Consider the following 56693-nt stretch of genomic DNA (forward strand, 5'->3'; position numbering starts at 1 on the left):
GGGATCACCTTGCTCTTGAACAGCTGGGATGCCTTGTCATCGATGAGATAAGGCGAGGATATGACGGTACCGACCCGCACGCCGCGATACTCCACCGCCGCCCCCGGGTGCAGCCCGGCCAGGCTGTCCTCGAACAGGAAGACATAGTCGATGAACTGATCCAGGCTACCGGCCAGCACGCTGTTCTGATCCTTGAACAGGGTGAAGGTATCCTTGTTCTTGACCGTCTCCCCCGCGACCCAGCCGGCGGGCAGACCGACCGTGATGCCGCCATCGAGCAAGCCTTCGAGGGAATCCATCTTCACCTTCATCCCCTCGCTGGTGAGGGAGGCCTCGAAGCCCGGCGTCATCCAGAAACGGGAATTGCTGCTGATCAGGGCGTCATAGGGGGCATTGATGAAGATCTGGTACTCCAGCTCGCTGCGCTCTGGCAGGAACTTCACCTCCTCCACCTGACCTATGGTGTAACCCCGGTACTGGATCGGGGAGCCGACGCTGAGGGAGCGGGTCTCGCTGCTGTTGAGTGTCAGCCTGAGCCCCTTGGCCGAGAGGGAGGCCAGGGGCGGCTTGTCGAGGATGGCGTAGCGGCTCTTGGCCTTGCCCTTCTTGCCCGGGGAGAGCTCGATGTAGGCGCCCGACAGCAGGGTGCCGAGCCCCGAGACCCCGTCACGACCCACCCTGGGCTTGACCACCCAGAACCGGGTGTCGCCCTTGAGCATGTTGGCCGCGTTGTTGGAGAGACGCGCCGTGATCACCGCATGGCTGTAATCGTCGCTCAGCTCCACCGTCTCGATGCGGCCCACGTCGACCTCACGGGAGCGGATCACCGTCTTGCCCGCCACTATGCCCTCGGCCGTGGCCACGGTCAGCTGGATGCTGGGCCCCTGTGAATACCAATGCTGAAACAGCATCCAGACGCCGATCAGCAGGGCCACCATGGGCACCAGCCAGATGGCCGCCGCCGAACCGAGCAAGTCGGAGCCCGCCTGTTTTACTGTCTTACGCTCACTCACGTTCGCGCTCTCCTTGTTGTAAATCCCAGATAAGACGGGAATCGAAACTCATGGCCGCCACCATGGTGATCAGCACCACGCCGGAGAAGGCGACGGCAGCGGGACCGGGATAGATGGTCATCAGGTTGTCGAGGCGGATGAGGCCGGCCAGTATGGCCACCACGAACACGTCGATCATCGACCAGCGGCCGACAAATTCTGTCATGCGATAAAGCTTGAGCTTGCCGAGCGGCGAGGCTCCGTCTCCGCACTGCACCCGATAACAGAGCCAGAACAGCGCCAGTATCTTGGCCAGGGGCACCACCACGCTGGCGATGAAGATGACGGCGGCGATGGGATAGGAGCCCATGGACCAGAGCAGCACCACCCCTCCCAGGATGGTGGAGGGGCTGGTATCGCCAAGAAAGACGGTATCCATGATGGGATAGAGGTTGGCCGGAATATAGAGAATGGCCGAGGTGATCAGCAGGGCCCAGGTGCGCGCCAGACCGCCCGGCTTGCGGCTGTGCAGGTAGGCGCCGCAGCGCCGGCAGCTGTGCTGGCCCTGCTCGCCCAGGGCGCCGCAGAGATGGCAGTTGACCAGACCGGCCTCCCGGGCTCCCATGCCGGGATCCAGCTCCCGCGCCTCGGTCGGCCCGAACAGTCGCTGCCACAGCCAGCGCCTGTCCAGGGAGGAGATGGTCTTGATCAACAGCAGGGTGTAGCCGACGAAGGCCCAGAAGGAGAGCCCCATCTTGATCTCGGCCATGCCCATCAGCTTGACCAGGGAGATGAGGACCCCGATGAGAAACACGTCCACCATCAGCCAGGGCTGGATCCGGCACAGCAGGCGGCTGAGGGAGCGCAGCGCCTTGTCGTGCATCTGCTTGTCGACGCGCCACAGCACCAGCATGATGGAGCCCAGGTAGACCAGGGGCAGGCCGATCAGGGTCAGGCTGAGCACGGCGCCGAGGAACAGGTAGCCCTCTTCCACCAGGGTGGTGATGCACTGCAGGAAGGTCATCTCCTGGCCCAGGCCCTTGGCGGAGAACGACATGAAGGTGAAGCTGTTGGCGAGCACGAACATGATGATGGCCGCCATGCCATAGGCGATGGGGCGGCGGGCCTGATCCGGCAGATTGCGGGTCAGCACATGGCCGCATCGCTCGCAGTGACGCACCTCTCCCGGTGCCAGCAGGGTGGCTGGCGCCAGCAGATCGCACTCTTCACAGGCGGTCGGATCGTGGCGATAGGATGACAATGGGGGGCTAGCAGGCAATGAGGTATCTCTGTTTGGGGCCGATATGGGCCATGAGCTCACGATTATCGCAGCAGGGCGTCCGGGCCACCAGCCCCTATCTCACCCCATCCGTGAGGCCGCGACAGAATGACTTTGACAAGCCAGTGGCCATTTAGCACAATCAAACGCCACTTTTTTTTCCGCGGGACAATAATTTATGACAACCGAATCCCCCAGCTACGCCACCATTGAGCAGGCCTTCTCCCTCGGGAACGGGCAAGATTCCGCCCTCAACTGGCTGCGCAAGAACCGCAGTCAGGTCGCTATCTTCCTGGTGAGCGGCATCAAGCTGGAAGGCACCATCAGTGGCTTCGACCAGTACAGCGTGCTGCTGACCGATGCCCATGGCAATCAGCAGCTGGTCTACAAGGCCAAGATCTCCACCATCGCCATGCACTCGGGTCGCCCCCAGGTCAACATCCAGCGTGCCCGCAAGCCCCGCGTCTCCATGGCGCCGCGCCCCCATGGCGCCCCCGGCCGCTACGACAACAACGACCAGGGCGGCAGCAGCGAGCAGTAAGTCGCCAGCGAGCCCGCCCTCGGGCTCCTCTCCTGCATCTGGCGCCTGGCCTCAGGCCGCCGACAGAGGTTCACTCCCTACCAGCTTGTCCCGCCGGGCGTGAACCCTCTCCTCCAGACATCATTCGCCATGGCCGCGCCGTGAGCCAAGCCGCCCCCTGCGCCGGGGGCGGCGGTTTATTCCGGCAGAGGGCCGGGCACCCCCTCCTTGATGAGGCATGACGCCATGCCGGCAGCCTTGGCGGCGGCCAGCCCTATGCCGGTATCCTCGAACACCAGACAGGCGCCGGGGGTGACCCCCAGTCGCTCGGCCACCAGCAGGAAGGTATCCGGATTGGGCTTGTGCCGGGTCACGTCGTCCGCGGTCACCACCACGGGGAAGTAGCGATCAAGACCGGTATTGCGCAACACCGCCTCGGCATTGACCCTGGGCGACCCCGTACCCACCCCCATGGGGATGCGGCCATGGTAGCGCTGCACCAGCTCGAGCATGGCGGGGAAGACGGTCGCCTTGTGCAGGTTCGCCACATAGTGATCCGTCTTGCAGCGGGTCACCGCCAGGGGATCCAGGGCGATGCGCTGATGCTCGGCCACCAGCAGGGCTATCTTGCGGCTGGGCATGCCCCCCAGCTCATAGAACCAGTCGGCGTCAAACGCGAAGCCGAACTCGCGGGAGGCATGTTCCCAGGCCGCCAGGTGCAGCGGCATGGAATCGACCAGGGTACCGTCCAGGTCGAAGACCAGGCCTTGGAATCGGGAGAGGGTCATGGGCTCTGTCACATCGAAGAAAAGGGGCCCCATTCTAGCAGCCCGCCGGCAAGAGGCCATGGCCTGGGCGGTCAAAATGTGCGCCGCACTGGAGATCGGTGGCGCCAGATGCCAGACACAGACCCTAGCCCCCCAGGAGCCGGATATGTAGCGCGAGGAAGGTTGCTGCCCCCAGCCAGGGTCCCGTTGTCCATGACCCAGACCATCGGAATATGCTCTGGGGGCTGGGTGGTCGGGCCCAGCGAGGGCCTACAGACTCATGACCTAGGCGGTCGAGATATGTTCTGTGGGCAGGGCGTGCGGATCGAAGCCCCGGCTGCAGGCCCGGCCCGCCGACTTGGCGAGATAGAGCCCCTGATCCGCCTGCTCGATCAACTGCTCCCACTGCATCTCCTGATCCGGCGCCCGATAGCTGAAGCCGATGCTGACCGTGAGGTGGGTCTTGACCCGGGAAGCGGGATGGGGAATGGCGAGCCGGGCCAGCTGGTGGTGGATTCGCTGGCAGAGAAACTCCGCCTCGCCCGGTTGGGGATTGCACAGCAGGATCACGAACTCCTCGCCCCCGTAGCGGGCCACCAGGTTGGTGCGACGCCGCTCGCACTCCTGCAGCAACTGGGCGACCTGGCGCAGGCAGAGATCCCCCTTGCTGTGACCGAAATGGTCGTTGTAGGCCTTGAACTCATCGACATCTATCATCAGCACCGCCAGCAGGCCCTGCTGACGGCGGGCCACCTCCCACTCCCGTGCCAGGGTCAGATCCCATTGGCGGCGATTGGCGATCCGGGTGAGAGGATCCTCCATGGAGAGCAGGGCGAGCTGCTGATTGGCCTGCTCCAGCGCCTGATTCGCCTGCGCCAGCGCCTCGTTGGTTTCGGCCAGCAGCCGGGTGCGGGCGGCGACCCGCTCCTCCAGATCCCGGTTGAACTGCTCGAGGGCGGCGTGGTTGCGCTGACGGATCAGCAGCTGGGAGAGCATGGCGGCAAACTGTTTGAAGATCTCGCCATGGTAGGTCTTGATGGGCCTGCGCTGAAGCAGGTTGTCGGCGGCTATCCAGCCGATGGGGGTATCTCCGTCCCACAGGGAGACCATGGCGTTCCAGCCACGGCCCACCTCCTGCTGCTCGTAATAAAGGGGGGCATCCTCGAGGACCAGCACATAATCCTTGCGACGCAGGGCCTCCTGCACCACGGGGTGAGCCGGGATCGGGCTGACGAAGTGACGCTCGTCCGTGATCTCTCCCGCCTCGTTGGTGCCCCAACTGCCTTGCATGGTGGTGAATTCGGCGTCGATCAGGAAGATGGCGACCCGATCGAACTGCAAGGAACTGCGCGCCAGCATGACGGCATCATGCAGCAGCTCCGACTCGCCGCGACAACCAGAGAGATGGACGCCGACCTGATGCAGGGACTGCAGCAGATCGAGGAAGGATTGCTGCAATGCCTGGCTCCGGGCAAGGGAATCCTGGGTGGTGAGCCGCTCGCTGCGCTCCTGGGTGACCAGGTTGCTCAGCATCCGGCTCTCCAGCTCGGCGGCAAGATAGTGCATCAGCAGCTGGATGCCCTGCTTCTGACGGGGGGTGAGACGATCGAGCCGGCGGCGAGTTTCCAGATAGACCCCCCCCTCCAGCCCCTGCTGGCGCTTGAGGGGGAAGCAGGCCCTCAGCTGGGTCGGCGGAGCCTCCACCGACTCCTGCCAGCCGCCAGCGTCACTCATCAGCTCGATGAGCAACTGACCCTTGGCCAGCGCCTGTTCGATGAAGGAAATGGGCAGCCCCAGTCTGCCGGCATGGTCGGGCACCATGGCGACCAGGCCATGCTCGGGATCGAAGGCGAACAGCTCCCGCTGCGGCCTGCTCAGCCACAGATAGATACGGTCTGCCTCGGTCTTTTCCCTGATGGTCGCCAGCGTCACCTCGCAGAGGTGCTCAAAACTGGTGAAGTGCTCCGGATCCCATTCCAGCATGTCAATCATCCTCAACTGAACCCCGGCAGTATATATAGCACGGGGTATATTGACTCGATTAACGGTGAAAAGGTCGATCCAGAGCCCACTTTTTCACCATCAGAGGAGGTTCAGGGCCACCATGGCATCCCGGATCCGCAGCTTGGTTGCCTCGCAAAGGGGCATCACCGGCAGGCGGCACTCCTCGCTGCACAGGCCGAGCAGGGAGACCGCATACTTGGCTCCGGCCGGGCTGGGCTCGGCAAACATGGCCTGGTGCAGCGGGATCAGCCTGTCCTGCAGCTCGCGGGCGGCCTGCCACTCGCCGGCCAGGGTCAGGTTCTGCACCTCGGCCAGCAGCCTGGGCGCCACGTTGGCGGTGACAGAGATGCAGCCCTGGCCGCCACCTATGTTGTAGGCCACGGCGGTCGCATCCTCGCCAGAGAGCCAGGCGAACGGCTTCTTGATCAGCTGACGCTCGGTCCAGGGACGGGCCAGATCACCGGTAGCATCCTTGACGCCGACGATGCGGGGCAGCTCGGCGAGCCGGGCCAGGGTCGCCGGCTGGACATCAACGATGGCCCGCGGCGGAATGTTGTAGACGATGATGGGCTTGGTGGTGGCGTCATGGACCGCCTTGAAGTGATGGTAGAGCCCCTCCTGGTTCGGACGGTTGTAGTAACCGGCCACGTGCAGGGTACCATCCGCGCCGGCCTGTTCGGCGAAACGGGTATATTCGATGGCCTCAACCGGGTTGTTGGAGCCGGCGCCGGCGATCACGGGGACCCGGCCCGCCACCTGCTTGACCACCAGCTCGACCACGCGGCAATGTTCATCGTGGCTCAGGGTGGGGCTCTCCCCCGTGGTCCCTACCGGCACTATGCCGTGGGTGCCCTGCTCGATATGCCACTCCACCAGCCGCAGCAGCGCCGCCTCATCCAGTTGGCCATCACGAAAGGGGGTGATCAGCGCAACGATCGAACCTTGAAACATGGAATCTCCTTCTCCGTCGACTCTCGATAACAACAAAAAACCCCGCTACGAGGTGCGCAGCGGGGTTTTAAACATCTCAGGGTGGTGAGAGGGTTACGCGCGCACGCCAGCAGGCCCAGGTTTTGAGCTCTTTTTATGCTTTCGTTTCAACGCGTTGAACCGCATTACGCCATCCCTGAGGAAAAATAGGTGTTCGGGCATCTTTCTGGAACCCGGCATAAATGTCAAGGCGAAAGCGGCCATGTATAATGGCCGGCCACCAATCCCCGGAGAGAGTCATGAGTCATCCCCTGAGTGCCGTCAGCCAGATGCTGGAACGTAATCAAGCCCTGTTCGAGGGCAAGCACCTGCTGGTATGCGGGGCACTGGAAGATGAGTACCCAAGGGATCTGGCCGGGATAGTCCGCGATCTGACGGTATTCACCACGGATTACAGCTACTTTCGGGGACAGGAGGAGGCGCTGGGAGAGCGCATCGTCTTTGGTCATGAGCTGGGAGGAGCCCCCCGTTTCGACGCCCTGCTGCTGCTGATGCCCAAGGCCAAGGCCGAGGCCCAGTTTCTGCTGGCCATGATGACGCCCCTGCTGCTGGCGGGGGCGGATATCTTCCTCGCCGGCGACAACCGGGGTGGCATCAATGGTGCCGACAAGCTGATGTCCCCCTATGGCGGCAAGCCCGTCAAACGCGACTCGGCCAGGCGCTGCTCCCTCTATCATGGCGAGTTGAGCCAGTCCGTGCCCTCCTTCCGGCTCGATGACTGGTTCAGTCAGTATCAGTGCCAACTGGGTGACACACAACTGACGGTGCGGGCCCTGCCCGGGGTCTTCAGCGCCAGCGAGCTGGATCTCGGCAGCCAGATGCTGCTCGCCAGCCTGCCCCCCCTGACCGGCACCTTGCTCGATTTTGGTTGCGGCGCCGGCGTCATTGGCTCAGTGCTGGCCAAGCGCAACCCCGGGCTCGAGGTCACCCTGGTCGATATCAACGCCCTGGCACTCGAATCCAGCCGCCAGACCCTGGCAGCCAATGGCCTGACGGGCACAGTGCTGGCCTCGGATGTCTACTCGGATTTGCCGGGCTGTTTCGATCAGATCGTCTCCAACCCACCGTTTCATGCCGGACTCAAGACCCATTATGCCGCCACCGAGACCTTCCTGGCCGAGGCCCCCCGCCACCTCAACGGCCGTGGCGCCCTGACCATAGTGGCCAACGCCTTCCTGCGCTACCAGCCTATACTGGAAGCCGCCTTCAAACAGACCGAAATACGGACGATGGACAGCAAGTTCAGGGTGTATCGCAGCCTGCGCTAACGGCTGTCACAAAACTTGTATAGAGTCTCACTTGGAATCTGCTATGGTATCCGCAAACGTTTAACACCCCCTTTAGGGGTGTTTTTTTGCGATATACTGAAAACCTTTTCACATCGAACTCGGAGCGTAAGAAGACCATGGCTGGGATACTCACTATGATACTGGCGGGCGGCGAAGGCACCCGGCTGCAACCCCTGACCACCACCCGCAGCAAGCCATCCGTTCCGTTCGGTGGCAGCTACCGCCTCATCGACTTCGTGCTCAACAACTTTGTCAACGCCGACTTCCTGCGGATCTATGTGCTGACCCAGTTCAAGTCACAGTCCCTCTATCTGCACATGAAGAAGGGCTGGAACATAGTCGGCATCACGGATCGCTTCATCGACCCCATCCCGGCCCAGATGCGCATGGGCAAGCGCTGGTATGACGGCACCGCCGATGCCATCTACCAGAACCTGCGTTTCATCGAGATCTCGGATCCGGAACATGTCTGCATCTTCGGCTCGGATCACATCTACAAGATGGACGTGAGCCAGATGGTCAGCTTCCACAAGCAGAAGGCGGCGGCCCTGACGGTGGCGGCCCTGCGCATGCCCATCGAAGAGGCGAGCGCCTTCGGGGTGATCGAGGTGGATGACGAGGGACGCATGATTGGCTTCGAAGAAAAGCCCAAGCACCCCAAGCACATCCCCGGGGATCCCAGCCAGGCCCTGGTCTCCATGGGCAACTACATCTTCGAGACGCAAGCCCTGTATCGCGAACTGAAACGGGATGGGGCGGACGAGGAGTCGAGCCATGACTTTGGCAAGGACATCATACCGCACCTCTTCCCCCGCGCCCCCGTCTATGTCTACGACTACAGCACCAACGTGATCCCGGGAGAGGGGCCGAACGTCTACTGGCGCGACGTGGGCACCCTGGATGGTTACTGGCAAACCCACATGGATCTGGTAGCAGATAACCCCCCCTTCTCTCTCTATAACCGCAAGTGGCCGCTGCATACCCACTATCCGCCGCTGCCCCCCGCCACCTTCGTCGATACCGACCAGTGCAAGGTGAAGATCGCCAACTCCCTCATCTCGGGGGGCAGCTTCATCCAGGGCAGCCACATCCAGCGTTCCGTGCTCGGCTTTCGCTGCAACATAGGCCCCTGCAGCCACATCAGCGAATCCGTGTTGCTGGGGGATGTGAAGATTGGTGAGGGCTGCTCGATCCGCCGCGCCATCATCGACAAAAACGTTGAAATTGCACCCGGCACCGTGATCGGTGAGAATCTGGCCCATGACAGGGAAAGGTTCACTGTCTCTGAAGGGGGTATCGTCGTGATACCCAGAGGAGCGAGAGTTGGCTATTGACCCCTTGAAGATTTTGTTCGTGGCCTCCGAAGTCGAGGGGCTCATCAAGACAGGCGGCCTGGCGGATGTGGCCCGCGCCCTGCCCCGCTACCTGGCACAGCAGGGCCATGACGTCCGCATCATTCTGCCCTTCTACAAGACCCTCAAGCGACGAAACGAGGCCAGATTGCTGGCCTCGCGCTGGCTGCCGACCCCGGCCGGGCAGGAGGATATCGGCTATCGTCTGCACCAGCTGGAGCTCGATGGCTTCCCCGTCTACCTCATCGACTGCCCCCGCTACTTCGAGCGGGCCGAGCCCTATGCCGAGCACAACCAGGCCTATGCTGACAATGGCGAGCGCTTCGCCTTCCTGGCCGCCGCCACCCTCCATGCCACCGAACAGCTCGGCTTCGCCCCGGACATAGTGCACTGCAACGACTGGCATACCGGGCTGCTGCCACTGCTGCTCAAGACCCGTCATAGCCACAACCCCTTCTTCGCCCAGACCCGCAGCGTCATCAGCATTCACAACGCCGCCTTTCAGGGCGTGTTCGATCGCCAGCAGTTCTGGGCAGTGCCCGAGATCCAGGACTACGAGCAGCGCATCAACTACGACTATGGCCACATCAACCTGCTCAAGTGTGGCGTGCTCTACGCCGACAAGATCAATGCGGTCAGCCCCAACTACGCCAGCGAGCTGCTGACCCACCTCGGCGCCCACGGCATGGCCAGCGTGTTCCAGCAGCGGGCGGCGGACCTGCGCGGCATCCTCAACGGCTGCGACTATCAGGACTGGGATCCGGCCACGGACCCCCATCTGCCCGCCAACTACGACGCCAAGGCCTTGCGCGGCAAACGACTGTGCCGCGCCCAGTTGCAGCAGGATGCCGGCCTGCCGACCAGCGATGATCCCGTCTATGGCATGGTGTGCCGCCTGACCGAGCAGAAGGGGGTGCACCTGCTGATCCCCGCCCTCGAATCCTTCCTGCGCCACAAGGTGCAGCTGGTGATCGTCGGCTCGGGCGATCCCACCCTGGCCGGCCAGCTACAGGCCCTGGCCGCCCGCTTCCCGACCCGGCTCGCCTTCATCAATACCTATGACGACCGACTGGCCCATCTGGTGGAAGCGGGCGCCGACATCTTCCTGATGCCCTCTCTGTTCGAACCCTGCGGCCTCAACCAGATGTACAGCCTGGCCTATGGCACCCTGCCCCTGGTGCGGGCGGTGGGCGGCCTCAAGGACACGGTCGTGGACTGGGATGTCGCCGAGCAAGCCACAGGTTTCTGCTTCACGGATCCCACCGCCAACGGCCTGCTCGATGCCATGCGCCGCAGCCTGCTCTATTTTCTGCAAGAGCCCGAGCGGTTTGCCCGGGTGCAGCATACCGCCATGCAGACCCGCTTCGACTGGCCCGACTCGGTCGCCCAGTACGTGCAGATGTATCGGGACGCCCTCGGCCGCTGAGGCTCACCCGGCAATTGCTGAAGTTTTGCGCCCTTGGCACGGCTTTCGTGGTCAAGGGCGAAAAAAGTCCGCTTCGGCTGTTGACGCCCCCCCAAAACTCTATAGAATCCCCGTCCGCGGTGATGCGAAGGTGGCGGAATTGGTAGACGCGCTAGCTTCAGGTGTTAGTGTCCCACGGATGTGAGGGTTCGAGTCCCTCTCTTCGCACCATACTGCAACATGCTCCATCGATGGCATGTAAAATAAGATTGATGACCCAATGTGCGAAGGTGGCGGAATTGGTAGACGCGCTAGCTTCAGGTGTTAGTGCCCCCCGGGTGTGAGGGTTCGAGTCCCTCTCTTCGCACCATGCTTCTCCAGACAGCATGTAAATCAAAACTGGTAACACAATGTGCGAAGGTGGCGGAATTGGTAGACGCGCTAGCTTCAGGTGTTAGTGTCCCACGGATGTGAGGGTTCGAGTCCCTCTCTTCGCACCATGCTTTATCCAGACAGCATGTAAATCCAGACTGGAAACCCGATGTGCGAAGGTGGCGGAATTGGTAGACGCGCTAGCTTCAGGTGTTAGTGCCCCCCGGGTGTGAGGGTTCGAGTCCCTCTCTTCGCACCATGTTTCTGACATGTCAAAACAGAGAATGTGTTCCAACCGCATTTAAAATCTGCTGGAGAAAATCAGTGTGCGAAGGTGGCGGAATTGGTAGACGCGCTAGCTTCAGGTGTTAGTGTCCCACGGATGTGAGGGTTCGAGTCCCTCTCTTCGCACCATTCATTCTTGCAAAAGGCCCGTCACGACAGTGACGGGCCTTTTGTATTTTCCTCCGGCTGACTATCCTTGCCCCAACCAGATCAAGGAGACCCATCATGAGACTCAGCCCAGAGATCCACAACTTCTACGAACAGCTGGTCGGCAAGGCCATCCAGCGCCAGGGACTGGCCCAGCGCCTGAGCGAGAGCGAGCTGGCCGACCTCGGCTGCCTGACCCTCAACCAGCTTCCCGCCCACTATATCCGCCACGACGTGGACATGTTCTATTTCCTCGATCAGGCCAGGCGCGAGGCCATGGAGCAGAAGGTAGACCTGGCGCTGGCCAACGCGCTGGAGCGGGTCACCAGCTCGGCCAATCGCGACTAGAGCCAGGGATCCTGCCACAGCAGGGCAACCACCCCGGTCAAACCGGCAACCGGCAACAGGATCAGCGCGGGCCTGAGTCTGGGCTCCTGCATGATCCAGGCGGCGAGAATGAAGCCCAGGCTCCAGAGCCCGTACTCCTTGTCATGACCCCAGATCCCCACCACTCCCAGCACCAGTAGCAGGGTGAGCCTGTATATCCAGTTCATCTGTCGTCCCTCGACACCAAATAATAATGATTATCATTTGAATGATGAGCTGGTGCAACCCTTATCACCTCCCGTTCACGGGGCCGCATCGGCTCTGCTGTGAAAAAAACCGCTGTAAAATCAAATTTTGTGTAAGTTTTTAAACCAAAACTTCAAAAATGCACGGCAGGTTTGAATTTTCAGGGGAATGTCTGTGGTAGATTGCGACCTCTTTTGGGTAGGCCCCTCGGGATACGTGTATCCACAGGACGAGAGGGACCGACCTTGGCGAGCAAGAGTTTAGGAAGTATCTATGCAAAACCAACAACACCACATCCGATTGCCTGGCATGGCGCAGGTGTTTGCCTGCCTGGCCATTTTCCTGGCCCTGGCCTTTTCGTTCACCAGCCTGCTCGATCTGCCGATCCAGCTGGCCCTGTTCATCGCCTGGTTCGTCATCATGGGGCTCGGCATCCGGCTCGGCCATGATTACAAATCCCTGGAGCAGGCCGCCGTCGACGGCGTCGCCAAGGGGATGGGGGCCATCCTGATCCTGGTCTCCGTCGGGGCCCTGGTGGGCACCTGGATCGCCGGCGGCATAGTCCCCAGCATCATCTACTTCGGCCTCAAGGTGATACACCCCTCCATCTTCCTGCTGGCGACCCTGATCATCTGCTCCCTCACCTCCCTGGCTACCGGCACCTCCTGGGGCTCCGCCGCCACCGCCGGCATCGCCATGATGGGGATAGGCCACAGCCTGGGCGTTCCCGCGCCCCTGGTGGCCGGTGCCGTGCTCTCCGGCGTCTACTTCGGTGACAAGCTCTCTCCCCTCTCCGACTCCGTGGTGCTGGCCTCCACCATGTCCAACGTCGACGTGGTGGAACACATCAAGGGGATGCTGCCCATCAGCCTCTTCTCCTACGTCATCACCGCCGCCCTGTTTACCCTGGTCGGCATGCAGTACGCCGGCAACGTCAGCCTGGAGCAGGTCAACCTGGTGATGGCGGCCCTCGACAGCCAGTTCAACATCACCCCGCTGGCGATCGTGCCCGTGGTGCTGGTGCTGGGCCTGCTGGCGAACCGCAAGCCCGCCTTCCCGGTGATCAGCTTCGGCGCCCTGCTGGGCCTTGTCTGGGCCATCGCCTTCCAGGGCATGGACCCGGTGAAAGCCATGCACTCTGCCTATAGCCCGTTTGCCATCACCTCAGGCGTCGACTTCATCGACAACATCCTGGGTCGCGGCGGCATGGAGTCCATGCTGGGTTCGGTGGCCGTCATCATCTTCGGCCTGGGCTTTGGCGGCCTGCTGGAGAAGGTGGGCATACTGGAAGTGATCGCCAATGCCTTCGAGAAGCGCATCAACAGTATCGGCAGCCTGACCAGCCACACCATAGGCACCGCCTTCCTGGCCAACGTGTTTGGCTCCGCCATGTATGTCTCCCTGATCCTGACCCCCAAGATCATGGCCAAGAACTACGACCGGCTGGGACTGGCGCGCAAGAACCTCTCCCGCAACGCCGAGTTCGGCGGTACCCTCACCTGCGGCATGGTGCCCTGGAGCGACAACGGCATCTTCATGGCCGGGGTGCTGGGGGTGGCCACCCTCGACTACCTGCCTTACATGTGGCTGAGCTTCACCTGCATCATAGTGACCATCACCCTCGCCTATCTGGGCAAGGCGGTGAACCGGGTGCCGGTGATCGAAGCCGCCAGCTCCCGCTGACCATCAGAAAGCACAGAGGCGCCCCAGGGCGCCTCTGTCGTCTGTGGGATGCCTTACAACAGCCGGGCCATCAGGGCGCGCAGCGCCTTGATCAGGGCCGGTTTGCCACTGAGCTCCAGGCGACGGGCCAGCAGATCCCAGCCGGCATACTGCCAGACGCTGGCGATGAGCAGGGCTCGCTCCTCCCGGGTCAACGCCCCCAGCCTGGCCGGGTTGCGCACCAGCCAACGCTGCAGGCTGGGCTGGCACAGCTCGAACGGCTTGTGCTGATGGGCAAAACAGCTCAGCTCATCCCAATCGAATCGCGCCAGCCCCTCCCCGCTCTGCTCACCGTGCTCCTCTCCTTCGAGGGGTGCCAGGCATAGCCACACCAGCTCGGGATCCAGCTCTCGCAGCGTCCCCGCCAGCAACGTCGGCAACTGGTGGCGAAAGCGCTCGTGCCAGCGACCCAGATCGGCCTCCCGTTCGGGGCGCAGGGCCCGCAGCAGCAGGGCGGCATGGCTGCCGCTGGCGGCATCCCGTTGCAGGCCGATGCGCAGGGCCCGCAGCCCGGCCCTGCGCCAGAACGGCAGCAGATCCGCCGTGGCGGAGAAGGCGGCCCCCAGATAGTCGAACCCGGCCCCGGCGTAATGGTCGATGAGTCCCTCGAGCAAGCGGCTGCCCAAACCTTGCCTGTGCAACTCCGGATGCACGGCGATGCGCAGCACCCTGGCATAGGCTGGCGCGCCGGCTTCCCGCAGGCCGCCATGGGCCAGCAGGGATTGCGGCAGCAGCTGACCCCGCGGCCGTCGCCGTCCCGCCCAGATGGCCTCGGCAAGGTCGGCGGGGATCCTTCCCTCCCGCGCCACCAGGGCCACTCCGAGCAGGCTCTCTTCTTGCTCCAGCAGGTGGATATCGAGATCCGGGCTCTCCAGCAGGATCCGCAGATCGCTCGGGCTGGTCTGGTAGTGCGCCAGCACCAGCAGGCCGAATACCTGACCGAGCAGCGCCTCGTCCCCCGCCAGCGCCTGCTGGCTGATCTGGCGCCGCCGCGGCGCCGACGGCACCACCGGAGCCCGCACCCGGGCATCCAGCCCCAGCAGGCGAAACACCAGAGCCTCCAGCGGGCAGCCGGCACGCCAACGTATGGGCTCGCTCAGGCGCAGTTCCTGCCACCCCGGGGCCTGCCGATCGAGGTGGGCCTTGAAGCGCAGATGAAAGCCACGCCCCGTCCCCTCATAGCCATGCTCTGTGGTGGCGAAGACGATGCGGCCATAGCGGGCCAGCATGGCTTCAAGCAAGGGGGTGGGAATGGCGGCGGCCTCGTCGACGAGCAGCAGATCGCAAGGGATTGCCTCCTGCAGCAGTTGCAGGGGCGAGAAGAACGTCAGCCCCTCAGACTCAGGGCCCCCATGTTCAAACAGGCTGGCCACCGTGGCCCTGGCGGGCGCCGTGACGGCGATGCGCAGCCCGGGATTGTTCCGCAGCAGGGCGGCCGCGGCCAGCCCGAGCGCCGCACTCTTGCCGCGACCGCGGTCGGCGCACAGCACCAGGGGGCGATGACGATGGCCGTGCAGCATCTGCTCGATGGCCGAGATGGCTCTCCCCTGATCCGCCGTCACCGGGTGCTCTGCCCGGATCGGCTGCCAGGTGTCTCTGCCTTCTGCCAGGGTGAGGGAGAGGGCGGGATCATTGGGCAAGAGGCGAGCCAGACGGGCGATGAAGCCATGACCTGCCCGTGGCAGCTCCTCCGGGGTGGAGACCAGCCTCAGCCTATCGGGATCCGCAAAGCCGGGCCACTCGGCGCGAGGCGGGGTAAGCAGGATCAGCAGGCCACCGGCACGCAGGGTGCCCGCCAGGGCGCCGAAGGCATCGGGATGAAAGCCGCTGAAGCCATTGAAAACCAGGGTGTCGCACTCCTGGCCGAGCCGACGCAGCGCCTTGGCGGCGGGCTGGGGCGCATATTCCGCCGGCCCCTCGCCGAGCCAGAAGATGTCGCCACAGAGCCAGCCCAGCGCCGCCGCCATGGTCTCGGACTCGCTCCCCTCCAGCCAGACGAGGCGCCGCTCCCCGGCTGCGCGCAGCCCCTGGCGCAGCGTCTTCATGCGCCCTGACCTGATCTCGGCTCGAACATCTTGTCCCCCATCTGATCGATGAAGGTGTGCGCCTTCTGCACCATGAAACGCTCGGCATCGGCCGGGTTGGCGAACAGGTCAGAACGGATGAACCTGTGGCTGTGCAACTCCCCGTCAATCTCTTTGGTGATGCGACCGGCCAGCCGATACTGGCCGCCCTCGGCCATGGGCTCGGGGTAGATGAGATAACCGGCATATTCGGTCGGCGTGACCTGGGGGGCAACGGGGGCGTCGCCGCCAAACAGGGACTTGAACAGGGTCTTGAACATGGCACCTCCGTGATGAGGGGACATTGTCCCCAAGGGGGTGAGGGCTGGCAAGGGGGGTGGCTTATTCCCAATCGTTATTTGCATGGAGAACCATTCTCATTTAGATTTCAGCCTATCCAACATGAGGAGTGAATATGTACGTTTGTTTGTGCCGCGGCATTACCGATACCCAGATACGTCAGGCGGTACAGGCAGGCAAAGGCGAATTGCGCCAGCTCAAGCAGGAGCTGGGGCTTGGCAGCCAGTGTGGCAAGTGTCTGCCCATGGCCAAGGCGATCATCAAGGCCGAGCTCGACAAGGCGCCCCGCTACTACGAAGTGGCCTGAGGCCTCTCACCCCTCTCCTCCCAAGCGGGCTCCTGCCCGCACACCCTGTTGTTGCCCTCTTCCTGGTCTAAGCTTGATGGATCCAGCAAGGAGGATTGACGATGAAAGGTGATACCAAGATTATCGCGCACTTGAACAAGGTACTGGCCAACGAGCTGGTCGCCATCAATCAGTATTTCCTGCATGCCCGCATCTATGATGACTGGGGCCTCAAGGCCCTGGGACACAAGGAATATCACGAGTCCATCGACGAGATGAAACACGCGGACGAGCTAGTCAAGCGCATCCTGTTCCTGGAGGGGCTGCCCAACTTGCAGGATCTCGGCAAGCTGCGCATCGGCGAAACGGTGGAGGAGATGCTGCGCTGCGATCTCTCCCTGGAGATGGATGCCATCCCGGATCTGAAGAGCGCCATCTCATATGCCGAATCCAAGCACGACTACGTCAGCCGGGATCTGTTTCAGGATATTCTCGAGGACGAAGAGGAGCATGTGGACTGGCTGGAGACCCAGCTCGATCTCATCGGCCGCATCGGCCTGGAAAATTATCAGCAATCCCAGCTCCATCACGGCTCCTGATCCCCGGATGTGTGTCCCCTGGGACCCGCTGCGGCGGGTCTTTTTCATGGCAAGGCCTACAGACTTCACCCGGATCACAGATATGGCGCCTCGATAGGCAGGGGGCCGCGCTTTCGATTAGGATAGGCCTCTTTCCTTTTTGACCCGGATACGACCATGGAACAGATAGCCAGAGAGATGGCGCCCCACAAGCGGGTAGCCCTGGTAGCCCACGACAACATGAAGACAGCCCTGCTCAACTGGGTTGGCCGCCGCAAGGAGGCGCTCAAGCTTCATCACCTCTACGCGACCGGCACCACCGGCAGCCTGCTTGGCAAGGCAGCACAGCTGCCGATCACCTGCCTCTTCTCCGGCCCCATGGGGGGCGATCAGCAGCTCGGCGCCCTCATCGCCGAGGGCAAGATAGACGTGCTGATCTTCTTCTGGGATCCCCTCAATGCCGTGCCCCATGATCCGGACGTGAAGGCCTTGCTGCGCCTGGCCGCGGTCTGGAACATCCCGGTCGCCACCAATGAGGCGACGGCGGACTTCATCATGGACAGCCCCCACATGAATCAGACATTCCAGGTGCAGATCCCGGATTACGCCGGCTACCTCAAGGCGCGCACCCAATAATCTGCGCGCCGAACAGGCACGAAAAAGGCGCCAATCTGGCGCCTTTTTGCTGGCTTGAGCCGCCTCAGCGTTGCAGGCTCTTCTGGGCGAACTTGGGCCTGGCGTTCATGATCTGCTCCACCTGCTCGTCGCTCATCTTGCCACGAGACAGACCCAGCACCTTGTAGGTGAGCAGAGGGCGGGCAGGCAGGGCAATCATCAGGGCGCGGATCTGGTTCTCGTCATCCTTGTCCCGTGCCGGTTTGCCATAGGCGTAGGTGAGCACTCCGGCGTCTATCAGGTTTTTGACGGCGGGCTCGGTGATCGGCAGGTTTATGACGCTTTTACGCTGCAGCACGAACTCGCGCAGCACCGCCTTCTCGTTGAAATCGAGGAAGGTGATCATCCGGGAGAGCTGCCCCTTCTGCTTGCGCGACTGCCACTCGTCACAGACCCACTCCCAGGCGATCAACATGCCCTGGCTGCAGAAATAGGAGATGGCGATCAACATGCCGACCCCGAGCCAGGCGGCGTGCTGGTCGGCCCAGGCACTCACGGCCCCCTTCATCAGCCCGGTCGGAAACAGCAATATGATGCTGCAGCACAGCAGCAACCAGACCATGAGCCAATTGAGGCGATTCAGTTGGTAAAAATGTTGGATCCACCGTTTCATCGTTCACCCTTGCCAGATCATTGTGGACAGTAGTCAGGTCAAAGCAAGGGGTGTGCCAAGGCGCAGAAATGACAAAGGGGGGCACCATGCCCCCCGCTCATCCTCAGCCTTCAGCCGCGCCTCAGAACTGCTGGAACCAGCGCTGGATCTGGGCCGGATCCTTGCTCTGGGTGAGGGCGAGCATCAGCAGCACCCGCGCTTTCTGCGGGTTGAGGGTCTCGGCGGCGACGAAGCCGTACTTGGCGTCATCGATCTCCGCATCCAGGGTGGTGGCGCCGGTCGGCACGCGGGCGGAACGCACCACCCGAATGCCGTCCTTGCTCGCCTTGGCCAGGGTATCGAACAGGGTGTGGTAGAGGTTGCCGTTGCCCACCCCGGCGCTGACGATGCCATCAAACCTGGCATCCACCAGGGCCTTGGCCGGCAGATCCGAGGCGTTGGCGTAGCTGTAGACGATGCCGACCTGGGGCAGCTTGTCGAGCTTGCTCACGTCGAACGGGGTCTTGCTGGTGTGCTGGCGGGCCGGGCTGCGCTGATAGTCGATCTTGCCGTTATGGATGTAGCCGAGCGGGCCGAAGTTGGGAGAGGCAAAGGTCTGCACCCCTGTGGTGTTGGTCTTGGTGACGTCGCGGGCATCGAGCACGGTGTCGTTCATCGCCACCATGACCCCACGCCCCCTGGAGGCGGGGTCAGAGGCGGTGACCACGGCGTTGTAGAGATTCATGGGGCCGTCGGCGCTCATGGCGGTGGAGGGACGCATGGCGCCCACCAGCACCACCGGCTTGTCGCTCTTGACGGTCAGATTGAGGAAGTAGGCGGTCTCTTCCATGGTGTCGGTGCCGTGGGTGATGACGATGCCGTCCACGTCATCCCTGGCCAGCAGCGCGTTGACCCGCTTGGCGAGCGTGAGCCACACCTCGTCGTTCATGTCCTGGGAGCCGATCTTGACCACCTGCTCCCCCTGCACGTCGGCCACCTTCTTCATCTCGGGCACGGCGGCGATCAGGGTCTCGATGGCCACCTTGCCCGCCTCGTAGTTGGACTGGGTGGCGGACTGGCCCGCCCCGGCGATGGTGCCGCCGGTGGCCAGAATGTGCACGCTGGGCAGGGCCATGGCCATGGGGGAGAGGGTCAGGCCGAGTACGGCGGCGATCAGGGTCTTGCGAATGGGAAGGGTCATGCTGCAATCCTTTTGGATGAGGGAATTGCAGCATTTTTATTCTTTTTAAACGGGATTTAAGTGATCACTCTCACCAATAAAAAGAAGTAAGCAGAATATTAGTCTGATTTATACCAATTAAGTGATAATTCACTCTACCTGAAAGCCTCTCGCCTCGATCAGGGCGATCAACTCGGCTTTGCTCAGCTCGCTCTCGATGACGGCCTTGCGGCTGGCAAAGTCGACGCTGGCGGTGCTGACTGACGGCTGGGCCAGCAGGGCCTTTTGCAGGCTGGCGGCGCAGCCGCCGCAGGACATACCGGAAACGGTGAGTTCTATGGTCATGGGCTCTCTCCTCTGTCGATGTGCCATCAGCCTAAAGCTGCCGCCTCCGGCAAGGTCAAGGGCGAATGCCGATCCCGTCAGCCCAGGGCCGTGCATCATGGCGACGCCCAGGACGGCAGCTGATCCGCGCGCCCTGGTCAGGGGCTGCCGGCTTGGACGCCCCCCTCACGTCATGGCCCCATCACCCCATCAGCCCCAGATAGTTCATCATGGCGGCCCCCATGCTGGTGGTGACGAGCGAGCCCAGGGTGGTGGTGGCGATGATGTTGGCCGCCAGGGCGCTGTCGCCCCCCATGGCCCGGGTCATCACATAGCTGGCGGCGGCAGTGGGGGTCGAACTGATGAGAAACAGGATGCCGAGGGCCTGGGGACTGAAACCGAGCGCCCAGGCTCCCAGTACCAGCAGCACGGGAATGCAGAGCAGCCGGTTGGCGGTGGCCCAGCCGGTCAGCAGGGCGCCGCCGCGCAGGGCCTTGAGGTTGAGGCTGGCGCCGGTGCACAGCAGCGCCAGCGGCAATGTCATGTTGGCAAAATAGTTGCCCGTGGTGGTGACCAGCTGGGGCAGCTCGATGCCGAGCAGGCCGAACGGCAGGGCCGCCAGGATGGCGATGATGAGGGGATTTTTGACTATCCCCTTGAGTATGGGTTTGAGCCCCTTTCCGCCCCCCAGACTGCGGGTCAGAGTGATCACCGCGAGAATGTTGTAAAGCACTGTGACCGAGCCCACCAGCAGGGCGGCGGCGCCTATGCCCTCGGGACCATAGGCGTTCTGCACATAGGCCAGCCCCATGATCCCCATGTTGCCGCGAAAACTGCCCTGCACGAAGATGCCGCGCTGGGCGCGCTCTGGGATGAAGCGGGCCGCCAGCAGCTCCAGCACCAGGAAACCGGCCAGGGTGCCGAGCAGGCCGTAGACGATGAGCCAGGGGCTCGGCATGGTGGAAAAGTCGGTGCGCACCATGCTGAGGAACAGCAGCGCCGGCAGGGTGACCTGGAACACCAGGCGGGAAGCGGACTCGACGAAGCTGTCGGGCAAGAGCCCCAGCCGCTTGAGGCCTATGCCCAGCGCCAGCACCACGCAGATGGGGCCAGTGATGGAGAGGGAGAAGTGAAGGCTGGCGGTCAAATCCATGGTTCGCGTCCTGCGGCAGAGGAGGCCCTGGCGGGCAGAAGGCCCATTCTAGCGCCATGGGCTTGTATTCACAGGCTTTAATCACAACAATGTCTGCATCCCGGTTGTCGCCCTCCCCTGTCACGGATCCCCCATGGAAAAGAAACTGACCATCCTCGATATCGCCCGCCTCAGCGGGGTCGGCAAGTCGACCGTCTCCCGGGTGCTCAATCAGGATCCCAGGGTCAACGCCCAGACCAGAGCCAGGGTCGAATCGGTGATCGCCCTGCACGGCTTCGTGCCGAGCAAATCGGCGCGGGCCATGCGCAGCCAGAGTCAGCAGGTGGTCGGCATAGTGGTGTCTCGCCTCGACTCCAGCTCCGAGAACCAGGCGGTGCGCGGCATGCTGGAGACCCTCTACCAGCGTGGCTACGACGCCGTGCTGATGGAGAGCAAGTTCTCTCCCGCCAAGGTGAGCGAGCACCTGGCGGTGCTGGAGCGGCGCGGGGTGGACGGCATCATACTGTTCGCCTTCAACGATCTGGACTATGCCGCCATGACGCCGCTCAGGGAGAAGCTGGTGCTGATGGCCCGCGAGCGCCCCGGCTTCTCGTCGGTCTGCTTCGACGATGACGGCGCGGTGCGCGCCGTGCTCGCCCACCTCGGGGAGCGCGGCCTGACCGAGGTCGCCTATCTCGGGGTGGAACGCAGCGATCTCACCACTGGGCTGCGTCGGCATCAGGCTTACCTCGACTACTGTCGGGAACAGGGACGCACGCCCCGCAGCGCCCTCGGGGATCTCGGCCTGCAAAGCGGCTACCGGCTCGCGGCCGAGCTGCTCACCCCCAACACCCAGGCCATGGTCTGCGCCAGCGACACCCTGGCCATCGGCGCCGCCAAGTACCTGCAGGAGCAGGGTCGCACCGACATACTGGTGAGCGGCCTTGGCAGCAATCCCATGCTGACGTTCCTCTTTGCCAACACCCTCAGCCTGGATTTCGGCTACAAGGCTGCCGGCATCCAGGCCGCCAGACAGCTGCTCGATCAGATTGAAGAGGGGCAGCCCCCCAGAGCCACCATAGCCCCCTGCCAGCCCCTGTAGTCTATCTTTTCCCCTCATGACCGGTGCTTTGCACTTTTTGTGACCAGTGCCACGAATTGGGAACGTTCCCATTGCTGAAGTCCACCACTGGCTTCATGCTGATTGGGAACGATACCAATAAGCGGGCGGTCATTGGCCAGCCGGCAAAGAAACGACCATTATTCATGGAGTCACAGAGGGAAGGCTCATGTCAAAAGTCAACACACAACATCTGGCGCAGCTGATCGAACGGATCGGCGGCAAGGACAACATCACCACCGTCAGCCACTGCCTGACCCGACTCAGGTTCGTGCTGGCCGATCCGGCCAAGGCCGACCCCAAGGCCATCGAGACCATCCCTTCGGTGAAGGGGAGCTTCACCCAGGGCGGCCAGTTCCAGGTGGTGATCGGCAACGAGGTGGATCAGTGGTACAAGGCGCTCACCCAGGAGATAGGCGTGAGCGGCGCCAGCAAGGATGCCGCCAAGCAGGCGGCCCGCCACAACATGAACCCGCTGGAGCGCGGCATCTCCCACCTGGCGGAGATCTTCGTCCCCCTGCTGCCCGCCATCATCACCGGCGGCCTGATCCTGGGCTTTCGCAACGTCATCGGCGACATCAAGATGTTCGACGACGGCACCCACACCCTCACCGAGATCAGCCAGTTCTGGGCCCAGGTGCACGCCTTCCTCTGGCTGCTGGGTGAGGCCATCTTCCACTTCCTGCCGGTGGGTGTCTGCTGGTCTGCGGTGAAGAAGATGGGCGGCTCCGAGATCCTCGGCATAGTGCTGGGTATCACCCTGGTCTCGCCGCAGCTGATGAACGCCTATGGCATCGGTCAACAGACCCCGGAAGTGTGGGACTTCGGCCTCTTCGTCATCCAGAAGGTGGGCTATCAGGCCCAGGTCATTCCGGCCCTGCTGGCGGGTGTCTTCCTCGCCTGGGTGGAAACCAACCTCAAGCGCATCATCCCGGCCTATCTCTACCTGGTGATAGTGCCCTTCATCTCCCTGCTGCTGGCGGTGATCGTGGCCCACGCCCTGATCGGCCCGTTCGGCCGCTGGATTGGTGACGGCGTTGGCTTTGCCGCCAAGGCGGCCATGACGGGTTCGTTTGCCCCCATAGGCGCCGCCCTGTTCGGCTTCCTCTATGCGCCCCTGGTCATCACCGGCATCCACCACACCACCAACGCGGTGGATCTGCAACTGATGCAGAGCATGGGCGGCACCCCCATCTGGCCGCTGATCGCCCTCTCCAACATCGCCCAGGCGTCTGCGGTCGTCGGCATCATCCTCATCAGCCGCAAGGAGAACGAGCGGGAGATCTCGGTCCCGGCCGCCATCTCCGCCTACCTCGGGGTGACCGAGCCGGCCATGTACGGCATCAACCTCAAGTACAAGTTCCCCATGCTGTGCGCCATGGTGGGCTCAAGCTGTGCGGCTCTCATCTGCGGCTTCGCCGGTGTGATGGCCAACGGCATCGGGGTGGGCGGCCTGCCGGGCATCCTCTCCATCCAGCCGCAATACTGGGGCATCTACGCCATCGCCATGCTGGTGGCCATCCTGGTCCCCGCTCTGCTGACCCTGCTGGTCTACAAGCGCCAGCAGGCGGCTGGCAAGCTGGATCTGGCCACGGCCTGATCCACACAACCTCGGCGGAGCCCTGGCTCCGCCCTTTTTATTGGCCTGTTCAACCCAGTTTCAACCAATGAGCGACCTAACCATGACACAGACCCCCTGGTGGCAAAGCGCCGTGATTTACCAGATCTACCCCAAGAGCTTTCAGGATTCCGGCGCCCGTGGCACCGGTGATCTCAAGGGGATCATGGCCCGCCTCGACTATCTCAAGACCCTCGGCGTCGATGCCCTCTGGCTGACCCCTGTCTACGTCTCCCCCCAGGTGGACAACGGCTACGACATCGCCGACTACCTGGACGTCGATCCCGCCTACGGCACCATGAGCGATTTCGAGGCGCTGCTGGCCGCCGCCCACGCACGCGGCATCCGCATCGTGATGGACATAGTGGTGAACCACACCTCCACCGAGCACGCCTGGTTCAAGTCGGCGCTGGGTGACAAGCAGAGCCCTTATCGCGACTACTACATCTGGAAAGACCCGGTAGAAGGCGGTGCGCCCAACAACTGGCAATCCAAGTTTGGCGGCAGCGCCTGGGAGCTGGACCCGGCCACCGGCCAGTACTACCTGCACCTGTTTGCCCGCGAGCAGGCAGATCTCAACTGGGAGAACCCGGCCGTGCGCGCCGAGGTGAAGAAGGTCATCCATTTCTGGGCGAAGAAGGGGGTGGACGGTTTCCGCCTCGACGTCATCAACCTCATCTCCAAGGATCAGGCATTCCCGAACGACGAGGTGGGGGATGGCCGCCGCTTCTACACCGACGGGCCGCGCATCCACGAATTTTTGCAGGACATAAGCCGCGACGTCTTCGCCCCCGTGGGGGCCATGACGGTGGGGGAGATGTCCTCCACGTCGCTGGAGCACTGTCAGCGTTACGGCGCGCTGGATGGCTCAGAGCTTTCCATGGTGTTCAACTTCCACCACCTCAAGGTGGATTACCCCAATGGCGACAAGTGGACCAAGGCGCCATTCGATTTCCTCGAGCTCAAGCGCATCTTCAACCACTGGCAGAGCGGCATGCACGGCAAGGGGTGGTCGGCGCTGTTCTGGTGCAACCACGATCAGCCGCGCATCGTCTCCCGCTTCGGCGACGAGGGCGAGCATAGGGTGGTGGCAGCCAAGATGCTTGCCAGCACGCTGCACGGCCTGCAGGGCACCCCCTACATCTATCAGGGGGAGGAGATCGGCATGACCAACCCCGGCTATCAGCACATCGACGACTATCAGGATGTGGAGAGCCGCAACATCTTCGCCATCAAGCAGGCCGAAGGGATGGGCGAGGCCGAGATCCTCGCCATTCTGGCGGCCAAATCCCGGGACAACTCCCGAACCCCGATGCAGTGGAGCGCCACCCCCAACGCGGGCTTCACCCAAGGTTCGCCCTGGCTCAAGCCTGCCGCCAACTACCCCGAGATCAACGCCGAGGCGGCGCTGGCCGACACCGACTCGGTGTTCTGGCACTACCGGGATCTCATCGCCCTTCGCAAGGCATATCCCATCTTCAACCAGGGGGATTATCAGGAGCTGCTGACCGGGCACCCGCATATCTGGGCCTATGCCCGCCGCGCCGACGGTCAGACCCTGCTGGTGGTGAGCAACTTCTACGGCGAGCCGGTGGAGTTTGCCCTGCCTGCCGAGCTGCAAAGCGGGGAGGGACGACTGCTGCTTGGCAACTACCCGGATAGCCCGGCCCGCCCGCAATCGGCAATGTTGCGCCCTTACGAATCCCTGATCTGGCTGATGGAGCAATGATGACTGACGCAACGACAGTGCAGCGGCCCGCCGTGCGTGGCCTGGAGTGGCAGAAGATGGTGGCGGGAGCGCCCTATGATGCGGGGGATCCCGAACTGCGGGCGGCGCGGGAGCAGTGCCGCGCCCTGCTGGGAGAACTGAACCGGGAACGAACCGATGCCCCGGGCTGGGATGAGCGCCTTACCCGCCTGTTGGGCGGCCGCGCAGAGCGCTGTTTCATCACGCCCCCCTTCTTCTGCGACTATGGCGCCAACATCTTTGTCGGCCAGAATTTCTACGCCAATTTCAACTGCACCATCCTGGATGTGTGCGAGGTACACATAGGCGACAACGTGCTGCTGGCCCCCGGGGTGCAGATCTACACCGCCACTCACCCTGTGGCGGTAGCGCCTCGAGTGGCCGGGGTCGAGTTCGGCAAGCCGGTGCGCATCGGCAACAATGTCTGGATTGGAGGCAGCGTCGTCATCTGCCCGGGCGTCACCATAGGGGACAACAGCCTCATCGGAGCGGGGTCAGTTGTCACCAGAGACATTCCGGCAGGCGTGGTCGCGGTCGGCAATCCCTGCCGGGTCTTGCGCCCCATGACGGCAGAGGAGCTGGCGGCCGGGGAGCCCGGCTGACACAGAGGGGCAGGTGGTATCTGCCCCTTTTTATTTCCTGACGTCCCCTTCGCGCGCCTTTGATTCCGTCAAGGCAGCGCAACGCTTGTGCTGTCCCATGACCACCAGGGTCTTGATGCTGCGCACCTGCTCCCTGGCATAAGGCAATAGGAAGGCAATAGGCGGGACACCCACCTCTTTCCATACGGGAAGACCAGGGCGGAAGACTAGGACATCGGGCGGAAGACTAGGACATCCACCTCTTGCCCTTATGCTACCGCCAGCACGCCATCTCGCTGATAAGAACCAGACAGCACACTCCCCTTGAGATAAAGGGTTCGTTCTGCCGGTCACTCCTCCTCCCTTGTCACACTCTGCCACACAAAGATGCCGCCGATGGCACACTCTCGCCACAACTTGGGTATGCAATAAGAGGTAGATAACAAGGAGGAAATCATGAAACCCATATCCCTCAACTGGGCACTGCCACTTGGGCTGACCCTGATTTGGCTGGCTGGCCTGTCCACCTGGCCAAACAGCCTCTGGCCCTGGCGCCACGAATTGCTGATCCTGACCGGCTTGCTTGGTATGGGCACCATGACCTTCTCCCTGCTGCTAGCTCTGCGTCTTCCCAGACTCGAAGCCTGGTGCGGCGGGCTGGATCGCATGTTGCACCTGCATCGCAGCAGCGCCCTCTGGGCCACCGGCACCCTGACGGCCCACTGGCTGCTGGTGGAGGGCCCCAAGTGGGCCGTCACCGCAGACTGGCTGACCCGGCCGGCGCGCCGCGGTGCTGGTGCTGGTGCTGGTGCTGGTGCTGGTGCTGGTGCTGGTGCTGGCAACGATGTCCTCTGGCACAGCCTCGGCAATACCCTGGGGGAGTGGGGTTTCTATCTGCTGCTGGCCCTGGTGGTGGTGAGCCTGCTTGCGGTGGTGCGCTACGAGCGCTTCAGGGTGGTCCACCGGCTGGCCCCAATCATCTATCTGATGGGCTGGCTGCACGGACTCTGCCTGCTGCCGCGCATCGGCGCCCTGACCCCGGTCGGCCTGACCCTGCTTATCGGCGGCGGAGTGGGCGCTTTGGGGGCGCTCTACTCCCTGTTTGGCCGGGTGGGCCGGGACGCGCGCCACCAGGGAAGGGTGAGTACCCTCACCCCTCTGGACGCACGCACCCTGGAGATCCGGGTCGCCCTGACCACTCCCCTGCACGGCTATCGCCCCGGGCAGTTCGCCTTCTTCGACTTCGCCGGGCGCGGCGAGCCTCACCCATACACCCTGGTCGATGTCTCGGCAGACTGCCGTACCCTGACCCTGGCGGTGCGCGCCCTCGGGGATCACACCCGCTGGCTGCACCGCCACCTAAAAGTCGGCGATGCGGTCATCGTGACCGGCCCCTATGGCGCCTTCGCCCTGCCAGATCCGGCCCCCGCACTCTGGGTGGGCGCAGGTATCGGCATCACCCCCTTCGTCGCCTGGCTGGAGGCCCTGGTGCGCCGTGGCGAGACACGCCCGGGCACCACCTTGCTGCAATGCGCCCCCACGGTCGAGGCCGCCCCCTATCACGTGCATCTGGCCGAGCTGTGCCGCCGGGCCGGGGTCGACTACCGGCTGCACCTGGAGTCCGAGCGCGGTCGACTGGATCTGGCCGCCCTGGGTGAGCGCCAGCACAACCCGGTGTGGTTCTGCGGCCCCGAGTCCATGGCCCAGACCCTGGATGCCCATCTGGCCACCCCGCTGCACCGGGAGCTGTTTCGCTTCCGTTGACGGATCAGCCCGGCGCATTCAGCCATTGGCTGCCGATTGATATTAGGGGAACTGGGAGACAGGCGGGCACGGGCCCCCTTGCAAATCCTTCAGGACACCCATCGAATCAATAAATCCGTTTTTCTTAGGACATCCACCAAATAAATGAACGATGACCTCAGATGATGTTGCTTCTAGGCACACCAGCAAACTCAAGCGCGCCTCTTACCTGATGAGGCGTGCCGGCTAGGATATTTCGTTAGAATGCGGCAAAAGGAGTCTATCAGGTTCCATCTGACCCCCTCGCCAGAGGTTGATATCCGATAACAATCAACACAGACGCGATTGCTATAACCGGGGTTGGTAACATCGTGTTTGACCACAATGTTCGGCATATCGCTGGCAACAGCGCTGGTCGCCGACCACTCTGATGCCTCGACGTCGAAACAGGGCTACCTGCCTCAGCCACTGTGATTCATCCAATCCAAGGCGCTGCATGATGGGAGCCAGGGCGGCGGGAATATATCCTCGCTTGTCGGCTCTGATGGCCCTCCCAGTCCAATCCACCAGGGTCAGATAGTCGGCAAAACCGCAAGGCAGCGCCTCGGATTCATTCTTGGCTGAGAAAGGGAGCAGCCGCAGGGCAGATTTTGCATCCGCTGTCGAATCTTCAATTCGCTGCTTGATGCTGGTGTAGTCACTCTCTTCTGGCATATCAGCAATACCCGCCCGAACCGGGTTGAGATCCACATATGTCATACAAGAAAGCAGAGCGGTTTCAGTCAGCAATGCCTGGCTCTTAAAGCGCCCCTCCCAGAAGTGGCCTTTACAACCATCCTCCTGATTGGCTTGACGAGCCAGGGATTCATTCAGCAGACGCACCAACCAGCTGATGGAATAAAGGCGTTCGCGCCATTGTGCTATCAGCGACTGCACCACGGCTTGTTCCGGGACCAGGAGTGCTTCCTCCTGATACCAGCGGCGCAGCAAAGGAGGCCATTGGAACAAAACGGCCCAGCGCTCCGCCACCTCGCGATCACTCCAGCCCTTGGCTTTATCGGGTGCCACCTTGAGCACCAGATGATAGTGATTGCTCATCACCGCATAGGCGCAGATCTCGATGGCGAATACCTGCGAGAGCAAGCCCAGCTTGTCGACCACCCACTGCCGCCTGTGCTCATAAGTCTGGCCAGAATGACTATCTTCCCCACACAGGAAGGCCCGCCGCACACAGCGACTGACCACATGGTAATAGAGCGTATCTTCCAGACTGATTTGACGTAAACGGGCAATGGTCATGGGGCTTTCCTCCAGTATCACGACGTAAGCCAAGATCAGTACACGAACCCTGTCAAAGCCTGGAGATTGGTGGGTGTCCCAGATTTCCCGACCCATTTATCAGTGGGCAGAAGATAGGGGGGATTTGTGAGGAAAGAATGAGGTTGTGTGAAGTCTGGGTGAAGTCAGGGAAAAGTCCGGAAAAATCGGCAGCGACCTCCTGTTCGCGAACGTCCGAATACGCTTCGCTATTCGGATATATGGTCTTAATCTAAGCCTCTATCTTATATGATTCACATCGACCACTCACACAGAGGTTTCATTCAAAGCTCAGGCAAGGTTACACTAGACAGACTTAAGTGAGATTTATAAACTTTATTAACAAATTAAATGTGATTTAAATATGAAAGAAATTTTCAACGATTTTGTAAACGGCAACGCAACTACAAAACTGTCAATAATATCGAATGTATCAACAATTCTTGGAGTATCTGTAGCTACTTTTGTTGCTGGACCATTTCTCAGTAAATTTGCAGAGATGGAGTTTATTGTAAGCGATTTCATTATCGCAATAACATTTTACTTCATTTATTTATGGCTGGCAGCTAGCACCATTTACTTTTCAATAAAAGAGTTAATCAATAGTGCGCGCAATAGAAACACATCAGATATAATAACAAAAACCATTCAGCTCTTATTAATTCTGTGGGCTGCCATCGTTATATTCCCACATGCAAAATATTACACCGGGAACATTTTCAACACTAGTTATCTTTTACCTCCCCCTGCAAAAAAGGCTATATCAGGCTTATCGAAAATAAAAGTCGATGAAAATGATTCAAACATTACAGTGCAAGGTGAAATTATATTTCATAAGGGCATGAACGGTTCTGATTATGAGCTAGTGCTTTATAAAAAAAATGACGCTGGGGTTTATACTCCAATAGAGATGTCTAACCGTGAAGATTCATTCCGACTAAGTCAGAACGGTCAATTTACAATGCCTTTCGATACTCGTTACAATAAAATTAATGATCCTGCATTGGTTATCTATAGATCAGCAGACTGGTCGCTAACTACTTATATGACCTCACAACAGGGATACCCTGAAGGAATGACTCAATTACCATCTTCGGAAATGGATGCTCTCGACGCTTATGTTTTTTTCCTAAAGCACAAACCAATTCATATTAAATAGACATTTAACCACTGGTTTCAAAACTATTAACTATGAATTATCTCTTATAGAAGCTTATCCAAGCTATATAGAAAAAATGTTACCACTTCCAATGTCGTTTCTCATGAGGCACCTACTGTATACCCAAGGATCCACCATTGATGGTGATAATCTTTAATTAGCTGATGATACAAGCATGAGTAATAAATAAGCACAAGATACGAACCAGACAACATAGGGAATAAAAACCACCCGCATAACGGGTGGTTTTTTTATTCTCTCAGAATGACTCCGAGAGATTTAACTCACACCAACAATCACCCCAGCGGCGGCGTGCGCGGCGGCACCATACGCTTGCTGCCGGTGGACTCGAAGGCCGAGGCGACGCGCAGCAGGTTGTTGTCGTCATAGGCGCGGCCGGCGAAGGTCAGGCCCACCGGCATACCGATATCGGCCATGATGCCCATGGGGACGGTGACGGTCGGCACGCCGAGATGGCGAATGGCGAGGTTGCCGTTGGCAACCCAGATGCCGTTGCTCCAGGCGATATCGGCGGAGGCCGGATTCACGTCCGCGTCAGCCGGGCCGACGTCTGCCACGGTCGGGAACAGCACGGCATCGAGCTCGAGCCCGTCCATCCAGTCCTCCAGATCCAGCTTGCGGGTCTGCTCCAGGCCGCGCAGGCCGTCCGGCACCGATGCAATCTCGTCCCAGGATTTCAGGCCGCGCTTGGCCATATTGACGTACTCGTCCATGCCCGCCGCCAGATCGCCCTCGCGGTTCGGCAGAGTGCCCGGATCGTGGGGGAAGATCTGGGGGCCATCGACATCGGCCAGCTTGTTCAACTTGGGATCGCCGTTGGCGCGCAGGAAGTCGTCGAACGCCCAGCCGGAGAGCTCCCACAACTCGTCGTTGAGAAACTCCGGTGACACTATGCCGCGATTGAACACGGTGGGCGCGCCGGGTCTGTCCCCTTCGCAGTTGGAGACCAGCGGGAAGTCCACTTCGACAACGATGGCGCCAGCGGCTTCCAGCGCCTGACGGGCCTGTTCCCACAGGGCAATCACGGAGTCGCGGGTATGGATGCGCTGACCGGTCGGGCCGCCGATGCCGGGGTGCTCGCTGGTGCCAGCCAGCTCATCCTTGTTGATAAACATGCGCGGCACGCCGAGGCGCTTGCCCTTGAGGGCATCGGGCTTGGCAGCCAGATCCAGATAGGAAGCCGGACGCACCTCGGAAGCCTTGGGGATCTTGACCCAGGGCTGCAGGCGCCAGAGATCCCCACGGGTGTCGGCATCGTCGGCCACCACTACATCCAGCACTTCCAAGAGATCGTTCATGGTGCGGGCATAGGGCACCACCACATCCATGGTCGGGGTCAGCGGCCAGTTGCCGCGCACCGAGATGACGCCACGGGACGGTGTGTAGGCGCACAACCCGTTGTTGGAAGCAGGGCCACGGCCGCTCGACCAGGTCTCTTCGGCGAGACCGAAGGCGGCGAAGCTGGCCGCAGTGGCGGTACCGGCGCCGTTGGAGGAGCCGGAGGCGAAGGGCGCGGTGAGATACTCCGCGTTATAGGGGCTCTCGGCACGGCCATAGACGCCGCGCTGCATGCCGCCATTGGCCATGGGGGGCATATTGGTTTTGCCGAGGCAGATGGCACCGGCGGCGCGCAGGCGCTCAACGGTAAAGGCATCGCGCTGGGCCACCAGATCCTTGAAGGCCGGGCTGCCGGAGGCGGCGGTCAGCCCCTTGACCAGATAGCTGTCCTTGGCGGTGTAGGGGATGCCGTCGAGCGGCCCCAGGGTTTCGCCACGGGCACGGCGCGCATCGGACGCTTGCGCCTCTTTCAGGGCATCGGGGTTGGGCACCACGACGGCGTTGAGGCGGGTCTGTGTCTCGGGGCCATTGTAGGCCTCGATCCGGGCCTGATAGGCCTCGACCAGTTCGACCGCAGTGGTGCGGCCTGATTCGAGCGCACCGCGCAGCTCGGCAATGGAAACCTCTGTCACTTCGATCATGTTGATCTCCTGTAGAAGGGTGACTATTTGTCATGATGATCGCCGCATCGGCGCCTGCGACCATCACACCATCAAGGGATAAAACCCCACGGCGTGGGGTTTTGAATACTCACCGGAACCGGTTTACGACCCGTCGCGAGAGGTCGTCAGCAAGGTGAAGAGCAGCACAGGAACCGGAGCGTATAAACATACGTGAGCCCTCGGTTTCACATAAGCGAGCAGCACATGAGCCTTGATCACGGCCTCGCAGCAGGATCGTCATCCGGTTCTTACTGGCCGGAAGGGATCTGCTGAGTAATGCAGTGGATATTGCCACCGCCCAGCAGGATCTCGCGGGCTGGCACGCCGACCACTTTGTGCTCGGGGAAGATCTCTTCCAGAATGCGCTGGGCTTCGCCATCGGTGGCGGCATCCAGCAGCGGGTAGACGATGCGATCGTTGGTGATAAGGAAGTTCACGTAGGAGCCGGCCAGACGACCTTCTGCCTCGCGCGGCACACCGGTGCCGCTCTCGACGCCGGCGGACTCCTCCTCGGTGCAGTAGAGCGGGCCCGGCTGGGGCAGCTTCCACACTTTCAGCTTGCGACCCTTGGCATCGACCGCCGCTTCCAGCACCTTGAAGGCGGCCAGGGAGCGGGCGTACTGGGGATCGTTCTCATCGTCGGTCCAGTGCAGGGCCACTTCACCCGGGCGCACGAAGCAGCACATGTTGTCGATGTGACCATCGGTCTCGTCCATGTAGACCCCTTCGTCCAGCCAGATAAAGCTGGTGACACCCAGATAGTCGCGCAGGTGCGCTTCGATCTGCGCTTTGCTCAGGTGCGGGTTGCGGTTTTCGTTGAGCAGGCACTCGGCCGTGGTCATGCAGGTGCCTTCACCGTCCACATGGATGGAGCCCCCTTCCAGAATGAGCGGCGCGGCGTAGCGATCCATGCCGTGCTGCTCCAGCATCTGGGCCGCCACCTTTTCATCCTGATCCCAGGGGTAGTAGAGACCGCCCTTGTGACCGCCCCAGGCGTTGAAGCCCCAGTCCACGCCACGGCACTCGCCGGCGGCGTTGGTGACCACGGTCGGGCCTGTGTCCCGGGCCCAGCAGTCATCGCTGGCCATCTCCACCAGGGTGACGTGGGCGGGCATGATGGCGCGGGCCTGCTCCATAAACTGGGCGGGCACCCCCATAAAGACCGGAGTGGCTTGCCCGATGGCATCCGCCACCTTGGCGAAGGTTTCTTGCGCGAAGCGACCGGCGACGCGCCAGTTGTCCGGGCGGAACGGCCAGATCATCCAGACGGCCTGCTGGTGCGCCCACTCGGCGGGCATGGTGAAGCCGTCGGCGGCCGGAATGGAGTTGATGGTCTTGATGCTCATCGCAAGGCTCCTTGCATGGATTGAGGCCCCCGATTTACCTGGGAACCCTGGAAAAATAACAGTGGGTCGCAGTGTAAGAAGTTGCGTGCCCATCCATCAAATGAATAGGATGGATTGTCCCATAAACACGGCGAATAATCCCCCCATGAAACTGCACCAGCTCGACCTCAATCTGCTGCTCGCCTTTGACGCCCTGATGACACAAGGGAGCGTGACCCGCGCCGCCGAGTCGCTCTTTATCAGCCAGCCCGCCATGAGCCATGCCCTCAATCGCCTGCGGGCCTTCTTTGACGATCCGCTCTTGGTGCGCACCCCCCAGGGGATGCTGCCGACGCCCCGGGCCCAGCGGCTGCATCTGGGGGTGCAGCAGGTGCTGCGGCTGCTGGAGCAGCAGCTCAGCGAGGAGGAGCTGTTCGAGCCGCGCCAGTCGAAACGCCGCTTCGTGCTCTGCACCACGGACTACGTGGAGTGTGTGCTGATCCCGCCGCTCATCCAGCGCCTCAGGAGGCTGGCGCCCGGGGTCACCATAGAGATCCGCATCCTGCGCGACACCTTGCCGGAGGCGGAGCTGGCAAGCGGCGAGATAGACCTGGTGCTGGGGTTTGACGAGTATATGCAGGTGCCGGGGTATCTGGGCAAGGAGACCTGGCTCACCGAGCCCCTGGCCGGGTTGGTGCGCGCCACCCTGGAGCTGGAGGAGGAGCGCATCACCCTCGATCAGCTTATCGAGATGCCCCATGTGTTCCACTCGCCGCTCGGCACCTCGGAGGCGAGCCTCGACCGCTATTTGCAGAGCCTGGGGCACAGTCGCACCATCTCGGTCAACAGCCAGAGCTATATGTCCGCCGCCGCCATCGTCAGCCAGAGCGACCACCTGCTGGTGCTGCCGAGCATGGTGGCCGAGCTGCTCGCCACCCACTGGCCGCTGAAAAGCCTGCCCCTGCCCGAAGACGTGCCCGATTATCATCTCAACTGCGTCTGGCACCCGGTGCATGCGCAGCAACCGGCGTTGATCTGGTTGAAAGAGCTGATGAAGGAGTTGGTGAGCCCGGTTTGAGCCCGCTGCGTCTGGCTGCTCCTCCCCCTCATCCCCAGCCCTTCTCCCGAGGGGAGAAAGGGGGCAAACAACCCGGCTGCGAGGGTCATTCCCAGAAACAACAAAGGCTCCCGCAGGAGCCTTTGTTGTTTCCCTCTCCCTTGTCAGGCCCGCAGGGCGGCCATGATCTGGCTGACCACATTGCCAAGCAGCTCGGGCTCGGGGCGGCACTGGCCGACGGTGACCAGCCCCTGGATGCTGACCAGCAGGAAGGCGGTCAGGGTCGTGATGGCCGCATCCGAGCCAAGCTGGCCCCCGGCCCTGGCCTGCTCCAGCACGGCGGCCAGGTCGGCCTCCAGCTCGCCATAGCTTCCCTTGAGCCGCAGGCGCAGCTCCTCATCCTGCTCGGCCAGCTCCACCAGGGTGCGGGTCACCAGGCAGCAGCCTCCCAGGGTGTCGCTCACCACCTGACGCAGGAAGGCCTCTATGGCCGCCAGCGGCTCCCCTTGCGCAAACAGGTCGCGACGGCTGGCCCGCTTGCTCGCGATGTAGTGATCCACCGCCGCCAGCAGCAGGCCGCGCTTGTTGCCAAAGGCCGCGTACAGGCTGCCCGGGTGCAGACCCGTCGCCGCCACCAGTTCCTGCATGGTGGTCTTGGCATAGCCCTTGGCACGAAACGCCTCCATGGCATTTCGCAAGACGGTCTCGCGGTTGAACTCGGCACTGCGCATCGGGTTTCCTGTGACGGGGGCTGGGGTGGCGGCAAGTCTACCCCAGGGAGAGGGTCAGGCCAACCTATCTTGAACAAGCATTCAAAAAAGAGTTGCGCCCGAGGCAAAAAACATCTTGAATGCACGTTCAAGAATCATCGCCCAGGACACTCACCCATGCACACCCTGTTTCAACCCTATCGCCTCAACGCCAGTCTGACCCTGGCCAACCGCTTCATGATGGCCCCCCTCACCCGCTGCATGGCGGGCCCGGGCCTGGTACCGACCGAGCAGATGGCAGCCTACTATGGTCGCCGCGCCGATATCGGCCTCATCATCTCCGAGGCCACCATCATACGCCCGGATGGCCAGGGCTATCCCAATACCCCGGGCATCTACAGCCCCGAGCAGATTGCAGGATGGAAGAAGGTGACCGATGCCGTACACGCCAAGGGGGGCAAGATCTTCGCCCAGCTCTGGCACGTGGGCCGCCTCTCCCACCCCTTCTTCCATCAGGCCGAGGTGCTGGCCCCGTCCGCCGTCGGTTTCGAGGGCTCGGTGCCGCGCATGCGCGAGCTGGCATATCAGGTGCCCCGCGCCCTGACGGTGGCAGAAATCGTCCAGCTGGTCGAGGATTACGCCCAGGCCGCCGCCAACGCCATCGAGGCGGGCTTCGATGGTGTGGAGATCCACGGTGCCAACGGCTACCTCATCGATCAGTTCCTGCACCACGCCAGCAACCTGCGCAGCGATCAGTACGGCCAGACCCCGGAGAACATGAGCCGCTTCCCCCTGGAAGTGGTGGATGCCATCAACGCCCGCATCGGCTCGGATCGGGTGGGGCTGCGCCTCTCTCCCGGCGCCTATGTGCACCTGGAAGGGGATGCCCGGGATCGCGCCGTGTTCGACCACCTGCTGGCCGAGCTGAATCACCGCAATCTGGCCTATGTGCACCTGGGCATCTTCGATGACAGCCTCACCTTCGACTACCTGGGGGGTCGCGCCTCCGATTATCTGCGCGAGCACTACGACGGTCACCTGGTGGGGGTGGGCAACTACAGCGCCGAGACCGCAGCCCAGGCCATCAAGGCCGATCGCTTCGACCTCGTCGCCATTGGTCGCCCCCTTATCGCCAACCCGGACTACCTCGCCAAGGTGAAACAGGGGGAGGCGCTGACCCCTTATGCCGACACCATGCTGGCCGAACTGGTTTAAAAAACCGGCCCTGACCCGGCTCTGTTGCTGACACCAGGCGTGCGGAGCGGGTGCAAGGCACACCGAATACCCGCTGACCAACGGTGGCCGATACCCGCTCGCCCCGTGGATATGACCCGGCGAGCCGCTCCCCTCGTTCGCCCTGCCGACCAAGGATGGGATCCGCGCCCGATACAGGCGCGGGTTTCCAATGTTTGGGCCCCCTCCCGGGCCCTTTTTTCTGCCCGCTCTCCCCTGCCCCTTCCTACCCCATCACACCTGTGCAGAAAAGAAGTTGCCATCAACAACCAGTTGACTATATTGGTTGCTGATGACAACCAAACAAGGATTATCACAGATGGATCCCCGTCCCCTGCGCGCCCTGTCGCGCGAGCTGGTCCGCGAACTCGGCATGCTCTCCCAGCAGTGTGGTTCCCTGGCCCTCAGTCCCCTCGAGGCCCACCTGCTCATCGAGCTGGAGAGCGGCCCCGCCACCAATCAGCAGCTCGCCGACCGCCTTCGCATCGACAAGTCCAACGCCAGCCGCCCCCTGGCTCGTCTGGCGGAGCGGGATCTGATCGCCTGGCAGCCCCATCCCTCGGATGGGCGCAGCAAGGAGGCACAGCTGACCGCCTTTGGTCAGGATCAGCTAAAGGAATTGCACCGGCAGATGGACGAGACCATGGCCGAGGCCCTGGCCCAGCTCTCCCCCGCCGAGAGCGAACAGATCTGGGAGGGGATGCGGCGCTATCGCAGCGCCCTCTCCCGCGCCCGCCGCCAGCAGGGGTACGTCATCCGCCCCATCACCCCGTCCGACAATGCCCGGATCGCCGCCGTGATCCGCGCCGTCTCCGCCGAATACGGCCTCACCGCCGACAAGGGCTACGGGGTGGCGGATCCCAACCTCGATTTTCTCCACGAAACCTATCGGGGGGAGCGCAGCCGCTACTGGGTGATAGAGGGGCCGGACGGCACCCTTCTCGGCGGCGGCGGCATAGCGCCGCTGGCGGGGGCAACGGATGTGTGCGAACTGCAGAAGATGTACTTCCTGCCCGCCCTGCGGGGGCTCGGGCTGGGACGACGGCTGGTGCTGCTGGCCCTGGCCGAGGCCCGCGCCCTGGGTTACCAGCGCTGCTATCTGGAGACGACCGAAGTCTTGCGCGAAGCCACCACCCTCTACGAGTCTCTGGGGTTCGAGCACCTGCCGGGCCCCCTCGGCTGTACCGGTCACGACGCCTGCGAGATCTGCATGGTGCTCGAACTCTGAGTCCTCCCTGAGCCGGGCCCATCCCCTTCCTCTATCCCAGAGGGAAAAAAAGAGACCCCGCCGCAGCGGGGTCTCTTGCATGGTGCCAAAACCGGCCTCAGTGCTCCTTGACCGCAGCCCCGGTGTCCCGCTCGGCGAGAAGCAGTGGCCGCCTGGCCCAGAAGCCGGCCAGCAGGGAGCCGGACAGGTTGTGCCAGACCGAGAACAGGGTGCCCGCCACCGCGGAGGCCGGGGTGAAGAACTTCATGGCCAGCGCCGTGGCCAACCCCGAATTCTGCAGCCCCACCTCGAAGGCGACGGTGCGGCAGATCCGCTCCTCGAAGCCCAGCCAGCGGCTGACCCAGTAGCCAGCCGCAATGCCGATGCCGTTGTGCAGGACCACCGCCAGCGCCACTATGGGACCGATGGCGGCGAACTGGCCCGCGTTGAGGGCGACCACGATGGCGATGATCATGATGATGGCGGCCATGGAGACGAGGGGCAGCACGGGCTCGATACGCGCCGTCAGGGAGTGGAGGAAGACATTGGCCACCACCCCGAACACCACGGGGACCAGCACTATCTTCACCAGGCTCAGCAGCATGTCCAGCACCGGCACGTCGACGCTCTTGCCGGCCAGCAACTGCACCAGCAGGGGGGTGACGAGGACACCAAGCAGGGTGGAGAGGGCCGTCATGGTGATGGAGAGGGCCACGTCCCCCTTGGCCAGATAACACATCACGTTGGAAGAGGTGCCACCGGCGACGCTGCCCACCAGCACCATGCCCACGGTCAGCTCGGCATCAAACCCCAGCAGCAGGCTGACCAGCAGGGCCGCCAGCGGCATCACGCTGAACTGCAATACCAGCCCGAGTCCGATGGCCTTCTTGTTGTTGACCACGTCGAGGAAGTTCTGGGGTCTGAGGGTCAGCCCCATGGCCAGCATGATGATGGTCAGCAGCGGCACTATCTGGCCCTTGAGGCCGACGAAGGGCTCGGGCTGCCAGTAGGCCAGCAGGGAAAACAGCAGGGCCCAAAGCGGGAAGAGGTGGGTGATGCGTCCAAGCATGATGATCTCCTGATCCGAAAGTCAAACGCGGGCAAAAAAAGAAGGCCCGTCGGGCCTTCTCTTATATCAGTTTTTGCAGAGTACGTGCGCGTCTTATATCAGTGCTCGCGAGTCTGGCGGAACTGGACGTCCGGGTGACGCTCCTGGGAGAGACGCAGGTTGACCATGGTCGGCGCTATGTAGGTGAGGTTGTCACCACCATCCAGGGCCAGGTTGACCTCGTTCTTGCGCTTGAACTCCTCGAACTTCTTGACGTCGGTCCCTTCCACCCAGCGGGCGGTGGCGACGTTGACCGCCTCGTAGATGGCCTCGACGTTGTACTCGCTCTTCAGGCGCGAGACCACCACATCGAACTGCAGCACACCCACAGCGCCGACGATGAGGTCGTTGCTGATGAGCGGACGGAACACCTGCACCGCGCCCTCTTCGGAGAGCTGCACCAGCCCCTTGAGCAGCTGCTTCTGCTTGAGGGGGTCACGCAGGCGGATGCGGCGGAACAGTTCAGGCGCGAAGTTCGGGATGCCGGTGAACTTCAAGTCCTCACCCTGGGTGAAGGTGTCGCCGATCTGGATGGTGCCGTGGTTGTGCAGCCCTATGATGTCGCCGGCGCAGGCTTCGACCGCCTGCTCCCGGTCACCGGCCATGAAGGTGACGGCATCGGAGATGTTCACATCCTTGCCCAGGCGCACGTGGCGCATCTTCATGCCCTTGGAGTAGGTGCCTGATACGATGCGCATGAAGGCGATACGGTCCCGGTGTTTCGGGTCCATGTTTGCCTGGATCTTGAACACGAAGCCGGAGAATTTCTCCTCGGTCGCCTCAACGAGACGGCTCTCGGCCTTGCGCGGCATGGGGGCCGGCGCCCAGTCGGTCAGGCCGTCCAGCATGTGGTCGACGCCGAAGTTGCCGAGCGCCGTCCCGAAGAAGACTGGGGTCATCTCGCCGGCGATGAAGGCCTCATGGTCGAACTCGGGGGAGGCGCCCTGCACCAGCTCCAGTTCACCGCGCAGCTGGGCCGCCAGATCCGGGCCAATGGCGGCGTCCAGTTCCGGGTTGTTCAGCCCCTTGACCACCCGCTTCTCCTGGATGGTGTGGCCCTGACCGCTCTGATACAGATAGGTCTCGTCCTTGTAGAGGTGATAGACCCCCTTGAAGGACTTGCCGCAGCCGATGGGCCAGGTGATGGGGGCGCACATGATGTTGAGCTCGCGCTCCACCTCATCCATCACTTCCATGGGATCGCGCACTTCGCGGTCCAGCTTGTTCATGAAGGTGAGGATGGGGGTGTCCCGCAGCCGGGTCACTTCCATCAGCTTGCGGGTCCGGTCTTCAACACCCTTGGCGGCGTCGATGACCATCAGGCAGCAGTCGACCGCCGTGAGAGTACGGTAGGTATCTTCGGAGAAGTCCTCGTGACCCGGGGTATCGAGCAGGTTGACCAGGCAATCGGCGTAGGGGAACTGCATCACGGAGGTGGTGATGGAGATGCCGCGCTGCTTCTCCATCTCCATCCAGTCGGACTTGGCGTGCTGGCCCGAGCCACGGCCCTTGACGGTACCGGCGCGCTGAATGGCCTGTCCGAACAGCAGGACCTTTTCGGTGATGGTGGTTTTACCCGCATCCGGGTGCGAGATGATCGCAAAAGTGCGTCTCTTGGAGACTTCACTCAGAAATTCAGCTGACATAATTCGACGTTCTTCTATTGAGCGGCGGCCTCGAGCCACCGTGGGAATAAATCCGGGATGCCGCATTCGACTCACGGCACCAATATACGCAACAGACAGGCTCAGGCTGGCCGCTGGCCAACCCGGCGAAAAAAGCGGGAACGTTGCGTTACATGGGTCTTCTCGCCTGAGTCAAAGCAAAATTGCGCGGCATTATACCCGCGCGGGTGAAAAATACCCAGCCCGGATGCGCCGGATCTCCCCCGGCGTCCGGCGGTCAGTCGGCCAGGCAGACCCGATCCCGACCTGTCTCCTTGGCGCGATACATGGCCTCGTCGGCGCGATGCACCAGCTCGGTCAGGCTCTCTCCTGGCCGGAACTCGGCACAGCCGATGCTGACCCGGATCGGATGGTCCGCCGGCAACGCCTCGACCCTGAGCCCGGCCACCCGGGTCCGGATCCGTTCCGCCGCCTCCGCCGCCTCAGCCAGCACGGTATCGGGCAGCAGCACCAAGAACTCCTCGCCGCCGTTGCGCCCCACCCTGTCCAGGCTGCGCAGCTCACCGGCAATCCGCTTCGCCACCGCCACCAGCACCCGATCACCCGCATGATGGCCCCAACCGTCATTGATCTGCTTGAAATGGTCTATGTCGATGAGCATCAGGGAGCAAGGTTGTTGCTGGGCCCGCGCCTGGGCCAGCATGGCCTCCCCCTTGGCCTGGATCTGGCGCCGGTTGTGGATACCGGTCAGCTCGTCCGTCATGGCGAGCCGCCGCAGCTTGCGACTGCGGCCCAGCTGGTAGAAGGTCAATCCCAGCAGCGGCAGCAAGATGAGGGCCGTGACCAGGGTCTGCCAGTGGCGCCGCTCCTGCAAGCGATCCAGTTGCTGGGTCTGCAACGCCTGCTGGCTCTTGAGAGCCTCGTTCTCCGCCTCCTTGCGAGCGAGATCGAATTCGAAGCGCATCTGGATGGACCTCTGCTCGCCGAGCTGATGCTCCAGGGACTCCTGGGTCGTCACATAATGCCTGAGGGCCTTGAGGGCGGCATCGGTCTGCCCCTGCTGCTCCAGGATCCTGGACTGGACCCGATAGATGGTCGCGAGGAAGCGCTGGTTATCCTCCTGGCGGAAGATGGGCTCCGCCAGCGCCAGGAAATAGAGCGCCCGCTCGAGATCCCCCTCGGCCTCCTCCAACAGGCCCATCACCAGCCGCCATTGCCCCAGGGTCGCGGCATCCGTCTCCTGATCACGGTTGAGCAGCAGATCGGCCTGCTGCAACCTGGCCCTGGCCTCCTCCTTCCTGCCGAGCTTGAGCAGGCTGTGGGCCACCTCGGTCAGGGCCCAGGCCTCGTCCATCCGCTCGCCACTGGCCTTGAAGTGGCTGGCCGCCTCCTCGAACAGGGTCAGGGCCTCGTCGTACCGGTCCGTCTCCGTATAGAGGATGGCCAGCTGAGCCCGGATCATCGTCAGACTTGCGGCGTCCCCCTGCTGCTCATAAGCCTGCTCCAATGCCTTGAAATACTCCTGCGCCCGTTCGAATACCCCCATGCGCCGGTAGGTATTCGCTATCTCCCCCATCATCTTGAGCCGCCAGCGCTCCAGACCGAGTCGCTCATAGAGGTCATGGGCCACCAGCTGATCCCGCAGGCCCGCCGCCAATCCTCCCTGGTAGGCCAGCATGCCGCCGCGATAGCCGAGGGCATCGGCCTCGAGGCGCTGCTCTCCCGCGGCCCGGGCCAGGGAGAGGGCGAGATCATAATCCAGGCGAGCACGGGCCATCTCCCCCAGCAGCTGGTTGTGCCAGCCCCGGCAGATGAGCAGCGCCGATTCCGTCACCCTGTCCCCCTCCTGGCGCGCCTGGAGCAGTGCCTTGCTGGCGAAGGTGATGGCGGCGCTGTAGTCACTGCTGTTCTCCGCAGGCAGCGCCCAGCATTGCAGCCGTACCAGTCGCCCCTGAAGGGGGCTGGCGGGGTCGATCCGCCGCGCCAGCGCCTCGACCCGGCGCAACCGCTCCCCCTGGGATTGAACATTGTTTTCCAGCTGGGTGAGCTCGCCGAGCAGGGCTTCCTCGGCCGGATCGCTCCCAAGGGCATCGAGGGGGGCTGCCAGCAACAGACAGAGCAACCAGGGAGAGACGGGGTGTGCGCCTATGATGGGCCTCCTGTGGCATTTCGTTGATAAATCGGAGAATTGGGCCCTTTCATCATATCCTGACTCGACCTGACACATGGTGAAAAAAACAGCCATCTCCTCTATAGTCAGCCCGTTGGCACGCCAGGGAGCGCAGACATGCCGCACTTATCCCCATGGTCGGCTCGTCAAGAAGAGACCCTTCTTGTTCCAGCCTGGTGAAGGCAACACGTATTGGCAGTAGAGGCACCCAGGTGACAGAGAAGGTACCCCAGGATTACGAGACGCTGCTGGCCGCCTATCACAGGCTGCAACAGGAGAACGAGCGACTGAAGCGCATCGCCGACGACGCGCTGGAGAAGCTGGATGCCGCCAGTGACGGCACCGGCCTGTGCATCTGGCAGAATCATGTGCCCACCGGCAAGCTCATCATATTCAATCGGCGTTGGGGCGCCATGCTGGGCTATCAACCCAAGGAGCTGGAGGCCCACTTCGACTCCTGGCGCGATCACCTGCACCCGGAAGACAGGGAGCGGGTGTTGCAGGCCTTCTTCGATCACCTCAGCGGCAAGACCCCCTTCTATCAGGCGCTGCACCGCATGCTGTCAAAAGAGGGCAAGGTGACCTGGGTGCTGGACCGGGGCCGGGTGGTGGAGCGGGACGCCGACGGCAATCCCCTGCGGGTCATGGGCTCCCACATAGACGTCACCCACGAGAAGGAGTACGAGCTGCAACTGGCCCAGCTCGCTCACCGGGATCCCCTCACCCACCTGCTCAACCGCGCCGCCCTGCAGCGCCAGTTTCCCGGCGAGCACCAGACGCTCTGCTTCATCGATCTCGATGACTTCAAGCAGGTCAATGACAGCCTGGGTCACAGGACAGGTGACGAGCTGCTGGTCGAGCTGGCGCACCGCCTCAAGCGTCAATGTCCGCAAGAGGCGGTCATCGGCCGTCTCGGTGGCGATGAATTCATCCTGCTGCTGCCCTGGCCATGCCAGGACAGGCGCACCCAGCAGCTGGCACTGGCGTGCCAGCAGGCCATCTCGGCCCCCTTCCCCCTGGCCAACGGTGAGGCTCGCATCGGCCTGAGCATGGGCATAGCCCAGATCCGCCCCCAGGATGATTTCGGCTCGGCCCTGGCCCGGGCGGACAAGGCCATGTATCGGGTCAAGCACGCAGGCAAGGGGGGATTCCACATCGCCCAGCCCAGCGGTCAGCCCCTGCTGGATCAGGAGCAGGTCAACGAGCGGGCCCTCGATTATCGGAGCCAGCCCCTGCCCTGACCGGGCAACCCCTGTTTCAGCTGCGCTGCCAGCGCCGCAGCAGGCGGCCGCGCAGGCCGCAATCGAGCAGCCAGCTTCTGTCGAAGACCCGCAGCAGGGCCGGTTTGGCGTGGCGGGACATGGCGACGGCGTGAAACCGGGTGCCCCGGGCGCGCTGGTTGTCCATCTGCGCCACCAAAGAGGCGGGCAGGCGCTGGGCGATGAAGTCGGAGATCACCAGCACGTCCGCCAGCTCGAAGGCGGGGGCCTGCAACTGGCGCAGGGCGGCACTCAGGCAGGGCAGCAGATCGGTGCCGCCGTTGAAGGTCATGGCGAGGAAACGCTGGGCCTCATCGAGGCCATCGGCATCGGTCAGCTCGAAGCTGGCCACATCGGTGGAAAACAGCATCACGAAGCAGCGCCGCTGCTCGCTCAGGGCCAGCTGCAACAGGGCCAGGGCCAGGGCCTTGGCGCACTGCTCGGGATAGCCCCCCATGGAGCCCGAGGTATCGATGCAGACGATCACGGGCCCCATGGGTTGCAGCTCCCGCTCCCCCTGGCTCGTGGTGCGAGGCAGCAGCTGTTGCCTGGGCAGGGTGCCCCTGGCCTGATAACTGAGCAGGCGCCGCTCCAGGTAACGGCGGTAGAACTCCAGCTCCAGCTCGGGGATCCCCAGCATCACGGCTTCGCTCGGCAGCATGCGCATCAGGTCGCTGCCCTGATGAATGCCCACCAGATCGTCGGGCACGTCGTCACTGAGCACGGACTCCTGGATCAGGGTGGGCTGGGGCGGCTGGGGCCTGTCCTCCTGCTCCTGGCTGTGCAGGCTGCGCCCCATGCTCTGGGCTATCTCCTGCAACATGGGCTCCTTGCCCAGCATGGCCGCATACTGGCGGATCAGCACCAGGGAGGCGGGCTGCCAGCGTCCCTGGGCCAGGTTCCACAGGCCGCCCGCCGTACGCCGCTGGGGATCCAGCACCTGCTCGAGCTCCTCGCTGGCCCCTATCTGATCCTCCAGCTCCTGTTGCAACCTGAGCCGCTCAGCCTCAGCCAGCTGCTGCTGCAGGCGCAGCAGGGCCCCCACCAGGCTGGCGCGCCATCGTTCGAGCAGCAGGCGCCGGGTCCCTTCCACCGGGTGATCCACCAGCTGATGGGCCAGCTGACGCCCCTCGTCGGCGAAGTCGCTGCCCCGCTCCAGGGCGCTGAGCAGGGTCGGCAACTCGGCCACCAGCCGGGGCAGGGAGAGGGAGAGAAAGTGCTGATAGAGCAGGAACTCCTGCTCCAGTACCGGCGGCACCGGGGTATGGGCTATGGTGTCGTTCACCTGATGGCGCCAGCGCTGCAACCGCTGCTTGAGGGCGCGGCCCTGGGCCTTGCCCAACCGGATGAAGCGGGATATCTGGGTACTGGCCAGCAGGGCGACCACCATCTCTGACACCATCTCTCCCTCCGAGATGGCCAGCAAGGTGCTCATGGTGCCGATGTCGAGCATTCAGCCCTGCTCCCCGCACAGCAGCGGCAGGCGCCCCTGCCACTGGGCCAGCTGCTCCGCCGTCTGCTCCAGCTCGCGGGTCAGGGTGAAGAAGCCCTCCTCGACGATCACCAGCCAGCGCGAGTCGAGAAAATGGTGGGGCTGATGGCCGTCGAAACGCTGGCGCTGACGGCGCAGATCGGTGCGCAGGGCCATCAACTGCTCGTTGAGGCTGGCGATCGCCTTGTACCAGGGCTCGCTGACGAGGCCGGGCAAGGGGGCGCGGCGCACCAGCACCAGGGGGATGGGGTGACGCTGACTGTCGAGCAGGTGCAGCCGCTGTTCGCCGTCCAGTTCCAGTTCCAGGGTCAAGCCCGTCTTGCTGCCGACGGGATGAAACAGCACCTGGTCACCCTGCTGCCAGTGGCCGAGCACCACCTTGTCGCACTCCAGGGTCTGCACCAGCAGATCCGGCTCCTCCGGGCTGAGCCTGGCCGGGGCGAGCAGGTGCAGCTGGATCTGCAGGCCCCGTTCCCCCTGCTTGTCGGCCTCATCCAGGGGCAGGCGCCATCCCTTGCCGCGCTTGCCCAGCATCCCCTTGCCGGGCTCTGCCTTCAGGGCCAGCCGGGCGCTCATCTGCAGCTGCAACTCCTGCAGGGCGGAGGTGATGGCCAGGTGGCGGGAGATGAGCGTCTGCTGCTGGTAACAGTGCAGGCGGGCAAATTCCTCCATCAGGGTGAGCAGGGCCGCGCGGCTCTCGCCGTTGTGCCACAGGCAATCCTTGAGCAGCAGCAGATCCAGGGGCGCCACCTCGGAGCGGCCATGGAAGAAGGCGCTCGCCTTGCACAGTCTGACCGCCTTCTTCCAGCGTCGGTCCGAGACATAGCAGGGCTCGTCGCCGAGATGGTCGAGGCGCTGGCGCAGCCGATAGATGAGCTCGAACACCTCGTCTGGCAGAGTCACCTGCTCTATCTGGTGCTGCCAGGACTGATACTCCTCGCTGTGGATCTGCAAGCTGGCCGTGAGCTGGCGCGGATTGGCCCCGTCGCTGGCCAGCATGGCCTGAAAGTTGGATTTTTCCTGCACCCTGTCCATCCAGATCCGCACCAGCATGCGGTCATAGAGGGCCTCCAGCCCGCTGTCCGGGGCGGGCAGTTCGTTGGAGGCGCTGATCAGCAGGCGCATCGGAATGGGCAGCGTCTCGTCGCCGTTGCGAAACTGGCGCTCGTTGATGGCGGTCAGCAGGGTGTTGAGGATGGCGGGCCCCGCCTTCCAGATCTCGTCGAGGAACACCACCTCGGCCTGTGGCAGATAGCCTGCGGTCAGGCGCAGGTACTTGCCCTCCTCCTTCAGGGCCTGGATGGAGAGGGGGCCGAACACCTCCTCCGGCGTGCTGAAGCGAGTCATCAGGTATTCGAAGTGGCGCGCATCAAAGAAGGCCAGCTTGAGGCGCCGCGCGATCAGGCTCTTGGCGATGCCCGGGGGGCCAAGCAGGAAGACGCTCTCCCCCGAGAGCGCGGCCAGCAATCCGAGCCGCAGGGCGTCCTGGCGCTCATAGAGCCCCTCGCCGAGGGCCGTCAGCAGGCTGGGCAGGCGTTCATGAATGGGCGCGACACGGGCAGAGCTGTGGACAGAAAGTGGCATAGAAGAGCATTCCGACGCTGGGATCTGGACAATCCCGGTTCACGCCATGGCAACCAGGCGAGCCGGGGGTGGTTTGATTATGATGTTGGCTGTTTCTGGCCTGCTTGCCAAGCCATGCCGTCAGGCCAAGGCGGAGGATGCAGAAAAAGGCGTTCGAGTGTACCCTGCACCACACACTTTTCCCCAACCCAGATCAAGAGCGAGTCATCCTCATATGCAAGATCCCGTTCGCCAGCGCATCCTGGCCCGCATCGGCATCCAGGGCTGGCAGCTCAGACGTCCGCAGCTGCTGGCAGGCAAGGAGAGCGAGGCGGCCACCGAGGCGAGCCTTGGCGACGCGCTCCCGGCCGGCAAACTCTGGGTGCGGGCCCAGACCCTGCCGTCCCCCGCCCTGCTCGATGACGTCTGCCGGCTGCTCGGGATCGCCCCCCATGAGGTGAGCCTGCTAAGTGGCATACCGGAACAGGCGACGCCGCCGCTGCTCTGGCTCACCGAGCCGGATCCTCGCTGGCCCCAGGCCCTGATCTGTTCCCTCAGCCCGGATGCGGCCGGCAAGCGGGCCCTGTGGCAACAGCTGCGCCAGCGGCTGCCGGTACACCAGGAGAACGGGGCATTGTGATCGGCCCAGTGCCGCAATGCAGCCCGGCCCCCTCATCTTTACCAAACTTTACAGTTGGCTGGCGAGACCTCTGCCCGCCGTCACCGGAGTGACCATGCACCGCTTTCGTCCCCTGCTCGAGACCGATTTCGCCCTTGTCTATCCCATAGAGCAGGCCGCTCATCAGGAGCCCTGGAGCCAGGCCAATCTGCTCTCCTGCTTCGGGCCGCGCTACCTCAACGGCCTGATGCTGGTGGAGGGGCGCCCCGCCGGCTTCTATATCTCGGATCTGGTGGCGGGGGACAGCTCCCTGATGAACATCTGCGTGCATCCTGACTTTCAGGGCAAGGGGCTGGGCCGGGCGCTGCTCAAGGAGTATCTGGCCCGCAGCAAGGCGAAGGGGGCCGAGGCCTGGTTTCTCGAGGTGCGAGCCGGCAACGTCGCCGCCATCAGCCTCTACGAGAGCGAGGGGTTCGCCGAGTATTGCCGCCGGGCCGACTACTATGGCTGCGGTCCGGAGCGGGAAGATGCCGTGCTGATGTCCCGCCTGTTCGACTTCGGCTGACGGCTCGGGCGACTCACGGCTGCGCGGCACCAAACACCGGATCTGCCAGGGCCAGGGTCGTGCGCAGCACGGCATCGAAGCCGACGGCCGACCATGGGCCATGAAGCAGCTGGCACGCCAGAAACTCACGGCTGCACGACATCAAACACCGGATCTGCCAGGGCCAGGGTCGTGCGCAGCACGGCATCGAAACCGACTGCCGACCATGGGCCATGAAGCAGCTGGCACGCCAGAAACTCACGGCTGCACGACATCAAACACCGGATCTTCCAGGGCCAGGGTCGTGCGCAGCACGGCATCGAAACCGACTGCCGACCATGGGCCATGAAGCAGCTGGCACGCCAGAGAAATTCACGGCTGCGCGGCGCCAAACACCGGATCTTCCAGGGCCAGGGTCGTGCGCAGCACGGCATCGAAGCCGACGGCCGACCATGGGCCATGAAGCAGCTGGCACGCCAGAAACTTACGGCTGCACGACATCAAACACCGGATCTTCCAGGGCCAGGGTCGTGCGCAGCACGGCATCGAAGCCGACGGCCGACCATGGGCCATGAAGCAGCTGGCACGCCAGAAACTCACGGCTGCACGACATCAAACACCGGATCTTCCAGGGCCAGGGTCGTGCGCAGCACGGCATCGAAACCGACGGCCGAGAGCGGCATGAAGAAGCCCCGTCGGTAGGTCACCCCCGGCATCCAGATCTGCTGGATATCCACCACTATCTGCACCGGCTTGAGGGGGCCGCCCGCCTGCTGCAGATAGATGCCGGGAGGCGTCTTCACCTTGGGAAAGCGGCGCAGCACCCGATCACTGCCATCTCCCGCCCCCGGGTTGAGCCGCACCTTGGCCAGCCCCGCCAGGGTCGACGCCATGGCAGGATCCTGCCACAGCATCTTGTCCAGCAACTTGCAGCGCCGACACTTGTCCGCCTCTATCACATAGAGCATGGCCATGCCGGACTCCCGGGCGAGCTGCTGGGCCCGCGCCTCCCCCTGCTCGCCCCTGAGCCAGGGGTTGCCACTGTGCCGGGCGCCCTGGCTCCACCAGTACCAGCCCAGTCCTCCCGCCACCAGCAGCAGCACCAGCGCCCCTGCCAACCCTGTTGCCAGATGTTTCATCGTGCAGCCTCCGCCAACCACCTCCCACTGTTATCGCCGATTTTGATTGATTTGGCAGCAAAATCCGCGCTTTCTGATCCCGGACAAAACAGCGCACACTTGTAAGCCGTAATATTAGAGTTTACACTCCAGCGCGATTTTCACGCCCCTGCCGGGCGTGGCGCTCTCATTGAGGATCTATTGATGTCGCAGCTTCATTTGGTTCATCTGCTTCGCGAACGCATCGCTCGCCTCGGCAATAAAGCCGCCCTGCGGGTGCAACAGGATGGCCAGTGGCGCGCCATCGGCTGGCGTACCCTGGGCCAGGCCATGGACTACTGTGCCCAGGCGCTGATCCGCGCCGGCCACCAGCCCACCGAGATGGTCGGCCTCTATGCCCGCAACATGCCGGAATGGACCCAGGCCGATCTCGGCATCCTGGCCGCCCGCGGCGTCAGCGTGCCCATCTACCCCACCAGCACCCTGGATCAGCTGCGTTATATCGTCAAAGACGCCGGCATCAGGCTGTTGTTCGTCGGCGAACAGCCCCAGTTCGATCAGGCGCTCCACTTGCTCAAGGCTGGCGAGATCAACCAGATAGTCACCCTGGACTGCACCGTCGATCTGCGCGGCTGCGAGCAGGCGAGCCACTTCCAGAGCTTCCTGGTCTCCGGCAATCATCTGCCGAGCGAGCAGGCACTGCGGGAGCGCGAGCAGCAGTACCGCATGGACGACCTGCTGACCCTGATCTACACCTCGGGCACCACGGGTGAACCCAAGGGGGTCATGCTCGACTTTGCCAACATGGCCGCCTGCTTCGAGATGCATGATCGCCGCCTGGACCTTGACGAGCAGGATGTGTCCCTGTGCATGCTGCCGCTCAGCCATGTGTTCGAACGCGCCTGGAGCTACTACGTGCTCTATTGCGGCGCCGAGAACGTCTACATCCGCGATCCCCAGCAGGTGATGGAGGTCATCGGCGAGGTGAAACCCACCGTGATGTGCGCCGTGCCACGTCTCTACGAGAAGGCCTACGCCCTGATCCAGGCCAAGGTGGCCAAGGCGCCGCCCCTGCGCCGCGCCCTGTTCGGCTGGGCCACCCGAGTCGGCAGCCAGATGGTCGCCACCCGCCAGGCGGGCGAGCGCCCCTCCCCCCTGCTCTCTGGCCAGATCTGGCTCGCCGAGCGGTTGGTGTTTCGCAAGCTGCGCGAACGCTTCGGCGGCCGCACCCGCTTCCTGCCGGTGGCGGGCGCCCGCCTCGCCGACGACGTCAACCTCTTCTTCCAGGCCATGGGGTTCAACCTCCAGTACGGCTATGGCATGACAGAGACCACGGCTACCGTCTGCTGCTATGACGACGCTCGGTTCAAGCTGGGCTCCATCGGCACCGTCATGGACGGCATCGAGGTCAAACTCGGCGAGCACAACGAGCTGCTGGTGCGCGCCCCCACTGTGATGCGCGGCTACTACAACAAGCCAGAGGCCACGGCCGAGGTGATGACGGCGGACGGTTTCCTGCGCACCGGCGATGCCGGCGAGCTGGACGGCGAGGGCAACATCTACTTCACCGAGCGTCTCAAGGAGCTGATGAAGACCTCCAACGGCAAGTACGTGGCGCCACAGCTGGTGGAAGGGACCATCGGCAAGGATCGCTTCATCGAACAGGTCGCCATCGTCGCCGATGCCCGCCACTTCGTGTCGGCGCTCATCGTCCCCTGCTTCGAGTCCCTGGAGGAGTACGCCCGCTCCATCAACCTGCAATACCAGTGCAAGAGCGAGCTGCTGCGCCACTCCAGGGTGGTGGAGTTCTTCGAGGCACGGATCGCTGACTTGCAAAAAGAGCTGGCCAAGTTCGAGCAGGTGAAGAAATTCACCCTGCTGCCGAGCGCCTTCTCCATGGAGCTGGGAGAGATCACCCCCACCATGAAGCTGCGCCGCAAGATCATCGAGTCCAAGTACCAGCGCGAGATAGAGGCCATGTACAACCACGTCTGATCCCGCGCTTCGGACACAAAAAAAGCCGCTCGATGAGCGGCTTTTTCATTGGGCGGGAAGAGATTTACTTCTTCTTCTTGGCCTTGGCGTTCGGCAGGTCGGTGATGGAGCCTTCGAACACTTCGGCGGCCAGACCCACGGACTCGTGCAGAGTCGGGTGAGCATGGATGGTCAGCGCCAGATCTTCGGCGTCGGCACCCATCTCGATGGCCAGACCGATCTCGCCCAGCAGCTCACCGCCGTTGGTGCCGACGATGGCACCCCCGATGACGCGGTTGCTGTCCTTGTCGAAGATCAGCTTGGTCATGCCGTCGGAGCAATCGGACGCAATGGCGCGGCCGGAAGCAGCCCAGGGGAAGGTGGCGACTTCGAAGTTCAGGCCCTGTTGCTTGGCTTCCTTCTCGGTCAGACCAACCCAGGCCATCTCTGGCTCGGTGTAGGCGATGGACGGGATCACTTTCGGGTCGAAGTAGTGCTTCTTGCCGGCGATGACTTCGGCCGCCACGTGGCCTTCATGCACACCCTTGTGGGCCAGCATGGGCTGACCGACGATGTCACCGATGGCGTGGATGTGAGCCACGTTGGTACGCAGCTGCTTGTCCACTTCGATGAAACCGCGCTCGTTGACGGCAACACCGGCTTTCTCGGCGTCCATCAGCTTGCCGTTCGGCACACGACCGACCGCGACCAGCACGTTGTCGTAGCGAACCGGCTCGGCCGGGGCGTGCTTGCCTTCGTAGGAGACGTACAGGCCGTCTTCACGGGCTTCAACTGCGGTGACCTTGGTCTCCAGCATGATGTTGAATTTCTTGGCCACGCGCTTGGTGTAGATCTTGACGATGTCTTTGTCGGCAGCCGGAACCAGCTGGTCGGCAAATTCCACCACGTCGATCTCGGAACCCAGGGAGGAGTACACGGTACCCATCTCCAGGCCGATGATGCCGCCACCGATGACCAGCAGCTTGCCAGGAACGGTTTTCAGTTCCAGCGCATCGGTAGAGTCCCATACGCGCGGATCGTCGTGGGGGATGAAGGGCAGCTTCACCGGACGGGAACCGGCTGCGATGATGGCGTTGTCGAAGGTGACGGTGGTCTTGCCGTCGGCGCCTTCCACTTCGAGGGTGTTCGGGCCGGTGAACTTGCCGAAGCCGTTCACGACCTGGACTTTACGCATCTTGGCCATGCCGGCCAGACCGCCGGTCAGCTGGTTGATGACCTTCTCTTTCCACAGACGCACCTTGTCGATGTCGGTCTGCGGGGCACCGAAGACGATGCCGTGCTCGCCCAGCGCCTTGGCTTCTTCGATCACTTTGGCAACGTGCAGCAGCGCCTTGGACGGAATGCAGCCCACGTTCAGGCAGACGCCACCCAGGGTGGAGTAACGTTCGACGATAATGGTATCCAGACCCAAGTCGGCCGCACGGAAAGCAGCGGAATAACCGGCAGGGCCAGCACCCAGTACTACGACCTGGGTTTTGATTTCTTTACTCATCATGACCTCTTTGTCGTTCTTATATCCCCGGACAGCACAGTCTTATGCCAGAGAAGGCGGCTGCAGCCGTGAAAAAACGGGGCAAGTTTACAATCCTGTTAATGAAATGAGAAGCAAAAAGGGCGGGCTCTGGGCCCGCCCTCTCACTTACAGGACCAGTCGACGAATGTCGGACAGCACACCACTCAGGGTGGTGATGAAGCGGGCACCGTCGGCGCCGTCGATGACGCGGTGGTCATAGCTCAGGGCCAGCGGCAGCATCAGGCGCGGTACGAACTCCTTGCCGTTCCACTTGGGCTTCATCTCGGACTTGGAGACGCCCAGGATGGCCACTTCCGGCGCGTTGACGATCGGGGTAAAGCTGGTACCGCCGATGCCACCCAGGCTGGAGATGGTGAAGCAACCGCCCTGCATGTCGGCAGCAGTCAGCTTGCCGGCACGGGCCTTCTTGGAGATCTCGGCCAGATCGCGGGACAGCTCGAAGATACCCTTCTTGTTGACGTCGCGAACCACAGGAACCACCAGGCCACCCGGGGTGTCTACCGCCACACCGATGTGGATATACTTCTTCATGATCAGCTTGCTGCCGTCTTCGGACAGGGCGCTGCAGAAGCGCGGGTGCGCTTCCAGGGCCTTGGCGGCCGCCTTCAGGATGAACACCAGCGGGGTGATCTTCACGTCCAGCTTCTGCTTCTCGGCCAGCACGTTCTGCTCTTTGCGGAACGCTTCCAGATCCGTGGTATCGGCTTCGTCGAACTGGGTGACGTGGGGGATCATGGCCCAGTTGCGGTGCAGGGCAGGACCGGAGATCTTCTGGATCCGGGTCAGTTCCAGCTCTTCGACCGGGCCGAACTTGCTGAAATCAACCTTGGGCCAGGCCACGACGCTCATGCCGTTGCCAGTGCCTTGGCCTGCAGCCGGGGCGGACTCGGCACGCTTGACCGCATCCTTCACGTAGGCCTGCACGTCTTCTTTGACGATGCGGCCCTTGCGACCGGAAGCTTTCACCTTGGCCAGGTTGACGCCGAACTCGCGCGCCAGACGGCGTACCGCCGGGGAAGCGTGGACATAGGCATCGTTGGCAACGAAGTCGGAGGCAACGGCAGCCGGGGCAGCAGCCTGAGCAACCAGGGCAGCGGCAGGGGCGGCAACGGGGGCAGCAGCTTGCGCAACCGGGGCGGCGGCAGGAGCAGCACCCGCCACTTCGAACACCATGATGAGGGAACCGGTGGAGACCTTGTCACCCGCCTTCACCTTGATCTCTTTCACCACGCCGGCGAACGGCGCAGGCACTTCCATGGAGGCCTTGTCACCTTCCACGGCGATCAGGGACTGGTCGGCTTCGACCTTGTCACCCACGGCCACCATGATCTCGGTGACTTCCACTTCGTCACCGCCGATGTCAGGTACGTTGACCTCTTTGGCAGCGGCGGCAACCGGGGCTGCGGCCACGGGAGCGGCAGCCTGAACCGGCGCGGCAACGGCGGCAGGGGCGGCGCCAGCCACTTCGAACACCATCACCAGGGAACCGGTGGAGACCTTGGCGCCGGCGGCGACCTTGATTTCCACCACGCGGCCCGCGAACGGCGCCGGCACTTCCATGGAGGCCTTGTCACCTTCCACGGCGATGATGGACTGGTCCGCTTCAACCATGTCGCCCACGGCGACCATGATCTCGGTCACTTCCACTTCGTCGTCACCTATGTCAGGGACGTGCACGTCTTTGGCAGCGGCAGCAGCAGGGGCAGCCGGCGCAGCGGCGGCAACCGGGGCCGCGGCCTGGGCAGGAGCCGGTGCGGCAGCGCCTTCCGCTTCGAAGACCATGATCTGGGAACCGGTGGCAACCTTGTCGCCCACCTTGATCAGGATCTCTTTGACGATGCCGGCGGCGGGGGCCGGGACTTCCATGGAGGCCTTGTCACCTTCCACGGCGATCAGGGACTGGTCGAGCTCGACCTTGTCACCCACGGCCACCATGATCTCGGTGACTTCAACCTCATCGGCACCGATATCCGGCACCATAATCTGTTTGGACATTGTGCTTTATCCTCTTACGCGGATGTCACGTTGACGTTGGAAAAGCGCGCTGTCACTGCCATAGCCCTGGCAGGAGAGCGGCTTCATCCTCTTATACGTTGGTCACGCCAAGCAGGGTGAGGCCCTGCCCGGCACATGGCCGGACAGGGCGCTCAATCCTCTTAGGCGTACAGCGGGTTGACCTTGTCGGCATCGATGCCGTACTTGGCGATGGCATCGGCCACCACCTGCTTGTCAATCTCGCCGCGCTTGGCCAGTTCGGTCAGGGCAGCAACCACCACGTAGAACTCGTTCACTTCGAAGTGACGACGCAGGTTGGCACGGCTGTCGGAGCGGCCGTAACCGTCGGTACCCAGTACGCGGTAGTTCTCGGTCGGTACGAAGGCGCGAACCTGATCGGCGAAGGACTTCATGTAGTCGGTCGCGGCGATGGTGGCGTCGGTGCCCAGTACCTGAGCGATGTAGGGCACACGCGCTTCGGCGGTCGGGTGCAGCATGTTCCAGCGATCCGCGTCCTGACCGTCACGGGCCAGTTCGTTGAAGGAGGTGACGCTGAACACGTCGGAACCCACGCCGTACTCGCTGGCCAGGATCTGGGCGGCGGTGCGCACATGACCCAGGATGGAGCCACAACCCAGCAGCTGTACCTTGGCCTTGGTACCGGCCACGGTTTCCAGCTTGTAGATACCCTTGCGGATGCCTTCCTCGGCGCCTTCCGGCATGGCCGGCATGGCGTAGTTCTCGTTGAGGGTGGTGATGTAGTAGAACACGTTCTCCGGGTTCTCGCCGTACATGCGGCGCAGGCCGTCCTGTACGATCACCGCCACTTCATAGGCGTAGGACGGGTCATAGGAGATACAGTTCGGGATGGTGTTGGCCAGGATGTGGCTGTGACCATCTTCGTGCTGCAGACCTTCGCCGTTCAGGGTAGTACGACCTGAGGTCGCGCCCAGCAGGAAGCCACGGGCTTGCTGGTCACCGGCTGCCCACGCCATGTCGCCGATCCGCTGGAAGCCGAACATGGAGTAGTAGATGTAGAACGGGATCATCGGGCAGTCGTTGGTGCTGTAAGAGGTCGCAGCAGCCAGCCAGGAGGACATGGCGCCCAGCTCGTTGATGCCGTCTTGCAGAACCTGACCCTGCTTGTCTTCCTTGTAGTAGGAGACGATGTCGCGGTCTTGCGGGGTGTACTGCTGACCGTGCGGGCTGTAGATGCCGATCTGGCGGAACAGGCCTTCCATACCGAAGGTACGGGCTTCGTCAGCCAGGATCGGCACGATGCGCTTGCCGATGGACTTGTCTTTGAGCATCACGTTCAGGGAACGCACGAACGCCATGGTGGTGGAGATCTCGCGCGCCTGTTCGCCCAGCAGCGGACCGAAGGCATCCAGGGCCGGGATTTCCAGCTTGGTGGTGCTCTCGCGCAGACGGGTCGGCACATAGCCTTTCAGGGCAGTGCGACGGTCGTGCAGGTACTTGTGCTCGGCAGAGCCTTCCTCGATCTTCAGGTACGGCAGATCGGCCAGCTGCTCGTCGGTGACCGGCAGGTTGAAGCGATCACGCAGGTAACGCACTGAGCCCAGATCCATCTTCTTGACCTGGTGAGCGATGTTCTTGCCTTCGGCCGCTTCACCCATGCCATAACCCTTGATGGTCTTGGCCAGGATCACGGTCGGCTTGCCCTTGGTCGCTGCGGCCTTGGAGAAGGCGGCAAACAGTTTGCGAGGATCGTGACCACCGCGGTTCAGGGCGAAGATCTCCTCGTCGGACATGTCCTTGACCAGAGCGGCGGTTTCCGGGTAACGGTTGAAGAAGTGCTCGCGGACGTAGGCACCGTCGCGGGACTTCATGGTCTGGTAGTCACCGTCCACGGTCTCGTTCATCAGCTGGATCAGCTTGCCGGAGGTGTCTTTCTTGAGCAGCTCATCCCACTTGCGACCCCAGATGACCTTGGTCACGTCCCAGCCGGCGCCGGCGAACAGGCCTTCCAGCTCGTTGATGACCTT

The 56693-nt window shown here is 62.8% G+C and carries 50 protein-coding genes and 5 tRNA genes (2 of these 55 cut by a window edge); 27 read left to right on the top strand and 28 right to left on the bottom strand.

The window, feature by feature from the left end; all coding sequences use genetic code 11:
* Nucleotides 1-1013: the 5' portion of an intermembrane transport protein PqiB gene (gene pqiB / locus ACEUCR_RS13425; RefSeq protein ID WP_042001861.1), read on the bottom strand. The gene continues 637 nt to the left of window position 1, outside the view; only the first 1013 of its 1650 coding nucleotides appear in the window; it begins with the start codon at nucleotides 1011-1013; its stop codon lies off the left edge, out of view.
* A complete protein-coding gene (locus tag ACEUCR_RS13430) occupies nucleotides 1006-2271 on the bottom strand; it encodes a PqiA/YebS family transporter subunit (protein WP_408790774.1) in 1266 nt (421 codons plus the stop codon). The genes pqiB and ACEUCR_RS13430 overlap by 8 nt, the downstream gene beginning before the upstream one ends.
* 178 nt (nucleotides 2272-2449) lie before the next feature.
* Between ACEUCR_RS13430 and hfq the strand changes: the two genes are divergently transcribed.
* The gene (gene hfq / locus ACEUCR_RS13435) at nucleotides 2450-2812 is read left to right on the top strand and encodes an RNA chaperone Hfq (protein ID WP_005895045.1); all 363 of its coding nucleotides are present in this window, start codon (nucleotides 2450-2452) and stop codon (nucleotides 2810-2812) included.
* A 176-nt stretch (nucleotides 2813-2988) separates the two neighbouring features.
* On the opposite strand, the gene ACEUCR_RS13440 is transcribed toward hfq, so the two are convergent.
* The 3 genes from ACEUCR_RS13440 to dapA all read right to left on the bottom strand — a co-directional run bounded on the left by ACEUCR_RS13440 (nucleotide 2989) and on the right by dapA (nucleotide 6513).
* Nucleotides 2989-3579, bottom strand: a complete 591-nt coding sequence (locus ACEUCR_RS13440) for an HAD family hydrolase (protein ID WP_042002278.1) — start codon at nucleotides 3577-3579, stop codon at nucleotides 2989-2991.
* Between the two features lie 264 nt (nucleotides 3580-3843).
* Nucleotides 3844-5541 carry a GGDEF domain-containing protein gene (locus ACEUCR_RS13445; RefSeq protein WP_042001853.1) on the bottom strand — a complete coding sequence of 566 codons (1698 nt, stop codon included), beginning with the start codon at nucleotides 5539-5541 and terminating at the stop codon, nucleotides 3844-3846.
* Between the two features lie 99 nt (nucleotides 5542-5640).
* Nucleotides 5641-6513 (bottom strand): 4-hydroxy-tetrahydrodipicolinate synthase, encoded by an 873-nt coding sequence (gene dapA / locus ACEUCR_RS13450; RefSeq protein ID WP_042001851.1) that lies wholly within the window; start codon nucleotides 6511-6513, stop codon nucleotides 5641-5643.
* Between the two features lie 278 nt (nucleotides 6514-6791).
* Here dapA and rsmC point away from each other — a divergent pair, with 278 nt between their 5' ends.
* From rsmC to ACEUCR_RS13495, 9 genes are all read left to right on the top strand, one after another.
* On the top strand, nucleotides 6792-7820 hold the full coding sequence (rsmC, locus tag ACEUCR_RS13455; protein WP_408790779.1) for a 16S rRNA (guanine(1207)-N(2))-methyltransferase RsmC: 1029 nt from the start codon (nucleotides 6792-6794) through the stop codon (nucleotides 7818-7820).
* Between the two features lie 86 nt (nucleotides 7821-7906).
* Nucleotides 7907-9175: a glucose-1-phosphate adenylyltransferase gene (gene glgC, locus ACEUCR_RS13460; RefSeq protein ID WP_280136504.1), complete on the top strand. Its 1269-nt coding sequence runs from the start codon at nucleotides 7907-7909 to the stop codon at nucleotides 9173-9175.
* Complete coding sequence (glgA, locus tag ACEUCR_RS13465; RefSeq protein ID WP_408790780.1) at nucleotides 9165-10619, top strand: glycogen synthase GlgA; 1455 nt, start codon at nucleotides 9165-9167, stop codon at nucleotides 10617-10619. Before glgC ends, glgA begins: the two co-directional genes overlap by 11 nt.
* Nucleotides 10620-10743: 124 nt before the next feature.
* Nucleotides 10744-10829 (top strand) — tRNA-Leu (locus ACEUCR_RS13470).
* Between the two features lie 53 nt (nucleotides 10830-10882).
* A tRNA-Leu gene (locus ACEUCR_RS13475) sits at nucleotides 10883-10968 on the top strand.
* A 44-nt stretch (nucleotides 10969-11012) separates the two neighbouring features.
* Nucleotides 11013-11098 (top strand) — tRNA-Leu (locus tag ACEUCR_RS13480).
* Nucleotides 11099-11143: 45 nt separating this feature from the next.
* Nucleotides 11144-11229: transfer RNA gene (locus tag ACEUCR_RS13485), tRNA-Leu, on the top strand.
* Nucleotides 11230-11298: 69 nt separating this feature from the next.
* A tRNA-Leu gene (locus ACEUCR_RS13490) sits at nucleotides 11299-11384 on the top strand.
* A 96-nt stretch (nucleotides 11385-11480) separates the two neighbouring features.
* Nucleotides 11481-11750: a late competence development ComFB family protein gene (locus tag ACEUCR_RS13495; protein ID WP_111873128.1), complete on the top strand. Its 270-nt coding sequence runs from the start codon at nucleotides 11481-11483 to the stop codon at nucleotides 11748-11750.
* Here the strand turns inward: ACEUCR_RS13495 and ACEUCR_RS13500 are convergent.
* Entirely contained in the window at nucleotides 11747-11956 is a 210-nt protein-coding gene (locus ACEUCR_RS13500) for a hypothetical protein (RefSeq protein WP_042001839.1), read from the bottom strand. The two genes, ACEUCR_RS13495 and ACEUCR_RS13500, sit on opposite strands and share 4 nt — an antisense overlap.
* A 292-nt stretch (nucleotides 11957-12248) precedes the next feature.
* On the opposite strand from ACEUCR_RS13500, the gene nhaC reads away from it, so the two are divergent.
* The gene (nhaC, locus tag ACEUCR_RS13505) at nucleotides 12249-13658 is read left to right on the top strand and encodes a Na+/H+ antiporter NhaC (RefSeq protein ID WP_042001836.1); all 1410 of its coding nucleotides are present in this window, start codon (nucleotides 12249-12251) and stop codon (nucleotides 13656-13658) included.
* A 53-nt stretch (nucleotides 13659-13711) separates the two neighbouring features.
* On the opposite strand, the gene ACEUCR_RS13510 is transcribed toward nhaC, so the two are convergent.
* Nucleotides 13712-15757, bottom strand: a complete 2046-nt coding sequence (locus ACEUCR_RS13510; RefSeq protein WP_408790968.1) for a tRNA(Met) cytidine acetyltransferase TmcA — start codon at nucleotides 15755-15757, stop codon at nucleotides 13712-13714.
* Nucleotides 15739-16041: an HlyU family transcriptional regulator gene (locus ACEUCR_RS13515; RefSeq protein WP_042001831.1), complete on the bottom strand. Its 303-nt coding sequence runs from the start codon at nucleotides 16039-16041 to the stop codon at nucleotides 15739-15741. Before ACEUCR_RS13515 ends, ACEUCR_RS13510 begins: the two co-directional genes overlap by 19 nt.
* Nucleotides 16042-16175: 134 nt before the next feature.
* Here ACEUCR_RS13515 and ACEUCR_RS13520 point away from each other — a divergent pair, with 134 nt between their 5' ends.
* The 3 genes from ACEUCR_RS13520 to ACEUCR_RS13530 all read left to right on the top strand — a co-directional run bounded on the left by ACEUCR_RS13520 (nucleotide 16176) and on the right by ACEUCR_RS13530 (nucleotide 17560).
* Entirely contained in the window at nucleotides 16176-16367 is a 192-nt protein-coding gene (locus ACEUCR_RS13520; RefSeq protein ID WP_042001828.1) for a bacterioferritin-associated ferredoxin, read from the top strand.
* A gap of 101 nt (nucleotides 16368-16468) precedes the next feature.
* Nucleotides 16469-16945, top strand: coding sequence for a bacterioferritin (gene bfr, locus ACEUCR_RS13525; RefSeq protein WP_042001826.1), 477 nt, complete (start codon nucleotides 16469-16471; stop codon nucleotides 16943-16945).
* 156 nt (nucleotides 16946-17101) lie between these two features.
* Nucleotides 17102-17560, top strand: coding sequence for a methylglyoxal synthase (locus ACEUCR_RS13530; RefSeq protein ID WP_042001823.1), 459 nt, complete (start codon nucleotides 17102-17104; stop codon nucleotides 17558-17560).
* 64 nt (nucleotides 17561-17624) lie between these two features.
* On the opposite strand, the gene ACEUCR_RS13535 is transcribed toward ACEUCR_RS13530, so the two are convergent.
* From ACEUCR_RS13535 to ACEUCR_RS13550, 4 genes are all read right to left on the bottom strand, one after another.
* Entirely contained in the window at nucleotides 17625-18212 is a 588-nt protein-coding gene (locus ACEUCR_RS13535; RefSeq protein ID WP_042001820.1) for a superinfection exclusion B family protein, read from the bottom strand.
* A 121-nt stretch (nucleotides 18213-18333) separates the two neighbouring features.
* Entirely contained in the window at nucleotides 18334-19392 is a 1059-nt protein-coding gene (gene ansB / locus ACEUCR_RS13540; RefSeq protein WP_111873124.1) for an L-asparaginase 2, read from the bottom strand.
* Between the two features lie 129 nt (nucleotides 19393-19521).
* Nucleotides 19522-19716 carry a heavy-metal-associated domain-containing protein gene (locus tag ACEUCR_RS13545; RefSeq protein ID WP_111873123.1) on the bottom strand — a complete coding sequence of 65 codons (195 nt, stop codon included), beginning with the start codon at nucleotides 19714-19716 and terminating at the stop codon, nucleotides 19522-19524.
* A gap of 181 nt (nucleotides 19717-19897) precedes the next feature.
* Nucleotides 19898-20848, bottom strand: a complete 951-nt coding sequence (locus ACEUCR_RS13550; protein ID WP_111873122.1) for an AEC family transporter — start codon at nucleotides 20846-20848, stop codon at nucleotides 19898-19900.
* Between the two features lie 133 nt (nucleotides 20849-20981).
* On the opposite strand from ACEUCR_RS13550, the gene treR reads away from it, so the two are divergent.
* The 5 genes from treR (at nucleotide 20982) to ACEUCR_RS13575 (ending at nucleotide 27657) form a co-directional block, all read left to right on the top strand.
* Entirely contained in the window at nucleotides 20982-21929 is a 948-nt protein-coding gene (treR, locus tag ACEUCR_RS13555; RefSeq protein WP_392441411.1) for a trehalose operon repressor TreR, read from the top strand.
* 187 nt (nucleotides 21930-22116) lie between these two features.
* Nucleotides 22117-23547, top strand: coding sequence for a PTS trehalose transporter subunit IIBC (gene treB, locus ACEUCR_RS13560; RefSeq protein WP_111873120.1), 1431 nt, complete (start codon nucleotides 22117-22119; stop codon nucleotides 23545-23547).
* A gap of 82 nt (nucleotides 23548-23629) precedes the next feature.
* Nucleotides 23630-25294, top strand: a complete 1665-nt coding sequence (treC, locus tag ACEUCR_RS13565) for an alpha,alpha-phosphotrehalase (RefSeq protein WP_408790785.1) — start codon at nucleotides 23630-23632, stop codon at nucleotides 25292-25294.
* Entirely contained in the window at nucleotides 25294-25914 is a 621-nt protein-coding gene (locus tag ACEUCR_RS13570; protein ID WP_408790971.1) for a sugar O-acetyltransferase, read from the top strand. The genes treC and ACEUCR_RS13570 overlap by 1 nt, the downstream gene beginning before the upstream one ends.
* Before the next feature lie 435 nt (nucleotides 25915-26349).
* Nucleotides 26350-27657 carry a ferredoxin reductase family protein gene (locus ACEUCR_RS13575; RefSeq protein ID WP_408790788.1) on the top strand — a complete coding sequence of 436 codons (1308 nt, stop codon included), beginning with the start codon at nucleotides 26350-26352 and terminating at the stop codon, nucleotides 27655-27657.
* Nucleotides 27658-27984: 327 nt separating this feature from the next.
* On the opposite strand, the gene ACEUCR_RS13580 is transcribed toward ACEUCR_RS13575, so the two are convergent.
* Nucleotides 27985-28935 (bottom strand): transposase, encoded by a 951-nt coding sequence (locus ACEUCR_RS13580; protein WP_408790790.1) that lies wholly within the window; start codon nucleotides 28933-28935, stop codon nucleotides 27985-27987.
* Nucleotides 28936-29317: 382 nt separating this feature from the next.
* Here ACEUCR_RS13580 and ACEUCR_RS13585 point away from each other — a divergent pair, with 382 nt between their 5' ends.
* The gene (locus ACEUCR_RS13585; protein WP_408790793.1) at nucleotides 29318-30112 is read left to right on the top strand and encodes a hypothetical protein; all 795 of its coding nucleotides are present in this window, start codon (nucleotides 29318-29320) and stop codon (nucleotides 30110-30112) included.
* A 296-nt stretch (nucleotides 30113-30408) separates the two neighbouring features.
* On the opposite strand, the gene ACEUCR_RS13590 is transcribed toward ACEUCR_RS13585, so the two are convergent.
* Together ACEUCR_RS13590 and aguA are read right to left on the bottom strand one after the other, a co-directional pair.
* On the bottom strand, nucleotides 30409-32112 hold the full coding sequence (locus tag ACEUCR_RS13590) for an amidase (RefSeq protein WP_408790796.1): 1704 nt from the start codon (nucleotides 32110-32112) through the stop codon (nucleotides 30409-30411).
* Between the two features lie 269 nt (nucleotides 32113-32381).
* Nucleotides 32382-33479 carry an agmatine deiminase gene (gene aguA, locus ACEUCR_RS13595; protein ID WP_408790799.1) on the bottom strand — a complete coding sequence of 366 codons (1098 nt, stop codon included), beginning with the start codon at nucleotides 33477-33479 and terminating at the stop codon, nucleotides 32382-32384.
* 145 nt (nucleotides 33480-33624) lie between these two features.
* On the opposite strand from aguA, the gene ACEUCR_RS13600 reads away from it, so the two are divergent.
* Nucleotides 33625-34536, top strand: coding sequence for a LysR family transcriptional regulator (locus tag ACEUCR_RS13600; protein ID WP_408790802.1), 912 nt, complete (start codon nucleotides 33625-33627; stop codon nucleotides 34534-34536).
* A 143-nt stretch (nucleotides 34537-34679) separates the two neighbouring features.
* Here ACEUCR_RS13600 and ACEUCR_RS13605 read toward each other — a convergent pair whose 3' ends face one another.
* Nucleotides 34680-35246, bottom strand: coding sequence for a TetR/AcrR family transcriptional regulator (locus ACEUCR_RS13605; RefSeq protein ID WP_042001775.1), 567 nt, complete (start codon nucleotides 35244-35246; stop codon nucleotides 34680-34682).
* Between the two features lie 156 nt (nucleotides 35247-35402).
* Between ACEUCR_RS13605 and ACEUCR_RS13610 the strand changes: the two genes are divergently transcribed.
* Nucleotides 35403-36440: an alkene reductase gene (locus ACEUCR_RS13610; protein WP_111873111.1), complete on the top strand. Its 1038-nt coding sequence runs from the start codon at nucleotides 35403-35405 to the stop codon at nucleotides 36438-36440.
* A 337-nt stretch (nucleotides 36441-36777) separates the two neighbouring features.
* A complete protein-coding gene (locus tag ACEUCR_RS13615; RefSeq protein ID WP_408790804.1) occupies nucleotides 36778-37686 on the top strand; it encodes a bifunctional helix-turn-helix transcriptional regulator/GNAT family N-acetyltransferase in 909 nt (302 codons plus the stop codon).
* A 97-nt stretch (nucleotides 37687-37783) separates the two neighbouring features.
* Here the strand turns inward: ACEUCR_RS13615 and ACEUCR_RS13620 are convergent, their stop codons facing one another.
* The 3 genes from ACEUCR_RS13620 to ACEUCR_RS13630 all read right to left on the bottom strand — a co-directional run bounded on the left by ACEUCR_RS13620 (nucleotide 37784) and on the right by ACEUCR_RS13630 (nucleotide 42508).
* Entirely contained in the window at nucleotides 37784-38734 is a 951-nt protein-coding gene (locus ACEUCR_RS13620; protein ID WP_392441381.1) for a bile acid:sodium symporter family protein, read from the bottom strand.
* A 98-nt stretch (nucleotides 38735-38832) separates the two neighbouring features.
* The gene (gene prfC, locus ACEUCR_RS13625; RefSeq protein ID WP_455708728.1) at nucleotides 38833-40422 is read right to left on the bottom strand and encodes a peptide chain release factor 3; all 1590 of its coding nucleotides are present in this window, start codon (nucleotides 40420-40422) and stop codon (nucleotides 38833-38835) included.
* Nucleotides 40423-40675: 253 nt separating this feature from the next.
* Nucleotides 40676-42508, bottom strand: a complete 1833-nt coding sequence (locus ACEUCR_RS13630; protein WP_408790807.1) for a GGDEF domain-containing protein — start codon at nucleotides 42506-42508, stop codon at nucleotides 40676-40678.
* 272 nt (nucleotides 42509-42780) lie between these two features.
* Between ACEUCR_RS13630 and ACEUCR_RS13635 the strand changes: the two genes are divergently transcribed.
* Nucleotides 42781-43809: a diguanylate cyclase domain-containing protein gene (locus tag ACEUCR_RS13635; protein ID WP_408790810.1), complete on the top strand. Its 1029-nt coding sequence runs from the start codon at nucleotides 42781-42783 to the stop codon at nucleotides 43807-43809.
* Nucleotides 43810-43825: 16 nt separating this feature from the next.
* Here ACEUCR_RS13635 and viaA read toward each other — a convergent pair whose 3' ends face one another.
* Both viaA and ACEUCR_RS13645 read right to left on the bottom strand, forming a co-directional pair.
* Nucleotides 43826-45280 (bottom strand): ATPase RavA stimulator ViaA, encoded by a 1455-nt coding sequence (viaA, locus tag ACEUCR_RS13640; RefSeq protein WP_408760234.1) that lies wholly within the window; start codon nucleotides 45278-45280, stop codon nucleotides 43826-43828.
* Nucleotides 45281-46903: an ATPase RavA domain-containing protein gene (locus ACEUCR_RS13645; RefSeq protein WP_408790812.1), complete on the bottom strand. Its 1623-nt coding sequence runs from the start codon at nucleotides 46901-46903 to the stop codon at nucleotides 45281-45283.
* 214 nt (nucleotides 46904-47117) lie between these two features.
* Here ACEUCR_RS13645 and ACEUCR_RS13650 point away from each other — a divergent pair, with 214 nt between their 5' ends.
* Complete coding sequence (locus ACEUCR_RS13650) at nucleotides 47118-47522, top strand: DNA polymerase III subunit psi (RefSeq protein ID WP_042001750.1); 405 nt, start codon at nucleotides 47118-47120, stop codon at nucleotides 47520-47522.
* Nucleotides 47523-47616: 94 nt separating this feature from the next.
* Nucleotides 47617-48066, top strand: a complete 450-nt coding sequence (gene rimI / locus ACEUCR_RS13655) for a ribosomal protein S18-alanine N-acetyltransferase (RefSeq protein ID WP_408790815.1) — start codon at nucleotides 47617-47619, stop codon at nucleotides 48064-48066.
* 13 nt (nucleotides 48067-48079) lie between these two features.
* On the opposite strand, the gene ACEUCR_RS13660 is transcribed toward rimI, so the two are convergent.
* The 4 genes from ACEUCR_RS13660 to ACEUCR_RS13675 form a co-directional block, all read right to left on the bottom strand.
* Complete coding sequence (locus tag ACEUCR_RS13660) at nucleotides 48080-48208, bottom strand: hypothetical protein (RefSeq protein WP_408790817.1); 129 nt, start codon at nucleotides 48206-48208, stop codon at nucleotides 48080-48082.
* Between the two features lie 209 nt (nucleotides 48209-48417).
* Nucleotides 48418-48546: a hypothetical protein gene (locus tag ACEUCR_RS13665; RefSeq protein WP_408790820.1), complete on the bottom strand. Its 129-nt coding sequence runs from the start codon at nucleotides 48544-48546 to the stop codon at nucleotides 48418-48420.
* Complete coding sequence (locus ACEUCR_RS13670) at nucleotides 48530-48658, bottom strand: hypothetical protein (RefSeq protein ID WP_408790822.1); 129 nt, start codon at nucleotides 48656-48658, stop codon at nucleotides 48530-48532. The genes ACEUCR_RS13665 and ACEUCR_RS13670 overlap by 17 nt, the downstream gene beginning before the upstream one ends.
* Nucleotides 48642-49184: a thioredoxin domain-containing protein gene (locus ACEUCR_RS13675; protein WP_042001748.1), complete on the bottom strand. Its 543-nt coding sequence runs from the start codon at nucleotides 49182-49184 to the stop codon at nucleotides 48642-48644. The genes ACEUCR_RS13670 and ACEUCR_RS13675 overlap by 17 nt, the downstream gene beginning before the upstream one ends.
* A 183-nt stretch (nucleotides 49185-49367) precedes the next feature.
* Between ACEUCR_RS13675 and ACEUCR_RS13680 the strand changes: the two genes are divergently transcribed.
* Nucleotides 49368-51158, top strand: coding sequence for an AMP-dependent synthetase/ligase (locus ACEUCR_RS13680; protein ID WP_408790825.1), 1791 nt, complete (start codon nucleotides 49368-49370; stop codon nucleotides 51156-51158).
* A gap of 64 nt (nucleotides 51159-51222) precedes the next feature.
* Here ACEUCR_RS13680 and lpdA read toward each other — a convergent pair whose 3' ends face one another.
* From lpdA to aceE, 3 genes are all read right to left on the bottom strand, one after another.
* Nucleotides 51223-52650 carry a dihydrolipoyl dehydrogenase gene (gene lpdA, locus ACEUCR_RS13685; RefSeq protein ID WP_042001742.1) on the bottom strand — a complete coding sequence of 476 codons (1428 nt, stop codon included), beginning with the start codon at nucleotides 52648-52650 and terminating at the stop codon, nucleotides 51223-51225.
* Between the two features lie 147 nt (nucleotides 52651-52797).
* Nucleotides 52798-54687, bottom strand: coding sequence for a pyruvate dehydrogenase complex dihydrolipoyllysine-residue acetyltransferase (gene aceF / locus ACEUCR_RS13690; RefSeq protein WP_408790828.1), 1890 nt, complete (start codon nucleotides 54685-54687; stop codon nucleotides 52798-52800).
* Between the two features lie 161 nt (nucleotides 54688-54848).
* Nucleotides 54849-56693 carry the 3' portion of a pyruvate dehydrogenase (acetyl-transferring), homodimeric type gene (aceE, locus tag ACEUCR_RS13695; protein ID WP_042001736.1) on the bottom strand. 816 nt of this gene lie beyond the right edge of the window, so the window shows 1845 of its 2661 coding nt (coding positions 817-2661); the start codon falls outside the window, past its right edge; the stop codon is at nucleotides 54849-54851.

The organism is Aeromonas bivalvium (assembly GCF_046078285.1).
Classification (GTDB): Bacteria; Pseudomonadota; Gammaproteobacteria; order Enterobacterales; family Aeromonadaceae; genus Aeromonas; species Aeromonas bivalvium.

Bases quoted from the DNA above. Each gene is read 5' to 3' on its own strand.
- hfq (WP_005895045.1), top strand. From the start codon at position 2,450: ATGACAACCGAATCCCCCAGCTACGCCACCATTGAGCAGGCCTTCTCC.
- ACEUCR_RS13440 (WP_042002278.1), bottom strand. From the start codon at position 3,579: ATGACCCTCTCCCGATTCCAAGGCCTGGTCTTCGACCTGGACGGTACC.
- ACEUCR_RS13445 (WP_042001853.1), bottom strand. From the start codon at position 5,541: ATGCTGGAATGGGATCCGGAGCACTTCACCAGTTTTGAGCACCTCTGC.
- dapA (WP_042001851.1), bottom strand. From the start codon at position 6,513: ATGTTTCAAGGTTCGATCGTTGCGCTGATCACCCCCTTTCGTGATGGC.
- rsmC (WP_408790779.1), top strand. From the start codon at position 6,792: ATGAGTCATCCCCTGAGTGCCGTCAGCCAGATGCTGGAACGTAATCAA.
- ACEUCR_RS13495 (WP_111873128.1), top strand. From the start codon at position 11,481: ATGAGACTCAGCCCAGAGATCCACAACTTCTACGAACAGCTGGTCGGC.
- ACEUCR_RS13500 (WP_042001839.1), bottom strand. From the start codon at position 11,956: ATGAACTGGATATACAGGCTCACCCTGCTACTGGTGCTGGGAGTGGTG.
- nhaC (WP_042001836.1), top strand. From the start codon at position 12,249: ATGCAAAACCAACAACACCACATCCGATTGCCTGGCATGGCGCAGGTG.
- ACEUCR_RS13515 (WP_042001831.1), bottom strand. From the start codon at position 16,041: ATGTTCAAGACCCTGTTCAAGTCCCTGTTTGGCGGCGACGCCCCCGTT.
- ACEUCR_RS13520 (WP_042001828.1), top strand. From the start codon at position 16,176: ATGTACGTTTGTTTGTGCCGCGGCATTACCGATACCCAGATACGTCAG.
- bfr (WP_042001826.1), top strand. From the start codon at position 16,469: ATGAAAGGTGATACCAAGATTATCGCGCACTTGAACAAGGTACTGGCC.
- ACEUCR_RS13530 (WP_042001823.1), top strand. From the start codon at position 17,102: ATGGAACAGATAGCCAGAGAGATGGCGCCCCACAAGCGGGTAGCCCTG.
- ACEUCR_RS13535 (WP_042001820.1), bottom strand. From the start codon at position 18,212: ATGAAACGGTGGATCCAACATTTTTACCAACTGAATCGCCTCAATTGG.
- ansB (WP_111873124.1), bottom strand. From the start codon at position 19,392: ATGACCCTTCCCATTCGCAAGACCCTGATCGCCGCCGTACTCGGCCTG.
- ACEUCR_RS13545 (WP_111873123.1), bottom strand. From the start codon at position 19,716: ATGACCATAGAACTCACCGTTTCCGGTATGTCCTGCGGCGGCTGCGCC.
- ACEUCR_RS13550 (WP_111873122.1), bottom strand. From the start codon at position 20,848: ATGGATTTGACCGCCAGCCTTCACTTCTCCCTCTCCATCACTGGCCCC.
- treR (WP_392441411.1), top strand. From the start codon at position 20,982: ATGGAAAAGAAACTGACCATCCTCGATATCGCCCGCCTCAGCGGGGTC.
- treB (WP_111873120.1), top strand. From the start codon at position 22,117: ATGTCAAAAGTCAACACACAACATCTGGCGCAGCTGATCGAACGGATC.
- treC (WP_408790785.1), top strand. From the start codon at position 23,630: ATGACACAGACCCCCTGGTGGCAAAGCGCCGTGATTTACCAGATCTAC.
- ACEUCR_RS13570 (WP_408790971.1), top strand. From the start codon at position 25,294: ATGACTGACGCAACGACAGTGCAGCGGCCCGCCGTGCGTGGCCTGGAG.
- ACEUCR_RS13575 (WP_408790788.1), top strand. From the start codon at position 26,350: ATGAAACCCATATCCCTCAACTGGGCACTGCCACTTGGGCTGACCCTG.
- ACEUCR_RS13580 (WP_408790790.1), bottom strand. From the start codon at position 28,935: ATGACCATTGCCCGTTTACGTCAAATCAGTCTGGAAGATACGCTCTAT.
- ACEUCR_RS13585 (WP_408790793.1), top strand. From the start codon at position 29,318: ATGAAAGAAATTTTCAACGATTTTGTAAACGGCAACGCAACTACAAAA.
- ACEUCR_RS13590 (WP_408790796.1), bottom strand. From the start codon at position 32,112: ATGATCGAAGTGACAGAGGTTTCCATTGCCGAGCTGCGCGGTGCGCTC.
- aguA (WP_408790799.1), bottom strand. From the start codon at position 33,479: ATGAGCATCAAGACCATCAACTCCATTCCGGCCGCCGACGGCTTCACC.
- ACEUCR_RS13600 (WP_408790802.1), top strand. From the start codon at position 33,625: ATGAAACTGCACCAGCTCGACCTCAATCTGCTGCTCGCCTTTGACGCC.
- ACEUCR_RS13605 (WP_042001775.1), bottom strand. From the start codon at position 35,246: ATGCGCAGTGCCGAGTTCAACCGCGAGACCGTCTTGCGAAATGCCATG.
- ACEUCR_RS13610 (WP_111873111.1), top strand. From the start codon at position 35,403: ATGCACACCCTGTTTCAACCCTATCGCCTCAACGCCAGTCTGACCCTG.
- ACEUCR_RS13615 (WP_408790804.1), top strand. From the start codon at position 36,778: ATGGATCCCCGTCCCCTGCGCGCCCTGTCGCGCGAGCTGGTCCGCGAA.
- ACEUCR_RS13620 (WP_392441381.1), bottom strand. From the start codon at position 38,734: ATGCTTGGACGCATCACCCACCTCTTCCCGCTTTGGGCCCTGCTGTTT.
- viaA (WP_408760234.1), bottom strand. From the start codon at position 45,280: ATGCTCGACATCGGCACCATGAGCACCTTGCTGGCCATCTCGGAGGGA.
- ACEUCR_RS13645 (WP_408790812.1), bottom strand. From the start codon at position 46,903: ATGCCACTTTCTGTCCACAGCTCTGCCCGTGTCGCGCCCATTCATGAA.
- ACEUCR_RS13650 (WP_042001750.1), top strand. From the start codon at position 47,118: ATGCAAGATCCCGTTCGCCAGCGCATCCTGGCCCGCATCGGCATCCAG.
- rimI (WP_408790815.1), top strand. From the start codon at position 47,617: ATGCACCGCTTTCGTCCCCTGCTCGAGACCGATTTCGCCCTTGTCTAT.
- ACEUCR_RS13660 (WP_408790817.1), bottom strand. From the start codon at position 48,208: ATGTCGTGCAGCCGTGAGTTTCTGGCGTGCCAGCTGCTTCATGGCCCA.
- ACEUCR_RS13665 (WP_408790820.1), bottom strand. From the start codon at position 48,546: ATGTCGTGCAGCCGTAAGTTTCTGGCGTGCCAGCTGCTTCATGGCCCA.
- ACEUCR_RS13670 (WP_408790822.1), bottom strand. From the start codon at position 48,658: ATGTCGTGCAGCCGTGAGTTTCTGGCGTGCCAGCTGCTTCATGGCCCA.
- ACEUCR_RS13675 (WP_042001748.1), bottom strand. From the start codon at position 49,184: ATGAAACATCTGGCAACAGGGTTGGCAGGGGCGCTGGTGCTGCTGCTG.
- ACEUCR_RS13680 (WP_408790825.1), top strand. From the start codon at position 49,368: ATGTCGCAGCTTCATTTGGTTCATCTGCTTCGCGAACGCATCGCTCGC.
- lpdA (WP_042001742.1), bottom strand. From the start codon at position 52,650: ATGAGTAAAGAAATCAAAACCCAGGTCGTAGTACTGGGTGCTGGCCCT.
- aceF (WP_408790828.1), bottom strand. From the start codon at position 54,687: ATGTCCAAACAGATTATGGTGCCGGATATCGGTGCCGATGAGGTTGAA.